The sequence below is a fragment of the Acinetobacter sp. AL9 genome (assembly GCF_041464035.1).
Lineage (GTDB): Bacteria > Pseudomonadota > Gammaproteobacteria > Pseudomonadales > Moraxellaceae > Acinetobacter > Acinetobacter towneri.
In genome coordinates this window covers 1-57,671 of sequence record NZ_JAYFSK010000008.1, presented here as the reverse complement: position 1 = coordinate 57,671, position 57,671 = coordinate 1, and the positions used below count along the sequence as shown (strand labels likewise).

Genomic DNA, 57,671 nt, shown 5'->3' with positions numbered 1-57,671 from the left:
AGCCCATTTGTAAAGATTCGGTATGAATTGGCTCAAATTCTTCGCCAATAATCAATTCTGTAGAGCCACCGCCAATATCAATCACCAAACGACGACCACTATTTGCCATCGTGTGCGATACGCCTAAATAAATTAAACGGGCTTCTTCACGCCCTGCAATAATTTCAATAGGCTTAGGCAAAATTTCTGCGGCTTTTTGAATAAACTCATGTCCATTTTTGGCCTGACGCAATGCGTTGGTTGCCACAATACGCAAACGATTTGACTGCACCGCAGTTAAACGTCCTACAAAACGCGCCAAACATGCCAAACCACGTTGTTGAGCAGCTTCGGTCAAATTCTTATTTTCATCTAAACCTGCGGCCAACTGTACTTTTTCTGACATTGATGCCACTTTTTTTACTTCACCATGATCCACTCGAGCAATCGCCAAGTGGAAACTATTCGACCCCATATCGATGGCTGCGAGTAACTCTTCATCAATTAAAAAATCAGACATTCTTCAAACAAACCTAGACAGAATTGTGCCTAGAGTAATTCACATACACCTAATTTAAAAGCCATTTATCAGCACAATTTGACGACTATTTAAATTTTCCGCATATATGACAATTGTGTTACAGAATTCGCATTTTCGTTTAGCGTTATCGTCACGATCAATTGGACAAATTTGTATTTTGAATGGAAAATCCACAGATTCCCCTACTTTGTTCAAGATGGCTATGTAATACTAACTAAAGCTATCTTAAAAATTATTTGGAGCGTAATCCATGTCTGGCAACATCGTAAACACCACTGATGCAAACTTCGAAGCAGATGTTCTTCAATCGGATACTCCTGTATTGGTTGACTTCTGGGCTGGCTGGTGTGCGCCATGTAAAGCAATTGCACCTGTACTTGAAGTACTTGCAGACGAATACCAAGGCAAAGTTAAAATTGTAAAAGTTGATGTAACCTCTTGCGAACAAACTGCAGTGAACTACAACATCCGTAATATTCCAGCATTATTGATGTTCAAAAATGGTGAAGTGGTTGCACAGCAAGTCGGTGCAGCACCTAAATCTAAATTGACTGCGTTTATTGACGAAAATATCTAAGTCGATTGATCCATCGTCTATTTATAGAGATGATGAAAAAAAATACGCCACGCATTGGCGTATTTTTTTTGCCTACAAATTGACAAGTAGACGTTTCTCTCTTATATTGCATGCTCAGGAAACGCAGGATCTTTCATCCTCTTTCTGAAAAGACACAACACAAAAATGCCGCTCGGCAACAGAAATTGTTTTTCACATTTTTCAATCAAACAATGAATCAGTGCTCTGAATCGTTATTGTGCAAATACAATTGCTTTCATTTTATTGTATGAATGCGGCTAAATGTTGCTCCCTCTCTAACCTGTACCCCAGAATTTTAATTCTATCAGAACCTCTATGAATTTAACCGAACTCAAGAAAAAACCGATTGGCGAACTCATCAAGATTGCCGAGTTTATGGGCCTTGAAGGAATGGCGCGTAACCGCAAGCAAGACATTATTTTTGCCATCTTAAAGCGCCATGCCATGAATGGTGAAGAGATTTTTGGTGATGGCGTTCTAGAAATTCTCTCTGATGGTTTTGGTTTCTTACGCTCAGCTGCAGGTTCATACCTTGCTGGCCCAGATGATATTTATGTCAGCCCTTCGCAAATTCGTCGCTTTAACCTGCGCACGGGTGACACCATTACAGGTACGATTCGTCCACCAAAAGAAGGCGAACGTTATTTTGCTTTGCTCAAAGTCAATCAAATTAACTATGACACCCCTGAAAATTCACGTAATAAAATCTTATTTGAAAACTTAACCCCGCTTTTCCCAACAGAACAGTTGGTGATGGAGTTAGGTAATGGAACAACTGAAGACTTAACTGCACGTGTGGTAGATTTGGTTGCGCCAATTGGTAAAGGTCAGCGTTCAATTATTGTGGCTCCGCCTAAAGCGGGTAAAACCATGTTGCTACAAAACATCGCTCAGTCGATTGTTCGTAACAACCCAGAAGTGTTCTTGATTGTACTTCTCATTGATGAACGCCCTGAAGAAGTGACTGAAATGGAACGCACCGTGCGCGGTGAAGTGATTGCATCAACATTTGATGAGTCACCTGCTCGTCACGTTCAAGTTGCAGAAATGGTCATTGAAAAAGCTAAGCGTTTAGTTGAACATAAAAAAGACGTGGTGATTTTACTGGATTCGATTACCCGTTTGGCACGCGCCTACAACACTGTCGTACCTTCTTCAGGCAAGGTTTTAACAGGTGGTGTTGATGCGCACGCTTTAGAACGTCCAAAACGCTTCTTTGGTGCTGCACGTAATATTGAAGAAGGTGGTTCTCTAACCATTATTTCAACTGCACTGATTGAAACTGGCAGTAAAATGGATGAAGTGATTTACGAAGAGTTTAAAGGTACAGGCAACCAAGAGATTACCTTAGACCGTCGTATTGCAGAAAAACGTGTTTTCCCTGCCATGAACATCAAAAAATCAGGTACACGTCGTGAAGAGCGCTTAATGAGTGAAGATAATTTGCGTAAAGTTTGGATTTTGCGTAAATTGTTACACACTCAAGATGAATTGGCAGCAATGGAATTCTTGCTTGATCGCATGAAAGAAACCAAAACTAATGACGACTTCTTTGATCAAATGAAACGTAAAGCAGCCAATTAAACGGCTATAAATATTAGAACACCTAAAAAAGTCATCTTAAAACGATGGCTTTTTTATTTGGTTGACAAAATTTACATAAAGACACAATTGCACGCGGTATATGTAAACTTATTTTTAAGTAAATGATTATAAAAAAATATTTAGTAAAAACCTTTTAGTTTTTAGCCAGTTACCGTGCAACTCTCCAATCTAAAATGCCAAATTAATTGTTATTTTCTGTTAAAAAAGCACGTATTTTTCGCGTTTTTTTGCCTTTTTTTCAATCAACCTAGTAGCAATTCAAAAAGCGCAGTGATAGCATATTCGCAGACCAGTTAGACTGCGCCTGCGTTGTTAGTGCCTAACAAAATTTAGGAATAATAAAAGCATACAACAGACTAACGTCGGTTTTTTTTAATCTCATATTTTAGAGAGTGATGCCATGTTATTCAAAAAAATCGCTATTGCTGCTGCAGTTGCTACTACTTTAGCTTTCGTTGGTTGTGCTAAAAAAACTGAAGAAGCTGCTGCTGACGCTAACGCTGCTGCATCTGAAGCTGTTGTAGCTGCATCTGAAGCTGAAGCTGCTGCTGACGCTGCTGCTGTAGAAGTTGCTTCTGGCGCTGAAGCTGCTGTAGACGCTGCTACTGATGCTGCTGACACTGCTGCTGCTGCTGCAACTGACGCTGCTGATGCTGCTGTAGACGCTGCTGCTGCTGCTTCTGAAGCTGCTGCTCAATAATCGATACGATTATGCAGTACAAAAAGAGAGCCGATGGCTCTCTTTTTTATTTCTGAATATTTTGTCTAAAATTTATTTTACTCAGCACAATATCTCCAAATCGCTCAATCCATCTTTTTCAAGTAGATGATTCAGCATATAAAAGCATTTAACCAAAACACTTAACCCCATTCGGCATTTATTTCGATATAACCTTTTGGTTTCTCATCTCCACGCTCAATTCTTAGGTAGCGTCTTGTTCAGCTCTACAGTGTTTTCATTCATATCCATAGTTTGATTCAAGTCTCCCAATTGCAAGATCAATCACTATGTCTTGCTAAATCACAGCGTCTTTCTAAAATCTCTTATAAAAAGCATAAAAAAAAGCAGATCAATCGATCTGCTCATTTCCCACACGCTGGCGGAATTTCTGCCCTGCGCGGAATGTGACTACACGGCGGGCTGAAATTGGAATTTCTTCGCCTGTTTTCGGGTTGCGACCAGGTCGTTGACGTTTATCACGTAACTCGAAGTTCCCAAACCCTGAAAGTTTAACTTGCTCGCCAGAGATCAGTGCTTGGCTGATCTCATCAAAAAATAACTCGACCATTTGTTTCGCTTCACGGCGGTTTAAACTCGTGAGCTCACTTAAATGATCAGCCATTTCTGCTTTTGTTAATGCTGTCATGAAGCCCTCAATGTCGCTTGGTAAGTGTTTTCCAACACTTGCAGAATGTTATCCATACCAGATTTAATTTCAGCATCTTCAAGTGTACGTGTTGGATGTTGCCATAACAGAGCAAAAGCCAAAGAACGCTTGCCTTGTTCAACACCTTGTCCAGTATACACATCGAATAACCAAGTTGAGTCTAACAGCGCTCCACCCGTTTTTTCAATAAGTTGCTGAATTTCGCTTACATTTATCTTATCACTAATTAAAAGCGCAATATCACGTCTAACCGATGGAAAACGTGATAATTCTGTAAAATTAGATACATAAGTTTGCAAAACTGCTGTTTGATCGAGTTCTGCTACCCAAGCCGTGCCTAAATCCAGCTCATCTTCTAAAGATGGATGTAAACGACCAAAGTAACCAATAGACTGACCATCTACCAAAATTTCAGCAGATTGTCCAGGATGCAACCAAGTACGCTCTGAACGAACATACTCTACCTGCACACGACCTGCAGCTAAAATTTCTTCAATATCGCCTTTAAAATCGAAGAAATCCATAGGCTGAGCTTTAGCATGCCAAGATTCTGCATGTTTAGCACCCACCGCAATCAATGCCAAAGTTGGAATTTGCTTCAAGTCATGAATGCTTGCTGCATGTTGATAATCAAAACGTAAACCCAACTCAAAGAAACGCACACGGTTTTGTTGACGATTCACGTTGTACTGAACGCATGGAATTAAGCTGGATAACAACGTTGAGCGCATTACTGCCAAATCGCTTGAAATTGGATTCGCCAATGCCAACGGATTCACTGCAGGGTTTAATTGTTTTTCCAATTTTGCATCGGCAAAGCTAAAACTAATTGCTTCTTGATAACCTAAAGTCACTGCGGTTTGACGTAATTGCGCAACTTCAAACTGATCTTGGTATTTTGCTAATTGCACATCAATCACAGGCAAACTGATTTGAATGTTGTCATAACCGTGAATACGAGCAACTTCTTCAATTAAGTCTTGGTAAATTGCCATATCAAAACGATGTGATGGTGGTACAACGCTCCACTGACCTTCAGCTTGAACAGTAACTTCGCAGCCTAAACGAGTTAAAGCATCGGCAATAAATGTAGCATCAACGTGATAACCCAAGAGCTGATCGACTTGCGCTTGATTTAACGCAATTGCTTCACGTGTTGGCAATTGTGCTGCTTGTTCTGCCACTGTAATTGGACCAAATTCGCCGCCAGCAAATTCTGCAATCAGTTGTGATGCACGGTTCATCGCCAATAATGGCAATTCAAAATCGACACCACGTTCATAACGCTGTGAGGCATCGGTATGCAAACCATAACGACGTGCACGACCTGCGATATGCAATGGTGCAAAGAAAGCGGATTCAAGGAAAATTTCTGTGGTTTCATCACTTACCGCAGAAGATAAACCACCCATGATGCCCGCCATCGCCAATACTTTTGCGTCATCGGCAATCACCATCACATCATCTTGCAGCTCAACTTCTTGCTCGTTTAACAGCACCAATTTTTCTGCTGCAGTCGCTTGACGAACTTGAATGCCACCTTGAATTTTAGCACCATCAAAAGCGTGCATTGGCTGACCCAATTCAATCAAGACATAGTTGGTAATATCAACCAAAATACTGTGCTGACGGATACCTGAACGTGCCAACGCGCGCTCCATCCACTCAGGTGTAGCGGCTTTGGTATTTACATTTTTAATCACACGACCTAAATAACGTGGGCAGCCTTCCGTCAAACTTTGTACAGTTTTTTCATCCTGAATAGTTGCCGCTACTGCCTGAATGTCAGGTGTATTCACTGGCAATTGGTTAATCACCCCAATTTCACGGGCAATACCACGAATACTGAAACAATCACCACGGTTTGGAGTAATACTGATATCAATGACATGGTCATCTAGATCAAGATATTCACGTACATTCACACCTACAGGTGTATCTGCAGGCAGTTCCAATAAACCATCAAGTTTATCTTCAAGGTCAATTTCTGATGCGCCGCAGAGCATCCCTTGTGATTCCACACCACGCAGTTTGCCTTTTTTGATTTTAAAGTCGCCTGGCAATACCGCACCAATGGTTGCCACAGGTGCTTTCATACCTACACGCACGTTTGGCGCACCACACACAATCTGCAACGGCTCACCTGAACCAATATTTACCGTAGTCACACGTAAACGATCTGCATCTGGATGCTGTTCAACCGTTAAGACTTCACCCACCACAACGCCTGTAAATGGCTTTGCTGCTGGTGACATATCATCAACTTCTAGACCCAGCATCGTGAGTTGATTCGATAAAGTATCGCTGTCAATGGCTGGGTTAACCCACGTGCGTAGCCAATTTTCGCTAATTTTCATACATTCATTTCCTGAATCTCCCCTAACCCCTCTTTAACAAAGAGGGGAATTCCCACACTTCTATTTATTTCGCGTAAGTCCCCCTTTTACAAAGGGGGATTTAGGGGGATTTTTAAAATTTAAAAATAATCTCTTTTTCCTCTCCTAATTTTAGGAAAGGTTGTTTAAAAAGTTTTAAGCAAACTGGCGCAAGAAACGCACATCATTTTGGTAGAACATACGCAAGTCATTGATGCCATAACGCAACATCGCAAAACGCTCTACCCCTAAACCGAAGGCAAAACCTTTATATTTTTCTGGATCAATGCCTGAAGCGCGTAACACATTTGGATGCACCATACCGCAGCCCAAAACTTCCAACCAGCGACCACGTTCATCCATAATATCCACTTCAGCACTTGGCTCTGTGAATGGGAAATAAGATGGGCGGAAACGTACTTTTAAGTCTTTTTCAAAGAATTCATTTAATAAGTTAATCAACAAACCTTTGAGTTCTGCAAAACTGGTATTTTCTGCGACGTATAAGCCTTCAATTTGATGGAACATTGGTGAGTGTGTTTGGTCTGAGTCGCAGCGATACACACGACCTGGACAAACAATACGAATAGGCGGCTGTTGATTTTCCATGGTGCGAATTTGTACGCCCGACGTGTGGGTACGCAATAAATGATTCACATCAAAATAGAAAGTATCGTGCATGGCACGCGCAGGGTGATGTCCTGGAATATTCAACGCTTCAAAGTTGTGATAGTCATCTTCAACTTCTGGGCCCGTTGCCACGGTAAAACCTGCTTTGGTAAAGAATTGGCAAATACGTTCCTGTACCTGCGTAACTGGGTGAATACTGCCGATGCTTTGACCACGACCTGGCAAAGTAATATCAACGGTTTCATTCGCCAGTTTTTGTGCCAAAGCCGCTTGTTGTAATTCAGTTTGACGCGCAGTTAATGCCGCATTGATTGCTTCACGCACAGCATGAATTTGTGCACCAAATTCTTTACGCTGTTCAGGGTCCATTTTACCCAGTGCTTTGGATTGTTCCGCAAGCTGGCTTTTTTTCCCCGTAAATTGCACTCGCACCTGGTCGAGTGTAGCAAGGTCCTCTGCTGCTGCAATTGCAGCGAGCGCTTCATTGGTCAGGGCTTCCAGTGACATAGTAACTCTCAAAAGCAACAATTTAGAAATAATTTAAAAACCCCGTATTCTAACAGTTTTTAGTCGCTTTGATGAAGCTTCGATGTAATGAAAATTAGATTAGCATCTTGAAATACAAAAAGTATAAGATAAAGCCAATCACCACGAGATCTCAACATTATGGCGCTCGATCAGATTTGGAAACAGCAACTTACCCTTGTGACTTATGGCAATGAATATTTGGCTCAAGATTTAAGTTTTAATCATTGGCTCAAGCATCAAGTGTTTAACCAGCATCAAATTCAGTTTCGTGATTTATTGTCACAACATTTACTGGCACAACACTTTCAAATCTGGTTAGAGCATCTTAAACAACAAGGTGTGCGACGTTTAAGCCTACATCAGGCAAGTATTTTAAATGATGAAAAAAACCCCAATCCAAATGTAGAGTTATTGCCTTTTGCACACTTTATTGTGAGTCACGAGGCACAGCACAAATCTGCTTGGATTTTCGGAAAAGAGCTTGCAGAATGGTATACCGCAGAACAAGATTATATGGCGCCTGTTTCCCAACAGAGCGAGCTACGTCAAGAAGTCATGTGGCGTTATCAATTAAATCACAAACTTGCCAGACAGCTCGATACAGATTTTGCCTCTCCAAACTGGGATGAAATTGATCGCTTTATTCGCTCCGAGTTATTTTTAAATCCTTGTGCTACAGAGTTTGTTGAACCAGAGCAAAGCGCTAAACCTTATTTCGGTGTAGATCTTACTCAAAACGCAACTGAAAGCATGTACCCAACTTTGGCGTTAATCCCCGCAGACTACCCTGCTGCCTATGCACATCAGATGCTGTATCGTTTAGATGCACTGGATCAACACATTCAGAATCAAATCCAGCATCCTTATCATGCCGATGGCACAGAACTTGAACCAAGCGAACAACTCAATTTACGTCATTTTTCTCAGAAACTTGAAGATTTACACGCCAAATTTATCACCAAGGTTGCGAACCATTATCAGACCGCACAGCTCACGCCAGTGCAAACACCTGATCCTTTTGAATCAACGCCTAGCCAAGTACAAAACATCGCTTCACCACAAATACCAACACCTGCAGCTACGCATAAAGTGGGTACATCTGCCGTGATTAAACTGATTTTAATGACTGTGGTTATTTGTGCAGCTGCCTATTATTTTGGTTTATAAGCTTAGGGGCTGTTGACAATTCGTCTATGTTTGCGACAACGCATATTTTTTAGCTGATATAAGGCATGGGACAGGAAATTTAGTCATTCTAAATGACCGGCACATAACGCAATAGCAGCAAAAAATATGCTTGTCCTTCGCTGCGCCTTCCGCTGCAAACAAAGCAGTGCTTGTTTTTGCTCAGGCTGTGGCTAAAAATTTCTCAGATTGAGTTATGAAACTTGGCAGAGACCCTAAATTTCAGGCATAAAAAAAGACCGCAAATGCGGTCTTTCTTTTAAGTCATAAAGACTTATGCAGCTAATGCATCTTTAGCTTTTGTAGCTAAAGCAGCAAATGCAACTGCGTCATGCATAGCGATGTCAGCAAGTACGCGACGGTCGATAATCACTTGTGCTTTTTTCAAGCCAGCGATCATACGGCTGTACGATAAACCATTTTGACGAGCGCCCGCATTGATACGCGCAATCCATAAAGCACGGAATTGACGTTTCTTTTGACGACGGTCACGGTAAGCGTATTGACCTGCTTTGATTACCGCTTGGAACGCTACGCGATATACGCGTGAACGAGCACCATAGTAACCTTTAGCACGAGCAAGAATTTTTTTATGACGGCGATGAGCCTGTACACCACGTTTTACACGAGCCATTTATAATCTCCTTAGATGTATGGGCACATAGCACGAACAGCAGCAACGTCACTCACGTGAACCATTACACAGCCGCGCAATTGACGGATACGTTTAGCAGATTTTTTGGTCAAAATGTGGCGTTTGAACGCTTGTTTACGCTTGAAACCGTTAGCAGTCGCTTTGAAACGTTTAGCTGCACCACGGCGAGTTTTTAACTTAGCCATAACAACCTCTTTAAACACCTGTTCGGCACGTCTGCACCATTGCAAAAACGACCTGCAGGTAAGGGAGCGAGTATTCTAAAGCATCTTTGCTTAAAACAAAAGCATATTGGCTAAATAAAAAATGATCATTACCTCACTCATTTGCCGTAATTCAACTCAGGAAAAAATACTGGAATTGTGAACACCCACTACAATTCAAAATAAAGCTAAAGCTCTGTCAAAAATTGTGCAGATCAACACCCTAAAAACTTGCAATAAGTTGCGGATTACCCTTGCGATTATCCACAATTCCATCAATACTTCGCCTCGTCTTGTGTGAGATAAAAAAGACCGTAATATGATGAAAACATCTTTATATATAACTCTATTGCTTGGACTCAGTGCGACGCATCTTTTTGCAAAACCACCGCAGCAGAAATCGACACCAAAAGCCACACTCGAAGTACAAAAAAGTGCTGCCTTGCCTGCTCATCTCACCACACGCTTAGCATGGCGCAAGTTTCCACAACCCAAATATAAAAATGAAGATTTAAATCAACAAAACCGAGCTGCAATTGTGCGTATTTATGCAGATGAAACCGGCAAAATCAGTCAAGCCACTATTCAAGAAAGTACAGGGCTGAAAAAAATAGATGATGCCTTATTACAAGCGGTTCGCACTGCTGAAATTCAACCGACCTATGTAGAAGATACTGCCGTACCGACCATTGGTTTTCAAAGCTTTAATTTAAGATTTCAGGATAACCAGCACGAAGATTGCCAGTTTGATTTTCAATCTAAACAATGGTTAGCACAGCAACAACAGCAAAAAGTTCAATTTAAGTATCGTAGTCAACCACAATTAAACTTAAGTGCGGAAGATTTAAAAAATCACTCACGTAAGTTAAAGTTTCAATTCAAAGTAAATAAGCATGGCGAAGTGAAACGTGTGAAATTGACACAAGGTTCGGGACAATACGCACTTGATCAACAAATTTTAGCTGCAGTGAAAGCTGCTCAAGTAGATGTACCGCGTCAATTTTGGCTGTATAAAAAGTCAAAATTAAAAGATGAAATTTATTTTGATTTAAACACGTGTGATGCTCAAGAACAGTCATAAGTGTCTATAGATAATAGGGGTTGCTTGCTTAAACCCATGTATAAACAAAATAAATAAACAGATAACGCCCGATTTTGGCTAGACTCACCATCAACACAAAACGGGCAAAATGTTCTTTCATTAAACCTGCAATCAGCGTAATTGGATCACCAATAATCGGCATCCAACTGAGCAGTAAAGACCAAAACCCATATTTGGCGTAGGTGTGCTGTGCTTTTTCTAATTGTGTAGCCGAAACAGGAAACCACTTTTTATCTTTATAATGTTCGATCTTGAGTCCCAAATACCAGTTCACACAAGAACCTAAAATATTGCCTAGACTGGCAATGCTAATCAGCCAAATGGGTGCATAGCTGCCTTCATATAACAGCCCCAACAACACAGCTTCGGACTGTAAAGGCAATAAAGTTGCCGCACCAAATGCAGATAAAAATAAACCAAACAGCGTCCAAAGCATAGACGATTTAAAGCCCTAAAGCCTGCTTGGTTTTACGATATTCCCAGTTCGCCCAAAAAATACTAAGCAAAATAAGTGCCGCACGTGCCCATGTATAACGCTGAGTAACAGGCTCAATCGCAGCACGTAAAACCTGTTGATCTGTGCTATTTAAAGCCGCAATCATATTCTGCACATGAAATGCTTCGATCACAAATAAGATCAAGCAAGACACAATGCCCAAAATAATGCTCCAATACACTTTGGCATTTTGCTCAACAATCTTGGTAAAGTTTAAAAAAAATTCTTGCATAGCTCATCCAATAAAAAAGCCACCTGAAAAAGTGAGGTATCAGGTGGCTGGCATCTTAGCATAAAAGTAGATTTAAACTTGAATCGCGAGTGCTTTCTGCACTGCAGGGCGCGCAGTCAGCCGTGTAATATAGTCTTGTACATACGGATAATCTTCCAGCGAAATATTTTGCCAGTCATGACGTAACGCCCACGGCAAAATAGCCATATCAGCAATTGAATATTCGCCCGCCACGTACTTTTGCCCCATCAACTGCTTATTTAACACGCCATACAAACGCTTGGATTCATTGATATAGCGTTCAATCGCATAAGGAATTTTCTCTGGTGCATAACGGCTAAAATGATGATTCTGTCCTAACATTGGACCAAAACCACCCATTTGCCACATGAGCCACTGCTCTACTTCAACACGCTCCTGTTCATCGGTAGGATAAAACATGCCAGTTTTGCGCCCTAGATATTGCAAAATTGCACCCGACTCAAACACAGAGATTGGCTCACCACGCGGACCGTTCTGATCGACAATTGCAGGAATTTTATTATTGGGCGAAATTTTTAAAAAATCTGGCTGAAATTGATCATCTTCTGAAATATTGATGGGGAAAATTTGATATTCCAAACCCATTTCTTCAAGTGCAATTGTAATTTTATGACCGTTGGGCGTACCCCAATAATATAAATCAATCATTTGTGCCTATGCTCCGTGCACCTTTATTTTGGTGTTTCAACAACATAATAGATCTGACCAAAAACAACAAGTATTGCACCGAAAAATAAATTTTTATTATCTATTCAATTACTTGAAACTAAAAATAAAAAATTTTCGCGCTCTTCCTTGAATTTTTTTCACTCAAACACATATTTATTTTTGCATCAGGATGATATTTCATCTTTTGCCCTGTCGATGATGATCATGACAGATAAATTCTTGTTTTAAGACTTTGCTGACCTCAGGAGGTTCTAATAATGAGTAACATCAATCTTCATCCACTTTTCCGTCGCAGTATTGGTTTTGATCGATTGAATGATTTCATTGATTATGCCATGCAAAGCGATGCACCCAACTATCCGCCCTACAATATTGAAAAACATGGCGAAAACCATTACCGCATTGTAGTGGCAACTGCTGGTTTCGACCAGAACGAGCTGGATATTTCACTTGAAAACCGTTTACTGACCATTTCCGGCAAGCCTGAGGTTGTGCAAACCGAAGGTACTGAATATCTGCATAAAGGTATTGCCCGTCGCTCCTTTAAACTGTCATTGCGTTTAGACGAGCACATTGAAGTACAACAAGCCGATTATGAAAATGGTCTGTTGGTGATTGATCTGCAACGTATCATTCCAGAAGAGAAGTTGCCGCGACAAATCCCGATCGGCAAAAAGTTACTGCTAGAAAATCCGGAAAAGGTGACCGAAAAAACCGTGAATACGGAATAATGTGCTTATTCAAAGAAAGACTCCAACTGGAGTCTTTCTTTTTTTATACATAACAGCATAGTAGATTCAAAACATGCATAATAAAAACATAGATGAAAGCACAACCTTCAACAAAACAGTATCCGGTTGCTATCTTTAAACTTGCAGCCGTATTTTTTGTTCTCTTACCGCTCTTGGTAACTTCAGTTATTTTCTATATCGGGCGGAGCAATAATAGGACTTTTGTAGAAATCTGGACGCTATTCATTGAGCTGGAACTGACCATGCACTTATACAATCTAGGCTGTATAGCCATCGCAGTGGTCTTATGGAATTTACGTTTAATCATTACACCACAGAAAATTTATTATAGTGTTTGGAACATTCCCATTACTTTCGGCATTCAAAAACATGAAATTTATGATTGCCGGATTAATCATCAGTTTGATGCACCACTTACTTGGATGTTAAGGCAAGTAAAAACTTTCGATTCAACGAGTGATCTGGATGCATTTGACAGAAAAATGGGAACCATAGAGTTTATTTTTATTCATCAACAACCCATCAATTGGCTGAGACATAAATTCAGCCTGATATATTTACTCAGTTTTTCCAAACAGCATCGTCATGCCATCGTTCAAATGCTTCAAGACCACTGGAAGTTAAAATTCCATCGAGACTCATAAAACCAGCATCAAAAAGCCCTGCGATTGCAGGGCTTTTTAGACTCAATGAGTGCTTACTTTTTCTTTTTAGGACCAAGCAGCATTCCCATTTGACGACCTTCCATTTTTGGTGCTTGTTCAACTACACCATATTCAACTACGTCAGCTTCAACTTTTTGTAATTGAGCCAAACCTAACTGTTGGTGAGCCATTTCACGACCACGGAAGCGTAAAGTGATTTTTACCTTGTTTCCTTCTTCAAGGAATTTGATAATTGCACGTAATTTTACGTTGTAATCGCCAACATCAGTCGCAGGGCGCAGCTTGATTTCTTTCACCTGTACTTGATGCTGTTTTTTCTTCGCTTCTTTCTGCTTTTGCTTTAGATCAAACAAATGCTTGTTAAAGTCCATGATTTTACATACTGGTGGTTCGGCATTTGCCACAATTTCCACCAAATCAAGGTCGACGCTTTCTGCTGCGCGCAATGCATCAGCCAAGCTTACAATACCTTTTTGCTCACCATTTTCGTCTACAAGACGGACTTCTTTTGCACGAATTTCATCATTCAAAGCAGGACGGTTAGATTTTCCGCCCTGTTGATTACGGTCAGGCTGTTTAATCGCTGTTACTCCACAATATACCGGCCGCGTTCTGCGACGGCTGTTTTCACTAGGTCAATGAAAGCATCAATTGACATAGTACCCAAATTTGTTCCTGAGCGAGTACGGACGTTTACCGTTCCTTCTTCCACTTCACGGTCCCCAAGTACCAATAAGTATGGAATACGCTCTAATGTACGCTCACGAATCTTAAAGCCGATTTTCTCATTTCTCAAGTCAGAAATAGCACGAATACCGTTTTCTTTAAGTTTTGCGACGACCTGTTCACTTGCAGCAGCTTGTGAGTCGGTAATATTCATGACACAAGCTTGCACTGGCGCTAACCATGGTGGCATAAAGCCTGCATAGTGCTCAATAAGTATACCAATAAATCGTTCAAAGCTGCCAAGAATTGCACGGTGCAACATTACAGGCTGATCACGATCATTGTCTTCAGTGACATAAGATGCCTCTAAACGTTCAGGCAAGTTAAAGTCACACTGGATTGTACCACATTGCCACACACGACCTAAGCAGTCTTTCAGTGAGAATTCAATTTTCGGACCGTAGAACGCGCCTTCACCTGGTTGCAACTCCCATTCTAAACCTGCAGCATCCAAAGCATCTGCCAAAGATTTTTCTGCCATATCCCAAAGTGCATCATCTCCCACACGTTTTTCAGGACGTGTAGACAGCTTCATTTGCACCTCTTCAAAACCGAAATCTTTATACACATCTAAAGTCAGTTTGATGAAGTCTGCAACTTCTGGCCCAATTTGTTCTTTGGTACAGAAAATATGCGCATCATCTTGAGTAAAGCCACGTACGCGCATAATGCCGTGCAATGAACCAGATGGCTCGTTACGGTGACATGAACCAAATTCTGCAAGACGAATTGGCAAATCACGATACGACTTAAGCCCTTGGTTAAAGACTTGTACGTGACATGGGCAGTTCATTGGTTTTACTGCATAGTTACGGTTTTCAGAATGGGTGGTGAACATATTGTCTGCGTAGTTGGCAGCATGTCCTGATTTTTCCCATAACGTAAAATCGACCACTTGCGGGGTACGAATTTCTAGGTAACCATTGTCTTGTTGTACTTTGCGCATGTATTGTTCAAGTACTTGGTAAATCGTCCAGCCATTTGGATGCCAGAACACCATGCCTGGCGCTTCTTCCTGCATGTGGAACAAGTCCAAAGCTTTACCAATTTTACGGTGGTCACGTTTTTCTGCTTCTTCAATACGTTTGATATACGCTGCGAGCTGCTTTTTGTCTGCCCAAGCCGTACCATAAATACGTTGTAACTGTTCGTTTTTAGCATCACCGCGCCAGTAAGCGCCAGAAATTTTGGTGAGTTTGAACGACTTTAAGAATTTAGTGTTTGGAACGTGTGGACCACGGCACATATCCAAATAGTCTTGGTGATAGTACAAGCCCATCTGGGTTTCGTTTGGCATGTCTGCAATCAAACGTAATTTATATTCTTCGCCACGTGCTGTGAATTCTGCAATCACTTCATCACGTGGGGTCATTTTTTTTACAACATCATAATCTTGGTCGATGAGCTTTTTCATACGCTCTTCGATTGCGGCCATGTCATCTAATGTAAATGGGCGTGGCATCCAGATGTCGTAGTAGAAACCTTCTTCAATGACAGGACCAATCACCATTTTCGCTTCAGGAAAAAGCTGTTTTACCGCATGCCCCACCAAGTGCGCACATGAGTGACGGATAATTTCTACACCTTCTTCATCTTTAGGCGTAATAATTTGTACGGTTGCATCTTCAGTAATTAAATCGCAAGCATCGACTAAACGATCATTCACACGTCCAGCAACTGTATTTTTGGCAAGACCTGGACCGATGCTTTGAGCAACTTCCATCACAGATACGGCTTGATCAAACTGTTTTTGATCGCCATTTGGCAAAGTGATAATAGGCATAGATAAAAATCCTTAAGGAGTGATGCCCCGTACCATGGAGCATATCACCGCGAGATTATGATTAAGGGAGACCCTCAAAAGATAAAAACGGTGTATAAATAAAAAAGCGCCTTAAATTTTACACGGCTTGCGTACAGGTTTAAACCATTGTGTCCTAAAAAAGCCAAAGAATCGGTATTTCAGCTGTTTTTATTCCCTAAATGTTGCCCAAGGCGTGTATTGTTGATGCAGATAGGCATACACCTCGGCAAAGTGGGGTAACACCGCCTCACTCTACTGCGGGCGTAAAAACACCTAATCCTCTATTTGAATGCGATACTGTTTGGGTACTTGAACCAACTCTTGATTGCTGCTTCGTCCATATAAGGCGTGTGGATGACTATCCTCAAAATAAAATAATCTCCCCATCTAATAGCCACCATAAAACGTTTCGTATTCAGATTTTGGCTTGCATTTTGCAATATTTCCAAACACGCTAGCGATTTCATCACCAGTCGTAGCTACACCCGCGCAGGCAAATGCGCTGTAACATAATCCAAGTTATGCTGAAAACGTGCTATATCCACAATCAGTTGTGGTGTTCCTGTATCCTGATGCTGCAAACTTTGAGTAGTTTCTAAAAATAATCTCTGTGCATGTCACGCTCCCCTATTCCATGCGCTTACTTTGGCGATTGCTTGAGTTGTTTATTGAATATCGCGCTGCACGCAAACTTGGAGTCGTTGAAATCTGAATGAAAATGGATTAACCCATTTTTGCTGTAGATTAAGCTGTTCAAGAAGTTGCATAAAAGTAAGCATCCACTGAATAGACCTTATGAATTCATTCTATAAGCCTTAATTTATTCCCTACTTAAAAAACAAGTAGGGACTTAAATTTATAACTATAAATAACCAAACAAACATAACATCTCGTCTTTGAGCAGGACTAAAATTAGCTAACAACTTGACTTTAGAGAATTACGTGAATTTAGCCATGCATTTTAGCATTGGACGGACTTCGCCCATCACGCTATAAAAGACAAATAAAAGAATAAGTGATTATTTTTAATAGATAACAAACCGCTAATTTTACTTAAACTAATTTTTAAACGTACTTACAAGTGATTCAAAATAAAAACAACAGATTTTCGACTAAAGCATAACTGCATAACGGCCATAAAGTCCCTATCGTTTTAGGCAGGATAAAATAACGACACATATGGAGAAAATAATGGTCAGCGCATACGATGAACTACCGCGTACCCCTGCGAACTTTGTCGCCTTGTCCCCGTTACGTTACTTAGAACGGGCAGCTTATATTTACCCTCACCAAAACGCAATTATTCACGGTTCCCGTCAAATTACCTGGCGCGAAACTTATTTGCGCTGCTGCCAATTTGCGCATCAACTTCAAAATTTAGGCATCAGCAAAAATGATACTGTTTCGGTGCTGCTCCCTAATGTTCCCGCCATGCTAGAAGCACACTTTGCCGTACCAATGGCAGGTGCAGTGCTGAATACCTTAAATACTCGTCTGGATGCTAAAACACTGGCATTTATGCTTAATCACGCAGAATCCAAAGTGCTTTTGGTGGACCCTGAATTTGCGGCTTTGGCACAAGAAGCCTTAGCGATGGTCAATCATGAAATTTACGTGATTGATGTCAACGATGCAGAATATGAGCATGCTGCCAATGCCCTTAGCATCGGACAGATTGAATACGAAACTTGGCTGGCTGCAGGTGACCCAAATTTTGAATGGCATTTGCCACAAGATGAATGGGATGCAATTAGCCTGAACTATACGTCTGGCACGACAGGCAACCCGAAAGGCGTGGTCTATCATCATCGCGGTGCCTACATTAATGCAGCCAGTAATATTATTGCCTGCGGGATGACCCCACGTGCAACCTACTTATGGACACTGCCCCTATTCCACTGTAATGGCTGGTGCTTTGCATGGACGATGGCAGCCAACGGTGGCACCAATATCTGCTTACGTAAAGTCGACCCTGAACTGATTTTTAAATTAATTGCAGAGCACAAAGTCGATTATTTCTGCGGTGCGCCAATTGTCTTGTCGATGCTCATCAACACCCCTGAGGAGAAAAAGACCCAGTTTGATCACCGTGTTGAAGTGATGGTTGCGGGTGCTGCACCGCCAGCAGCAATTATTGAAGGTATGCGCAATATTGGCATTAACGTAACTCACGTTTATGGCTTAACTGAAACCTATGGCCCATCTGCGCTGTGTGCTTCTCAAGCAGGCTGGAGCGACCTATCCATTCAAGAACAAGCACAATTACATTCGCGTCAAGGCGTGCCTTATCCGCTGCAAGATGGCATGAAAGTTTTAGACCCAGAAACCATGCAACCTGTACCAAAAGACGGCAAAACCATGGGCGAAATTATGTTCCGTGGCAATATCGTGATGAAAGGCTACTTGAAAAACTCAAAAGCTACCGCAGAAGCATTTGCAGGCGGTTGGTTTCATACAGGTGATTTAGCCGTCTGCCAACCCGATGGCTACGCCAAAATTACTGACCGTTCTAAAGATGTGATTATTTCAGGGGGTGAAAATATTTCGTCACTCGAAGTGGAGGAGGTGCTGTATCAACATCCTGCAGTTTTGACAGCCGCAGTGGTGGCAAAACCAGATCCACGTTGGCAGGAAGTCCCGTGTGCCTTTATTGAACTGAAAGAAGGCAAGCAGGTCAGCCCTGAAGAAATTATTGCCTATTGCAGTCAACATTTGGCGCGTTTTAAAGTACCAAAGGATGTGGTGATTACTGAAATTCCAAAAACATCGACAGGTAAATTACAAAAATTTGTACTGCGTGAATGGGCCAAAGAGCGTTCAGTCGGTGAGTTTGGCTAAAATTTGAAAATCTCTATATTAAGACCAAATAAAAACGACTCGTCATGAGTCGTTTTTTTGTGCAATCATCAGCTCACGCTATCTATCTTCTTAGATAAGGTACGCTAATCTAGCTTTCTGACAATAAAGCCACTTGCTGCACATAGTTAAACAACTTGAGCTTAGATGCTTCAAGTTCTTCCGCAGACACTTCCTGTTTCATATCACGGTGGATACGCAACACATGCTGACGCAGTGTATGACGTTCAGCCGCTTTATAGGTTTTACTAAAATCATTAATCACAGGGTCGCCGTCTTTAATAATTCGTTCCACCCAACGCTGTAACTGTGCGGTTTTTTTCGCACCTTGTTGCGGTGTCAAATAAGACAAAATTACGCTTTCATCTTCATTACGCAACAATTTACCAATACGCTGACACTGACGACGACGTGCTTCATGTGAAGTAATGCTTTGCAATTCCAGTAAAGCATCAATTAAACGCTCTTCTACTGGAAGTTTCTGAATTTGTTTGGCGCTTAACTGCGCCAATTGTTCGCCCAGTGCAGCCATACGTTGTACGGCTTTTTTCTGTTCGGTTTTACTTGCACGCCCTTCTAAAGATTCAAAGTCATCTTCGGTAAAACGTTGCGGTCGACGTGCCACGATTAATCTGCCTCGTAAAATTTTGCTGCAAACAGTGCTTGAATATCAGATAAAGCTTTTTCTTCATCTGCACCATCAATCACTAAGCGTAAAGTAGTTCCCTTGCCTGCACCTAACATGAGCAAGGACATAATATTTTTGGCATCAACCAATTTGTCGCCTTTACCAATTTGGATTGACGAACGGAATTTGGTGGTCACTTCAATCAGTTTCCCAGATGCCCGTGCATGTAAACCTAGTTTATTAATTACGTCAACAGTTGTGTCAATCATGACCAGTGCTTCATTTCTCGGTGTAAGACTTGAATAGACCATTTTGCCTCAAGTGCTTTTTTTAGTCTATCAACGATATAAACGGAACGGTGTTGCCCACCCGTACAGCCAATTGAAATAGTGATGTAGTGTCGATGTCCTTCGGCAAAGGCTGGCAACCATTTTTCTAAAAACTGATGGATGTCCTGAAACATTTCATGGGTTTGCGGACTTTGTTGCAAAAATTTCTGCACAGGTGCATCTAAGCCTGAATGTTTTCTTAGCTCCAAATCCCAATGTGGATTGGGCAAATGACGCACATCAAACACATAATCGGCATCTAAGGGGATTCCGTGCTTATAGCCAAAGGATTGTAAAATTACAATCAATTTGTCAGTTTGCCCAAGCTTAGACAACAACACATGTTTTAAATCATGCACGCTTTTGTCAGTGGTATCAATATGAACCGTAGAGCGGAACTGAATCGGCATCAACAAGTTTTTTTCTTCTTGAATACATTCATTCAAGCTTTTAAAACGGCTAGAGAGTGGATGCGGACGGCGTGATGCGCTAAAACGGGCAATCAATTCCTGATCTTGCGTGGTCAGATAAATAATATCGACTGAACCATGCTTTTGCAGTTGCTCAAATACCAAATCAAACTCTTGCAAGTCGGCACGGGTACTGCGTACATCTACCCCCAATGCCAACTGTTCCAAGTTATTTTCCTGATCCAGTTTATCCACAATTTCGGGGAGCAATGCCAAAGGTAAATTATCAATACAGTAATAACCTAAATCTTCCAACACTTGTAATGCCGAAGATTTTCCTGAACCCGATTGACCTGTCACGATCAAAATACGTTTCATGGCATGCAACCCTTCTATTGCCAGCTATGCAGAATGTTTGACCTGCAAATTATCAATTAAACGTGTATTGCCCAATTTTGCCGCAACGAATAACACCAGATCTTCACTAAATGCTTCAATTTTCTGCAATTCTATTGTACGCGCTTCTACATAGTCCACAACAAAGCCTGCCGCTGTCAATGTTGCTTTAATATTCGCTAACACTTGTGACAAAGTTTCACCTTGCTGTAATGCTTGTGCAGCAGCCTTTAAACTTTGATAGATTGTCGGTGCAATTTGACGCTGCTCTGCACTCAAATACCCATTACGTGAGCTAAGCGCCAAACCATCTGCCGCACGTACAATTGGCACGCCAATCACTTCTAGCGGAATATTTAAGTCGCGTACAAACTGACGAATGACTGCCAGTTGTTGATAGTCTTTTTCACCAAAGAAAGCATAGTTTGGCTGTACCATATTGAATAACTTGGTCACGACCACCGCAACACCATCAAAGTGTCCAGGACGCTGCAAGCCACATAAGTCTGCCGTAATCTCGCTCACTGAAATATTGGTCAAACGTGGTTTGCTGCCATACATTTGCTCAACTGAAGGCGCAAAAATAATGTCACAACCGACTTCTGCCAACAATTGACTGTCTTGGTCTAAAGTTCGCGGATAACTGTCAAAGTCTTCATTAGGGCCAAATTGAATTGGATTGACAAAAATACTGACCACCACCACATCACATATTTTTTTCGCTTCGCGCACCAAGGTCAAATGCCCTTCGTGCAAATTGCCCATAGTCGGAACAAAACCAATGGTTTTACGCGCAGCGCGTGCAGGCTGTAATGAAGCCGCTAAGCCTTGAATTGTGGTTTCAGTTTTCATATTACAACTCGACTTGGAAAGTTTGTTCACGTGCAGGGAAAGAACCATCTTGAACTGCAGCATGATAGGCTTTAAATGCATCCAAAATGGCAGTTTCACCCGCTTGTTCTTTCATAAAGTTACGTACAAATTTTGCGACACGACCAAAAGTCAGCCCCAGCATGTCTTGCACCACTAGTACCTGACCGTCAGTGTCTGTACCTGCACCAATCCCAATCACTGGAATTTCAGGGAACAAGGCAGAAATTTCTTGACCTAGCTGTGCTGGCACACATTCTAGTAACAGAATCGCCGCGCCTGCTTCTACCACAGCTTTACAGTCAGCAATCAGTTTATCTGCAGCTTCGCGGGTACGTGCCTGTAATTTATAACCGCCAAATACATGCACCGATTGTGGCGTTAAACCTAAATGTACACAGACAGGAATACCATTACGGGTCAGTGTTGCAACGGTTTCGCTGAGCCATGCACCACCTTCCATTTTGACCATTTGTGCACCCGCTTGCATCACCTCTTTCGAGCTTTGCAATGCATCATTTAAGGTGGCATAACTCATAAATGGCAAGTCAGTCAAAATAAAAGCATGTTGATTACCACGACGCACCGCCGCAGTATGATAAGCCATATCCGCCACGCTGACAGGCAAGGTTGAGTCACGCCCCTGAATGGACATCCCCAAAGAATCGCCAATTAAAATCGTATCAATTTCAGCAATTTCCATTGCTTTCGCCATGCTTGCATCATAGCAAGTCAGGCAGGAGAATTTTCGACCTTCCGCTTTAAATTTTCTTAGGTCACTTAAACTAATCATGAAAATATTCCTCTATGGAAAAAGCATCACGCATGCTTAATTTAAAACTTTATAGCCCTGCCCAATTGCTGGCATCTACAACAGTTAAGCTCGGATGTTCAAGCAATGGCGAGTGTTTTAATAATTGTCCCTTAACGCTTAAGTTAGCATCCAAATCTAACAACGGGATGACGACAAAATCACGTTCTAACACCCCCACATGCGGTACAGTCAGACGTTCATTTTGAATGTTGGCATCAGCATAAATCAACAAGTCTAAATCTAGCGTACGCTCACCCCAATGACGTAAACGCACCCGACCCGACTCTTGTTCAAAACGCTGTAATTCATCTAACAATGCCAAGGCTTCAAGTTCGGTATCTAAACGTACCACAGCATTCAAATAATTAGGCTGATCTTGTGGCCCCATTGGTGGGCTTTGATACAGTTTAGAAGTCTGCACTTGCCCCAAAGTTGCCAGTTTTTGCACCGCTTCAGTCAAAATTTGACGCGAATCGCCCAAATTACTGCCTAAACCAATATAGGTGATGTTGCTCATTGTGTTGGCCCAAAAATCACTTGGCTTAAATCACGTTGCACACGTTTACGTTTTAAAATCGGATGATCTGCACCAATACCTGAACCGTTTGCTGTAGCAGTCAATTGCGCCCGATTTTCTTCATACTGTTTGGCTTTACGCGCACGTCGACTACGAGGCTCAGGCTCATTCACCAAGGGTTCAATCTGCATATCGGCAGCATGTGTTGCTGGTGCCACATCAACAGGTTCTTGCGCTGTTTTACGGCGGCTCTTGGCACGTAATCGGTTATATTGGGCAATCGCACGTTCTTTTTCATCGGTGCTCATAAGCTGGTAGGCATCCCACCACTGACCCATTCCTAAAGTCGAGCTATCGCCTGCTTTTTCACGCAGTAATAAAAAGTCAAAACCTGCACGGAAACGCGCATGCCCAGACAATGCTTCAATTTGCTGTGGTTTCGGTTGCAATAAACGGGTTTGCATTTCCCAAACTTCACGAATAAAAGTTTCAGCAAAACGAGGAATAATGGTACGTGTCGCCTGACGTTTCAGTACATCTAAACCTGCTTGGGCTCGCGCTTCGGCTGCCACCACACCTTTAGACAGATAAAAGTCACAACGCTCTAAAAACGGTTGCCACAACAGCACCGCATAGAAAAATGCAGGGTTGATGGTTTTACCAATCGCAATCCGTTGATCGGTATTTTTTGCTGCACGTTCAATAAATGAGTTGATGTCTGGCTTGATGTCGGCAAATAACTGACGCCAAATACCAAACTCAATCAACATCGGCAGGACTTTATTTAAATGTCCCATCGTAAAGAGTTTTTGCGACTCATCATATAAACGGTGTGGCGATACATCACGCAATAACTGCGTCATTTCAGGCGTAAAAATTTTAAGAATTTTTGGATCAATATTGAAATTTAATTTGGCAGCAAAACGCAAAGTACGCAGCATACGCACTGGGTCTTCTTCAAAACGTAAAGTTGGATCGCCCAATAAACGCAAGTTTCTGTGCTTTATATCATCTACGGCATTGCAAAAATCTAACACGATGCCTTTGCGTGGCTGGTAATACAACGCATTGATTGAAAAGTCACGACGGGCAAAATCTTGCTCGATTGTGCCCCAGTTATTATCGCGCAGAATCATCCCCGCCGCAGAAGTCACAGCTTTTTTCGGTGGCGCACGGAAAGTGGCCACTTCAATTAGTTCACGCCCTGCATAGACATGCGCCAGCTCAAAACGTCGTCCAATAATTCGGCAACGTCGTCCGAAAACTTCTTTCACTTGTGAGGGTGTGGCATTGGTTACGGCATCAAAATCCTTCGGATTTAGCCCTAACATTAAGTCACGAACTCCACCACCGACGATATAAGCTTCATAGCCTGCTTTGGTTAAAGCATCTAGAACATCTAAAATGGAAGAAGGTAATTGAGCGGAAGATAAACCACATTTTGACGCGCGCAAAGTTTGCAAAAGACGCTGTCTCCTACGTCTGAACGTAAAACAGATAAGATGTCGCTAATCATATCTCTAACACAATCAAAGGGCAATTTGATTCACATGCTAATTTTGCAATGTGCAGTGCTAAAATTCTGCTTGCAGCTACAATGCCAACTTGTGTTTATTCTTGGCAAATAAGGCAGACCCAATCCCTTTGACTTGCTGAAGTTCTTCAATACTTTGGAATTTTCCATTTTGTTTTCGGTATTCCACAATCGCTTGTGCTTTTTTCATGCCCACCCCAGACAATTGCTGCAATTGTTCTAGTGAAGCGCTATTTAAACGCACTTGATTTGTATGCGCACTTTGCTGAGTAGGACGTGCTAAATAATGTTCTGCGCTTGATGATGTGGTTTGAGCCGCACTTAAACGCTGATCTTGCGCGGCTTGCTGCGCTTTCCATTTTAAATAGTTTTGATCATAGCTGTGCCCACCCACCTGCGCAGGCTTAGATTGCACATTTTGTGCTGTAGTCCATACACTGATACTGCATAACAGCAATGCAAGCCAGTACTGCCATCCGAAAGAAAAAAAGCGAAAAGAAACTTTTAATTGCTGCGATATATTCATGTTGCCGCAAAACCTGTCATTTTAATTGTTGTTTTGCCTGCTCCCAAAGTTGATCCATTTCTTCTAAAGTCATATCTTCTATTGTTTTTTGTTGTAATTCGGCCTGATCTTCAATGTAAGCAAAGCGTGTTCTAAATTTATGAATTGTGCCCAATAATGCCAACTCACTGGACACGCCAAGTTTACGCCCAACATTGATTAAAGAAAACAAACAATCCCCTAACTCATCCTGTATTTCATCGGATTGTTGCTGTTGAATCGCCTGTTGTAATTCTTGCAATTCTTCTTCTAACTTGCCATACGCATCTTGCACGGTATGAAAGTCAAAGCCCAATTGTGCCGCATGCTGCTGAATTTGCTGTGCCTGCACCAAAGCGGGTGCATGTTTCACCTCATCTAAACGTGACTTTGCTTTACCCTGTTTTTCTTGTTGTTTGATGGTTTTCCATAAGGCAGCGACATCTTCTGCGCTAAGCTGCGCAAACTGTTCTGCCTGAAACACATGTGGATGCCGACGAATTAATTTATCGCAAATGGCTTGTACCACATCTTGAAAATCAAATGCACCTTGCTCGCTATACATTTGTGCCTGAAACACCACTTGCAACAACAAATCACCCAGCTCATCACGTACATCATCTACCTTGCCTGAACGCACTGCCGCTTCAACTTCATAAGCTTCTTCAATCGCGTATTTAGTCAAACTTTCTGGGGTTTGTTTTTGATCCCACGGGCATTGTTGACGTAACTGTTGCATGATTGAAAGCAATTGCTGCATGGGTTGTTCCTTATTTCAATTTATTGCACGAATGCACCATTTTTTTGTTATGCTCAGATGGCAAGGACGATATGCACAACAAAAATAACATCAGGGAGCAAGTTCAAATGCACAGTATCTTGATTAGTGGCGCTGCACAAGGCATTGGTGCCGCAATCGCACAATTGTTTTATCAACAAGGTTACCGTGTCGGTATTTATGATATTCATCTCGCACAAGCACAGCAATTAGCAGAACAATTGGGTGAGCGTGCACATGCAGGTTTGCTTGATGTGGCAGACTATGCCAGTTGGCAAGCTGCGTTATCCGATTTTTGCCAATGGGCAGGTGAATTGAATATTTTGGTGAATAATGCAGGAATTCTCTACTCAGGCGCATTTGAAGACACACCCATAGAAGCGCATCATCGGACTATGGCAGTGAATGTGAATGGTGTATTAAACGGTTGTCATGCGGCTTTGCCTTATTTAAAACAAGCAAGTTTTGCACGGGTGATTAACCTGTCTTCGGCATCTGCGATTTATGGACAAGCCGATTTAATTTCTTATTCTGCTTCCAAATTTGCAGTACGTGGCATTACGGAAGGTTTAGATATAGAGTGGCAAAAATACGGCATTCGGGTCTTAGATGTCATGCCGCTATTTGTACAAACTGCAATGGTGAAAGATATGGATGCAGCCACCATTCAAAACATGGGCGTGCATTTATCGACAGAAGATGTCGCCCAGGTGGTGTATCAACAAGCGACGGTTAAAGATTCGATCCTGACCAATACGCATCGTGCGGTCGGTTTAAAAGCCAAAACCCTAATGCAGCTTTCGAGTATTAGCCCACAATGGTTAAATCGTCTGTCAAATAGCTTGTTGGCGAAGCGTCATTAATTCTACATCTATCATATTTAAATTAAGTCGCTCAAAAAAAATCCCGAATTCACATTCGGGATTTTTTATCAAACTCATCAAAGTTTAAGCCTTAACCTCGTTTAAACTTCTTCTCGGCTTTCTTAAACTTCTGCACATAACGACGACGACGTGCGGCTGTGCGTTCATCCACTTGTGACTTACGTCCTTCAAATGGGTTTTCAGAAGTTTTAAATTCAATTTTTACAGGCGTACCTTCTAGCTTATAAACTTTACGGAACACGTTTTCTAAATAACGACGGTAATCTGCAGGTGTTTTATCGACCTTATTACCATGAATCACGATGGTTGGCGGATTCTGTCCACCCATGTGTGCATAACGCATTTTAATGGCGCGACCTTGCACTTTGGGTGGATGGTGTGCATCTGTTGCATCATTCAAGATTTGAGTCAGTTTCGCAGGTGACACTTTTAAGTGTGATGATTCATAAGCACGATGAATAGAAGGATATAAATCGCCCACGCCTGTACCATGCAAGGCAGAAATTAGGTGGATTTTTGCCCATGGAATAAAGTCAAAACGACGCTCAACATCTAACTTACATTGTTTGCGATCATATTCGGACATATTGTCCCATTTGTTAATTGCGATCACCATGGCACGCCCTGCTTCAAGTGCGTAACCAATCAAGTGTAAATCTTGCTCGACAATACCATCACGTGCATCAACCACAATCACCACCACGTGTGCATCTTTCATGGCTTGCAAGGTTTTCACAATCGAGAATTTCTCGATCATTTCATCGACCTTACCTTTACGACGCACACCTGCAGTATCAATCAAGGTGTATTTACGTTCGTTGCGCTCAAACGGAATATAGACTGAGTCACGTGTCGTACCTGGCTGATCGTATGCCACTACACGTTCTTCACCCAATAAACGGTTAACCAGTGTCGATTTACCCACGTTTGGACGTCCAATAATGGCTAAACGCAAACCTGTGTCTTGATCATGTGCATCTGGGTTTTCATCTTCAGGAACATCTGCCAAAACGTCTTCCAGCATTTGCTGAACGCCTCGACCATGGCTGGCAGCCACTTGCAATGGCTCGCCCATACCCAGTTTAAAGAACTCAACCAAAGCGGCTTCGGCATGTACGCCATCTACTTTGTTCGCCACCAAGAATACTTTTTTGCCCAAAGTACGCAATTCACGCGCAATTTGCTCATCCGATGCCAACAAGCCTGCACGTGCATCGACCACAAAAATGATCATATCGGCTTCATGGATGGCTGTTTTAGATTGTTCAGCCATGTAAGAGTCGATGCCACCTTCACTTTCGCCAATACCGCCAGTATCGACCACAATGAAAGATTTATTTTGATAGGTTGCATCACCATATTTGCGGTCACGTGTCAGACCTGCAAAGTCAGCAACAAGTGCATCACGGCTCTTGGTAATCTGGTTAAACAGCGTTGATTTTCCGACGTTCGGACGACCAATGAGCGCAATTACGGGTTTCATAGATTAACCTTTATTCAAGATCAGTCAGTTTCAATGGTCTGTACATCCGAAACTGTGGAAGAAAGAACAGAGTATGGATGTTGGGTTCAGCGTTGCGACCACGCAAACGACAGAGAGAACATCGACCACTCTATTAAATAAAAACACGGGGCATTGATGATTCAATTACCCCGCGTAAAAATACGGACAACTATTTTAGCATAAAAGTCAGAACAAAATTAGCGGTTCTGCCAAACGCTTAATGCGCCCTTTTGCGTTGCGACATAGAGTTGATTGTCAATTACACGCAATGAACGGACTTCGCCATTGGTTTTTGAACGTCCAACCAGTTGCCCTGAGCTTGGATCAATGAGGTGTAAAACACCATCTAAATCACCGACCACTAAATATTGTCCAAACAATACAGGATTAGATAAACGACGGTTGAGCAAACTGTCATTTTCCCAAAGTGCTTGTCCTGATGTGATTTCGTAAGCTGCAATTTTGCCATCTGCAGTGCTGACAAATACACCATTCCCCGCAACTTCTGGGCGTTTGGTACTGCTTGCATCTTCACTCCAAATCACTTGTTGTGAAGCCAAGTCCAATACGGTGACCTGACCTTGGTAGCTTGTGGTCACTAAGAATTGACCTGCAACCACAGGGTCGCCATCAATATCATTTAAGCGTTGAATATCTGAACGGCCTTCACTAATAGCAACACGACGCTGCATACGTGGTACGCCTGTAACAATATCCAGTGCATAGACATAGGCATTTGCAGAAGCAATCAGCACAGTACGTGAATCGAGCGCAACGGGTGCCGCCATGCCACGTAAGCTAAATTGTACGTTTGGTAAATTGTAAGTCCAAACCAATTGACCTGTTTCGGCATTGTGTGCATATACCGTGCCGTCATTACTTACAGTCACCACACGACCTGCCTGAATTAACGATGGTGCAAGAATTGCTCCTGTTAACTTTGCAACCCACTTTTGTTCACCTGTTTGCTGATCTAAAGCAAACAATTGACCTTTGGCATTTCCTGCAACCACAATGCCTTCAGCAGCATTGACACCTGCCGTTAAGCCTTGCTTAGACACTTGTTTTTGCCAAAGACGTTGTTTGCCTTGATAGGCAGCCATCTCACCTTTAGGATCAACAGTATAAATTACACCGTTTTCAGCATCCAATTGCAGGCGCAATGGATCGGCTGCTGTAGTCGATGCAACGCTTTGTGAAAATACAGGAACTAGACTTTGTGCTTGCTCAAGTTTTGGCAGTGGATTTGGCTTAACTTCTGCAACTTTAATTTTATTGGTAGAACACCCCACTAAAGCGAGGGTTAAAACGGTCAGTGCAAACGGTATTTTATACTTTCTATTCATTAGCTCTCATCCACTTGTGTTTCTAATACTGGGCGTTCAATTTCAGGATCATCCACCAAAACACCAACACTTTCGAGTTTTATTTGTAAAATTTGACGTTCTTGTTTACGTTCCACCAAAGTATCCCATGCACTTTGATAAGCTTTTTTGGCATTTTTACGGTCATTTTTCGCGACATAAACATCGCCACGCGCTTCATCTGCAGTGGCTTTAAATGCAGGATCAGTCACCGCGGCCAAACTTTGAATAGCTTCATCGTATTTCTTTTGCGCCAACTGTGCATAAGCCAAACGCAACTTAACCAATTGCACTAAGCCTTGGTCTTTTACTTTAGAGTTTTCAACTTTCTTTAAGGCTTTTTCTGCGGCAGCAAAATCTTGCTGATCGTAAGCGAGTTTAGCCATTAAGAATTGAGTTTGAATAGCTTGCGCAGAATCAGGGGCTTCTTTCACAATTTTATCGGCAGTTGCAGACAATTGACTGAAGGCATCTGGATTGCCTTCTGCTGTACGTGCATCATCCATCAGTTGTTGCACTTTAGCAGTATTCATTTGCTGCTCTGCCAAGGTTTTTTTCTGCCAATATTGCCATCCGAAAAAGGCAATCAACGCAATTAAAATCCCGCTAATCATGGCTGAACCATATTTTTTCGCAAACGATTTTAAACTATCAAGTTGTTCGTCATCACTCAATGCGCTCATTGGATTACCCTTTTCCTTATGTTATTTGGCTTATTGTGAAGAAAATTTTTCAATGATGAAAGGCACAATTTCGGTCACTGCAACAGTCGTTTGCTCAGCAGTTGCCAAGGTTTTCACTGCCAATTGCTGTGCTTCCGTTTCGCGCTCACCAAAAATCAAGGCATAGATTGCACCTGATTGATCGGCTTTTTTCATTTGGCTTTTCATTGAGCCTTGTGAACCAACTTTTAAGCGAATCTGACTGCCCGCTTGTTCCAATTGGTCACGAATTTGCTCAGCTAAAACCAACGCCTTTCCTTGAGTTGTTGGATCTGCCAACAAGAACACTTCACAATCACGTACAGGCGTATTGTCTTCGACTTGTTCAAGCAACAACAATAAACGCTCAATGCCCATGGCAAAGCCCACAGCAGGTACAGACTGATCTGCTTTACCTTTCAACTGCCCAACCAGACCATCATAGCGCCCACCTGCACAAACTGTACCTTGCGAACCTAAATGCGTGGTTGTCCATTCAAAAACAGTTTTGTTGTAATAATCTAAACCGCGTACCAGTTTTTGATTAATCACAAACTCAATGCCTGCATCGGTTAAATATTGCTGTAATTGGGCAAAATGATTCAGCGTATCTTCACCCATAAAATCATGCAATTTTGGAGCATTTTCTAGGATGCTTTGCGTTTTAGCATCTTTCGAGTCCAAAATACGCAGTGGATTAGTACTTAAACGACGCTGTGAGTCTTCATCTAAATCGGCTTTGTGTGCTTCCAAAAACTCAACCAAAGCAGCACGATACGCTGCACGCTCATCCGACTCACCTAAGGTATTCAACTCTAAGCGGACTTTATCGGCAACGCCCATACGTTTCCATAAACGCGCAGTCATTAAAATAAGTTCGGCATCCATATCGGGTGTTGCAACGCCAAAAGTTTCCACACCAAATTGATGGAATTGACGATAACGACCTTTTTGCGGTTTTTCATAACGAAACATTGGGCCGATATACCACACGCGCGGTGTCGCACCACGTAGCAAATTGTGCTCTAACATGGCACGTACACAACCCGCAGTTCCTTCAGGACGCAAAGTCAAAGACTCAGGCGGATTACCCTTGTCTAAGAATGTGTACATTTCTTTTTCAACAATATCGGTCGCATCACCAATTGAACGCTTAAACAAATTGGTTTGCTCAACCATTGGCAAACGAATTTGTTGATAACCATAAGCATCCATTAAAGATGCTAAATGTTGCTCTAGACGTCTCCACGCAGGTGTTTGCGTTGGAAGAATGTCATTAAAACCTTTAATTGCAACAATTGAACTCATGACTTACTCAGAAAAATTTGTACGAATAATCTCTTTAGATTTAGCTTGTTCAAGCTCTGTAACACGCTGACGAACCATGCTTTCGATTTCATCAACGAGTTGATTGGTATCAATTAAATGGCTCTTTTCACCATTACGATAAACCAATGAACGCGGACTTGCGCCCACCACACCAATATCAGCTTCTTTAGCTTCGCCCGGGCCATTCACTTTACAACCAATAACCGACACATCCATTGGAGTACGAATGTCTTCTAAACGCTCCTCCAATGCCTGCATTACAGAAATAACGTTAAATTCCTGACGTGAGCAGCTTGGGCAAGCAATAAAGTTAATCCCGTTAGAACGTAAACCTAAAGATTTTAGAATATCAAAACCGATTTTGACTTCATCTTCAGGTTCTGCCGCAAGCGAAATACGCATGGTATCGCCAATGCCTTCCATGAGCAGACCGCCCAAGGCAATTGCAGATTTTACGGTACCTGTACGGTAAATGCCTGCTTCTGTCACACCCAAATGTAATGGATTATCAATTTGTTGTGATAACAAACGATAAGCATCCATGGTTAAAAACACATTCGATGCTTTGACTGAAACTTTAAATTCCTGAAAATCTAAACGGTCTAAAATATCAATATGACGCATAGCAGATTCCAGCAATGCTGCACCTGTCGGCTCGCCATATTTTTTCTGAATATCTTTTTCCAGCGATCCTGCATTCACACCAATTCGCATAGAAATATCATGATGTTTGGCAGCAGCCACCACTTCACGAATCTTGGCTTCCGAACCAATATTACCTGGGTTAATCCGCAAACAGTCTGCACCCGCATCGGCAACTGCCAATGCAATTTTATAGTCAAAGTGAATGTCTGCCACCAACGGCACAGATACTTGCTTACGAATTTCGCCAAATGCAGCTGCGGCTTCCATGGTTGGTACAGAAACACGCATGATGTCTACGCCCGCATCTACACAACGCTGAATTTGCGCCACAGTTGCAGCAACATCGCAGGTTTCTGTATTGGTCATACTTTGGATGCTGATGGGCGCATCACCACCCACATAGACAGAACCCACACGAATTTTACGGGTCGGACGGCGTTGAATTGGATTTACAATCATGATATCGCTCTACCTTGCTGCATTATCGAGATAAACGGAATTCTGCTTTTCCGTTCACAGTATATGGCGATAATAAAATCGACTCATTGTTCAAACTTAATGACACAGCAGTCGCATCATCTAAGCGAATTTGAAATGGGGCTTCGCCTTGTAAATTTAAAGTAGAGGCTTGACGTCCTGTCGCTAAAACATTGCCAGCAGAGTCAACAATATGCACTGAAGTTGGACGAGCAAATTGCAAATTCAGCTGATCGCCCGAAGCAAGTGCAGGCGTGCTGCCTGTCGCATTGTCAGAAATGATTTGCACATCGGATTGCAGTACTGCAATTTCAGGTTCTGCACCCTCTTGACCAGACGACATCCAGTTTTGAATTAGCGCGACCAATGCCCACAACAACAGCAATACCGCCACAATCACAGCGATACGTGTGAGCCACTTTTTATTGCGATCGCGGTTAGAGCCTGGCAGTTTTCCCATAATTTTGATGGGTGAATTGTTCAAGGCGTGATTTGGCAACAACCCTGTATCGTTGGCATAAATTTCATCAAAACGCTGAATAATGGCTGAAGCATCGACCTGTAAATATTTGGCATAGGTACGATAATAACCTTTAATAAAGGTCGCTTCAGGCAAAGCGGTATATTCGTCTTGCTCTAGCGCCATCAGCGTTTTTAATGGAATTTTCAAATCTTTTGAAACATCATCCAGTTCGCGTTTTTGATTGACGCGAATTTGACGAAGGTACTCACCTGGACGTTGAACATTTCCTAATGCATGGGGTACAGGCGTTGTCCCCTGTGTGGGTTGCGGTGAATTAGGATTTACTTCCATACGGCCTCAGTACTGTACTGTAATTGCAAATAACGTTGGTATTCTTGGCTATTGGGAAATAATGCACGCAGCTGGTTCACTAAAACCTGAGTTCCCAATTGATCGCCATTGGCACGTGCTAAACGAATCCCAATCCATAAGGCACGCGCACCCTGATTTTTTTGCCCCACAGCACGTACAAATTGTTCATACAATTGTCGCGCGGGTGCAAATTGTTGTCTTAAATATAAAATTTCCGACAACTCTAACATTGAAACATAAGAATCGCGATTGGCTTGCAAGGCTTGTTTGAATGACTTTTCGGCATTCTCTATATCGCCTAATTTCAAGTAAATACGACCTACATTTTCCAATGCTCTAAAGCGTTGATCATAACCCAGTGTTGCACCTGCAATACTGAGCTGCTCAATCGCATCATTATAGCGTTCTACTTGATATAAATACGTACCATAGTTGTTACGCGCTTGTGCATTTTTTGGGTCAGCGGCAATGGCACGCTTAAAATACGCATCGGCTTTTTCTAAATTCAGCTTGCTGCCTTCTTGTTGCAGCAACACGCCCATCATCATATTAGCGGTGGAATCACGTGAATCGCTTTCCAAAGCTTGATCAAGTGCGCGTTTGGCTGAATCTAAATCGCCATTTTTTAAGTATTCTGCTGCCAACTGCGTACGTACTTGCACCGCTTTTTCAGGGTCTTTTTGCCCTAAGGTTGGAGCTGTGGTTTGACAAGCTGCAGCAAAAATTGCCGAAATACAAACAGTTGTAATTTGTGCGATTTTAAATACAGGCTTATTCAATGGACATCCCCTTTGCGTCTTCGTTCGATGCAAGTTACTTATCTATAAAAGTCATTATCCTTGCGAGCGTATGATTTCATTTTGCGCTGCAACTTTCTTTTTCCACTGTTCGGCACGGCGGGTGCGGTCTGCCACTTGTCCGACCAATTGCCCACACGCGGCATCAATATCATCACCACGTGTCTGACGAATCGTACACACAAAACCTGCATCAGACAAAGTTTTTTGGAAAGAAATAATTCGATTTCGGCTTGAACGTCCATACGGCGCGTGTGGAAATGGGTTAAATGGAATCAAATTAATCTTGCTTGGCAGGTTCTTGAGTAGCTTAATCATTTGCTGCGCATGTTCAGGATGGTCATTTACACCATCTAACATGACATATTCAATGGTCACGTGTTTACGCGCACTTTCGTTGCCATCTTTGCCAATATAACGCTGACAAGCTGCGATTAATTGTTCCAATGGATATTTTTTATTGATTGGAACAAGTTCATCACGCAGTTCGTTATTGGTGGCGTGCAAAGAAATTGCCAAAGCCACATCAATATCTTGTGCCAATTGGTCAATTTTAGGCACTACGCCCGAGGTCGATAAGGTCACACGGCGCTTAGACATACCATAGGCAAAGTCATCTAGCATAATGCGCATGGCGTTCAAGACGGCATCGTAATTCAACAACGGTTCGCCCATACCCATCATCACCACGTTGGTCACAGAACGCTCACGTTCAATCACAGGCACATCTTCCATATAGGAATAGTTTGCCATCCACAACTGACCAATAATTTCGGCTTGGGTTAGGTCACGCTGAAAACCTTGTTTGCCCGTAGAACAAAATGAACAATCCAGCGCACAACCCACTTGCGATGAAATACACAGGGTTTTACGTGAGCCAGTTTTATCTTCGGCAGGAATCAGAACGGTTTCGACCAATGAGCCTTCACCTTCGCCCACACGGAACACCCACTTACGCGTCCCGTCTTTAGAATAGTTTTTATGCACCACTTCAGGCGCTTTAATTTCACAAATTTTTTCCAATTTTTCACGTAACTTGCCCGAAATATTGGTCATTTCGGCAAAGTCTGTAACAAAAAACTGGTGAATCCATTTCATCACCTGCCCTGCACGGAATTTCTTTTCGCCTAAGTCTTCAAAGAATTTTTCCATTTGTGGACGTGACATGCCAAGGAGATTCACTTTCTCTACAGTATTGGACTGCGCAGGAGCGGATGCAGATGCTTGCTGAACATCTGTCGCAGATGCAGCGAGGACTTCTGTACTCATGTGTGTATACCTAAACCATGTCTAAAGATGAAAGGAGAAGCTCAAGAGGTGAGCAAAGGTTTATTCAGAAAATAAAAATCGGAGAATAAAAAACCAGATAAGCATAATAACACTTATCTGGTTTGAATACTGCGTATTAACGAGTACGTGGGCAAACTTCAGTTTGAGCAAAGAAGTAGTTTACTTCACGCTCTGCAGATGCAACTGAGTCTGAACCGTGAGCAGCGTTTTCGTCGATGCTTACAGCGAAATCTGCACGGATTGTACCAGGTGCAGCTTCTTTAGGGTTTGTTGCACCTAAAATTTCACGGTGAGCAAGAACTGCGTTTTCACCTTCAAGAACTGAAACAACGACTGGACCAGAAGTCATGAACGCAACTAGGTCACCAAAGAAACCACGTTCTTTGTGCTCAGCGTAGAAGCCTTCAGCTTCAGCTTGAGAAAGGTGTTTCATTTTAGTCGCAACGATTTTAAGACCAGCTTTTTCGAAACGAGCAAAGATGTCACCGATGTGGTTTTTAGCAACTGCATCTGGTTTTACGATAGATAAAGTACGTTCAATAGCCATGATTGGCTCCTTAAGTCAATGTTGACGCGAAAATTTTGCCGCATTATACCGAATAATGGGCTATTTTCTGCTTTTGATGTGTAAAAAAATTGCTTTTTTCGATATGAAGCGCATTGTGCAGGACCTTGATCGGCAAATCAATCTTGCTTCACACCGCTAGATTAACGTGCTTCGTCAATCCACGCCATTTGAATGGCTTCTAAGATGCCTTCAGTCGATTTTTCGGGATCATCTTCAAACTCTGGCAAAGCACAGACCCAAGCGTGCAAATCGGTAAAACGAATCCATTGCGGATCGACATCGGGATGCGCCTCATATAACTCAATGGCAATGTCGATGCTGTCCGTCCAACGTAAACCCATGTGTATTCCCTATTCTAGTCAAGACAGCGACTACTTTAACAAATTTCGCATGGGCTGCCTGCCATTACTGCACTGAATTTTCGATTTGGTTTTATCCAGACTTATAAAACAATATTTACATAAGGTGCAGCCAAAATAATCGCACTCGCCACTGAACCGCCAATCATCGCCCCGACCGCCACATCACTCGGATAGTGCAAGCCTAAAATCATACGAGAAATGGCCACCAAAATCGTAAAAGGCAACATCAACATCAACAATACTGGCTGGATATAACCCAAAACCGTTGTGGTCATGACTGCATGCAAAGTGTGACCTGATGGGAAGCTAAAATGATCTAAGGGACGTTCACCCAAACGGATCACTTGGTGTACCTGATACGGACGTGGACGGACGGTTTTTTGTTTTAAATATTTATAAATACCTGTGCCGACAGATCCGCCTAACAACAGATAAGTAATTTGTAAACTATAACCAATGCCCTGCATCATCCATGCACTTGCGAGCATGACATACCAGAACACACCATCGCCCAAACGGCTAATAACTTTAAAAAATTGTGCCACCCGCTGAGAGTGGGAAAAATGGTTAAGATACAAACAGCCTTTTAAGTCGAGATCCAGCATTCTTATTTTTGCATTTTTAAACTTCATCAGTTCTCTCCTCTTTGGCGTATAGCTAAGATGGCATGTGTAGCTCCTTCGCCACCAGATATAACGCCTGCTCAAATTGTTGGACTGGATACTGCCAGCCAATATTTAAAGTCGCTTTGCGGGCGTGTTCGCCCATCTGTCTAAGGGTTGTAAGATCGGGAAGTCGGTGGATATGACCGACCAAATCTTCTGGCTGACCGAGTGAACTCAACCAGCCTGTTTCATTCGGTTTTAGATGTAAACGTGCGCAAGCATAGTCATAAGCAATGACAGGCAAGCCACTGGCCATAGCTTCTAACACGACATTGCCAAAGGTTTCGACCTGACTGGCAAAAGCAAACACATCGGCACTGGCATAGGCTTGTGCAAGTGCTGTGCCACTTAAACTACCTGTAAAAATGATATCTCCCTGAGCGTTCATGGCTTCTAAACGTTCACGGTCTGGCCCATCTCCAACAATCACCAATTTCACAGGCTGTTCGGTATTTTTTGGCATACGCTGATAGGCATTAATAATAAGATTGACTTCTTTTTCAGGTGATAAACGCCCTACATACAACATCACCCGCGTATTTTCACTCGCACCCCAGCTTGCTCGCAGTTGGGTAGAACGAAAATCTGGTGAAAAATATTCAACATCGACACCACGCCCAACCACCACCAAAGGCCCTTGCACACCAAACTGACGCAATGATTTTTCAGTATGGCTACTTGGCACACACGTCAGCGAGGTATTGTTATGAAACCATTTTAGATAGTGCTGAATTGGCTTGAGTAAAAATGCCAAATCGAAAAAACGGCTAAAATCTTGAAATGCGGAGTGAAAACCACTTGATACTGGAATATTTTTTGATTTTGCAATATGTAAACTGGCAAGCCCTAAAGGGCCTTCAGTGACGATATGCACCACATCAGGTTGAAACTCATCTAAAGCCTGCGAAAGTTTAGACCACTGCGGCCAGCCAAATTGTAAATTATGATATTTGGGAATAGCTTGTGCTTTTACTAGACATTCTTGGTACGGTTGAAATTGAGTGCAGGCTTGTTTTTGTTCAGGGCGAATCAATAAAATTTTGTGTCCAAGTTCCTGCAATCCTTTGCAAAGCTGCAAAAGTGAACGTGCTACACCATTAATTTCAGGTGGCCAAGTTTCTGTTACTAGGGCAATTTTTAAACGTGGGCGGACGAGCTCTGAGAGTTCAGAAGTGGGCTGGCTGCTTTTTTGTTTTTGATCTTGTTTGAAATAAAATTTAAACGCATCGCTGTAACGCTCTAACTTACTACTCTGCTTTGCCAATACATTGCTCATCGCCTTATGCTCAATTCTTATTTTATGCTTGCTAGCATAGAGCAGTTGCATTGCAGTAATATGATGCTTTGGTGACACATTTGTCATTTTTTTAACAACTCGATGATCGCCTATACCTAGTTTTGCACACATAGTTTTATGTATAAATTTAATGTAAATCGTTTGCTGTCATTCACCCTAAATAGATAAAAAAAGCAGATATTGGATACCTGCCTGCTGAATATCTTGTTTGCTGAATACCTGATCTGCTGCACATCGAAGCCCTCTAAAAAAGCAAATTAATATACAATTCATCGGTATAGCGTCCTGCTGGCGTTGTCAAACTCGGTTGTTCATCTAAGCGTACCGCGACACTGTATTTATGTCCTGTTGTAGAAGCATGCCCTGCTATAGGCGTGTTCCACAAATTTGTTTTTGCTCCCATAACACTCATACTGGTGCGTAAACGATGTGTGCCATTATTCACAAAGCTGCTGCCATGTTTGTCACGTAAATTGGTAATACCCCCATTTTTAATTGAATTAATGGGTAGAAAATCTAAAGCCTTGTTATTGTTTAAAAATAGGTGGACAACCATTTACTGACATATGAGGTCGTTCATGATTATAAAAGTACTGCCAGTCAGTTGTATAGTCCTGCACCTCGCTCAGATCTAGAAATAAATATTGATTTAGACACTCATAACGTACTGTACGATTAAATCGCTCAACATATGCATTTTGCTGTGGATTGCCTGGTTGAGTAAATACATGCTCAATACCATGCTGATCACACCACTTTTCCATCAGCTCACTTATATACTCTGGGCCATTGTCGGTTCTAATGCGTTTAGGTTTACCTCGCCATTCAATGAGCTGATCAAGTCTTCTCAGCACACGTTCTGCTGGCAACGAAAAGTCAATCAATATATCCAATGACTCGCGATTATAGTCATCAATCACGTTGTGAACTCGATAACTACGTCCATCACTGAGTTGATCATGCATAAAGTCCATTGACCATGATTCATTCTTAGCTGTCGGTACTGCAAGGGGTTCTGGCTGTTCTCGTTTAATCCGCTTATTAGGCTTGATTCTTAAATTAAGCTCAAGCTCCTTATAAATGCGATAGACACGTTTATGGTTCCATTTGTATTTTTTAACATTACGCAAATACAGGAAACAAAGCTTGAAGCCCCATGTTTTATGATCATTGGTTAATTGAATCAACCATTCGGCAATCTGTTGATTCTCTTCATCTAAACGAGCTTTATAGCGATAACACGTTTGACTGACTTTAAAAATTAAGCAGGCCATGCTGATTGAAATCTTAAATTGCTCAGTAGCTTGCTGAGCAAGTGACTTTCGCTGAACAGGCCTTAAAACTTTTTTAAAAGTGCATCTTGCAAGATGTCTGACTTTAGCCGCTCATCAGCATACATGCGTTTTAAACGGGCATTTTCAGCCTCAAGTTCTTTAAGCCGCGTCATCATTGAAAGATCCATGCCGCCATATTTGGACTTCCACTTGTAGAATGTAGCAGAGCTCATACCATGTTCGCGGCACAAGTTCGGTATGGGTGTTCCTGCTTCAGCTTGCTTCAAGATACTCATGATTAAGCTGTCTGAATACTTAGATGTTTTCATAGAAAATCTCCTTAAATCAAGGTTATTCGATTTTCTACTTTCAAACTCAATTATTTTTAGGGGGGATTACCGCTATAAAAAAGCCATGTTTTGGGCGGCTGAATCTATCAAAAAGATCAAATTTGCACACCACCAACTCAACGAAGAAACAGTTGATCATTCATCTATATCTGTAACGTGAGAGATAAACCTCGCAAGATGTTTAGCTAACTCATAACGCAATAGCAGACAAAATAAAACCCCATTCAAACTATTGCCTGAACGGGGTCATCACACCTGAGTCAATCATGTTGACTCAGGTACACACGCGTGACTTATTTAACGTAAGTCAACCAATGTGCATATTTGTCATTCTTGCCTTGAACTGCGTCAAAGAAAGTTTTTTGAATTTCAGTGGTAATTGGGCCACGTGAACCACAGCCAATTACACGGTCATCGTATTCACGAATTGGGGTAACTTCTGCTGCTGTACCTGTAAAGAAGGCTTCATCGGCAATGTAGAATTCATCACGTGTAATACGGCGTTCAACTACCTCATAACCCAAGTCTTTAGCAATGGTGATCACCGTTTGACGCGTAATACCATCTAAAGCACCGCCTGCGATGTCTGGTGTATGTAAAACGCCATCTTTAATTAAGAATACGTTTTCGCCAGAACCTTGGCATACATAACCTTGTGGGTCCATTAACATCGCTTCATCATAGCCTGCTTGCGCTACTTCTTGGTGAGCAAGAATAGACAAGGTGTAGTTACCAGAAGCTTTGGCTTTACACATAGTCACGTTTGGATGATGGTGCGTAAACGATGAAGTTTTAACGCGAATACCTTTAGCCATCGCTTCTTCACCCAAGTATGCACCCCAACCCCAAGCCGCAACTGCAGCATGAATGGTGTTATTGGTTGCAGCAATACCCAGTTTTTCAGAACCAATCCAAATTAATGGACGTAAATAGCACGATGAAAGTTTGTTTTCACGTACCACATCAATTTGCGCCTGTTCTAAAGCTGCTTGATCAAATGGTACTTTCATTTGATAGATTTTTGCAGAGTTTAACAAACGCTTAGTATGGTCCTGAAGACGGAAAATCGCAGTTCCGTTTGGCGTTTCATAAGCGCGGACACCCTCAAACACACCCATACTGTAGTGTAAGGTATGCGTTAAGACGTGAATTTTTGCATCACGCCAGTCAACCAATTGTCCATCTTGCCAAATAAAACCATCACGATCAGCCAAATTCATGGCACACACTCCAAATGTTTATACAATAGTCATTTTAATCCAACGCAGACATAGCAGTCGGATCAATTAATCTTTGCCATAACTTGCAAACGACCTCACGGGTATCGTACCAGTCCGCAGCATTGACTTGCATGGATTGATTTGCAAGGGCTAAGCGGTGGCTTTCGGCTCGTTCACGGAGATAAGCTTGAATCAATGCTGTCGCATCGTCGCTGGATAAGCAACCTGTTCTTGCGGCATCTTCAAGGATTCTTACGTTGTCGGAATAATGGGCGAGATCAGGATTCGACCCACTCCAGGCTAATACCGCATACTGTGCCATAAATTCGATATCAACGATACCACCTGCATCCTGTTTTAAATGAAAAATTCCATCTTTTTTTTGCTCTTTAGATGAACCCAAATGATCTTTCATTTTTTGACGCATTTTCAGCACTTCACTGCGGACATAAGCTTCATCTCGCGGCTGGGTTAAAATCTGACAACGCAACACTTCAAACTTGTCACGTAAACATTGCTCACCCGCAATACTGCGCGCACGCACTAAAGCCTGATGCTCCCACAGCCACGCACTTTTCAGTTGATATTGCTCGAAAGCGCGTAAACTGGTCACCAGTAAACCCGCATCTCCCGAAGGACGTAAACGGGTATCGACATCATAAACGCGACCATCTAAAGTTTGCGTGGTCATTAAAGATACAAATTTACGTGCCACCCGCATAGCAAATTCAAAGCCACTGATCGGTTTAATGCCATCGGTATCGGCTTGTTCATCCATGTTGTGAATAAAAACCACGTCTAAATCTGAGCCGTAACCCAGTTCGATGCCACCCACTTTGCCATAACCAATAATGGCAAAAGCGTTATGCTCCAAACCACAGCGCTGTCCTTCACTGTCTAGCGGATAACCATGTTTTTTGACAATCATCTGATAGGCCAGTTGTAGGGCTGCATTTGCGGTCACTTCGGCAATATCGGTTAACGCATCTGACACTTTCATTAAGTGACTTTCTGCCAGTACATCGCTGGCCGCAACTGTTAATACGTTGGATTTTTTGAATAAACGTAGCACCCGCATGAGGTCTTCAACTTCATCCAGTTCAATGCGCAGCAATTGTTGGCGTAAAGAATCTTCCAAATCGCTGCGTTTTGGCAATTCAAAATCCATAGATAAAAATTCATCCAACAACACAGGATATTGCGTCAATTCTTCACAAATCCACGGGCTGACTGTGGCCATTTTTACCAAGCGTTGCAGTGCCCCCTTGCTTTCAATCAGCATGACCAAATACACGGTACGACGCAGAACAGATTCGACCAGTGGCATTAAACGCATCAATGCCATTTGTGGATTTTCTGACTGCAACACTGCTTCAATCAAGTGTGGCCAAAAGGTTTTTAAACGCTGTAAAGCTTTGGCGGTGAGTTTTTTAATGGCATGTCCATACCAGAACTCATGCACTAAATTTTTCGCTTGATCGTCTAGTACCGCATCGAGCTGTTTTTCTAGCTGACTGTAATTTTCCAGCAAAGAATCGGGTTCATTTTCTTTAATTAAATGCTCAAACTGATAAATGACTTTGACACGCTTTTCATTTAGGGTCTGCATAAAGCTGTCCCAATCGGCAAAGCCCAAAGTATCGCTAATGCGTGCGCGTAACTCAGGTTCAGTCGGTAAAGCTTGGCTTTGCTGATCATTCAAGGCTTGAATGGCATGTTCTACTCGACGCAGGAATAAATAGGCATCTTCCAAATCCAGTACGGCTTGTGGCTCTAGCAATTCAGCTTCGCCCAAATGGCGCAAACTCACCAAACACTGGCGGTCTTGTAATTCTAGTTTTGAACCACCGTAAATCAGCTGAAAAACCTGCACAATAAATTCAACTTCACGAATACCGCCCGCGCCCAATTTAATATTGTCTTCAATATTACGACGCTGCACTTCGCGCTCAATCATGGCTTTCATTTCGCGCATGGCTTCAAAGGCGGTGTAATCGACATATTTGCGGAATACGAAAGGTCGGGTCATTTCCAGCAGTTCATAACCTTCTTGCCCACCTGTGATAATACGTGCCTTAATCCAAGCATAGCGTTCCCATTCGCGTCCATGCTGGCTTAAATATTTTTCCAGTGCGACATGGCTAATCGCCAAAGCAGAACCATCGCCCCACGGGCGTAAACGCATATCGACGCGGAAAACAAAACCATCGGCGGTGATATGATCTAATAGATAGATCAGTTTTTGTCCCCATAAAATGCAGAATTGCTGCACTTCAATACACTTGCGTCCATTGGTTTCGCCTTGTTCATCAAAGGCAAAAATCAGGTCGATGTCGCTGGATAAATTCAGTTCCTGCGCACCATGTTTACCCATGGCGACCACAATCAGGTCTTGGACTTTGCCGTTATATCCCATCGGTTCGCCATGCTTGGCAACCAACGGAATCCGCGCAAAATCTTTGGCAACTTGCACACAAATATCGGCAAAGTCTGAAAGTTCCTGTGTCAACGTCACCACATCGGTGAGTTGGTTGGCATCTTGCCAAATCCAGCGAAACATTAAACGGGCGCGTAAAATCCGCAGAGTTTTCATCCACAAGGTTTCATCTTGAATGTCTTGTAAAGTGGAAATCACCAATTGATGAATATAGTCTGCGCTCAGCGGTTTTAGAAATTGGTCAATTGCATAATCCTGCTGTAACAGGCTTTCGTGATTTGCCAAGACTTGTTCTGCATATTGACTGGCATGTAACGTTTTTTGCAATTGTTCCGCATTCATTTTTAAGACCTAAAACCCAGTTTTATTTTGAAATATTGTCAACTCATCTATTTATAGCAGCAGATGCGCCAAAGAAGAAAATAAAATTACAGCAATCTGCAAAATACCTCTTGCTTAAAATGCAGCGATAAAAAAACCGAAGCCTAAACTTCGGTTTTATCTGCTTGATGCAATGCTTATTCAGCATCTAGCATTAATTCTGCGCTCATACCAACCGTGTTAAAACCTGCATCGACATACAGAATTTCACCAGTAATACCATTCGCCCATGGTGAGCAAAGGAATAATGCCGCATTACCAACATCTTCAATGGTCACGTTGCGTTTTAAAGGTGCAACTTTTTCATTCAGATCTAACATTTTACGGAATGATTTAATGCCCGATGCGGCAAGCGTACGAATCGGACCTGCAGAAATTGCATTCACGCGAATACCGTCAGCACCCAAGCTTGAAGCCAAGTAGCGTACACCTGCTTCTAAAGATGCTTTCGCCATACCCATGACGTTGTAGTTTGGCATCACACGCTCAGAACCTTGATAAGTCAAAGTCAATAAGCAACCTTGGCGTGCTTGTAATAATGGTTTTGCAGCACGTGCCATCGCAATAAAGCTATAAGCACTAATGTCATGCGCAACTTTGAAACCATCACGATCTGTAACATCGGTAAAGTCACCATCTAAAGTATGCGCAGGCGCAAAACCAATCGAGTGAACCAAACCATCCAAACCATCCCAGTGCTTTGCCAAGTCAGCAAAAGCTTGCTCAATTTCTGCATCTACGCCTACATCGCAAGGCAATACAATGCTTGAGCCAAATTGTGCAGCGAAGTCATCAACACGTTTTTTGAGTTTTTCATTCGGATAAGTAAATGCTAATTCTGCACCTTCACGATGCAATGCTTCTGCAATACCAAATGCGATAGATAATTTACTTGCAATACCAGCAATTAAAAAACGCTTACCCGCCAAAAGACCTTGTGCCATGTGAAACTCACCTTGATATATTTCGCAATATCATGCCAATTCTGAACGCATAGTGAAATTGCATAATGCGCCTTTTTTTGCCGTTTATGTAAAAACTCAATGGCGATTCAAGTGAGTGATAGATGACGTCACATGATGATCTGCAAGTGGTGACGTACAATCTTGGTTAAAAACTTGCCCTACCACTTGGCATAATGCTGTTCAAGCAAGCCGTATTCGTTTAACAAAATAATTTCGGTATCGTCTTGTTGAATAGTACCACTAATTTTAGCTTGCCATTGGCTGAACTGACTGCCGACTAGACGCAAATTCAGGTTTTCATAACGGCGCCAACCTGTGCTGACAGTTAAATTCAAACGATGATCCAGTGAGCGAATGCTCCACGAGCCATCATCCTCAGGTTGGAACAACACATCTGTTAAGGGATACAGCACGCCATTAATCCACAAACAGTTTTCGTTGCCAAAACTTTCATTCACACCAGAAGCCAGATTCAAGCCTACACGACGGTCTTCGGTATCCCAAAAGTTGCACGACAACCAAAACCATGCTGTTTCAGGGCGTAAAAAACCGCAGGTATCATCTAAAGAAGCAAAGGTGCGTTCATGGAATTGAATGGTTTGTCCTGTTTTATTAACAAAATAGCCTTCACAGCCGAGTGTGGTCAGTTTTTGGGTGTAAGTCCAACCATTAATACCTGTTGGGCTACACATACTTAGCGGGTCTGTGCCTGCACAAAATATCCGCGCACTGAGTTTAATTTCACCATATTTGGTCACGCGGATATAACGCACACCATTGGCATGTTGAATTTCAATTTGAAATGGCAATTTTTCAAAAAAACTTTGATTAAATAACGGTTGCTCATCTAAAACCGTATTACGCGATAAAAAATTAATCGCATTCCATTCCTGCACTTCGCCCGTCATGTGATTATAAATATAGACAAAACCGTGCCCTGCCCAAGCAATATCGGCAATCGCAAGCCCAATGGTATAGTGTTCGTGCTGAATACTACAAAATTTAAACTTTTTATATTTTAAGCGTTTACGCCAACCCAACAATACTTCACCATACGGTGATTTATATTGATAAGCCTGATAATCAATTTTTTTGGGAAGTTCACTAAAACGTCCATAATGCGGTTGTCCATTCGCCTGAATTAAATCCATTGAAGACATTCCCTATTGTCTAAAAACAATTCATCTTTGGTCGTATTATGCCTACAAATGCATGTACAAAAAACCCGCAGCTTATGATTTTGTTCAAAAAACTATAAAAGCATAGATTGTTTTACTATTTTAAGGCTTGAACGTTCACTAAATATACAAAATATAAATTAATAGATATCTTCCCCTCAATATTCTGAAGGTATTTAAGCATCAGCATTCAAAGTCAGATAGGTATTTTCCCAACGATTGCCTGAAAATGAGCCTTCAACCAATTGCACATAGCGACCATGCACCTGATCTATCGCAATACAATCATCTACCTCTAAGACCCGATCGGTATGTTGTTTTTGCCAATGCTTAGCAAAATAGGCTTTACCACGCTGTTTTGCCACCATTGGATTTTGCGCCACCACCAGTACATAACGATGTAACTCGCCAAACTCACGCGGATCATATCCACCTAAATTAATTAAATACAGTCGGTTTTCTGCCTGATTCGGCTGCGCATCGGTAAATTTTAAATAGTAGGATTTACCTTCAAACTCAACACCATTAATTTGCGCCCATGCGTCAATATGCAAACCTTTCGGTTCTGCAAACCAAGCCTGCTTGAGTTGCGGATAGGTCTGTTCTAAAGAATCGCCTACTGCAAGTACCACATCATGCACTTCGGTATTGGCTCGCGCATGACGTCCGCCTAACATCACGATAAATAAACTGGGCATATCCGACTCCTGCGCAAATATCCTAAGCTTGATGGCTTTTATAGTTGATGATTTTTAAGCATGATTGTTTAAAGTAGCGAGAATTTTTCAATCCTCCAAATAAAAAATCGTGCCGAATTGCTTCAGCACGATTGAATTGAAATGTAGCATACTTTATTTCAAGCAGTTTACGATTTACATATCCACCATTTCCACGCCATCAATGCGGGCAACAGTCATTAAGTCTTTATCGCCACGACCTGAAACAGTCGCAATAATGATTTGGTCTTTATCCATCGTTGGTGCAAGCTTGCTCACATAAGCCATAGCATGCGAGCTTTCTAAAGCAGGAATAATCCCTTCGATACGGGTTAAATCACGGAAACCTTGCAAGGCTTCTTGGTCATTGATTGGCACGTAATCGACACGGTGCATATCTTTCAGGAAGCTGTGCTCTGGTCCTACACCTGGATAATCCAGACCTGCAGAAATAGAGTGGGTTTCAATGATCTGACCTTGTGCATCCGACATTAAATAAGTACGGTTACCGTGTAATACGCCCACGTGTCCTGCATTCAATGGTGCAGAGTGTTTGCCTGTTTCAATGCCTAAACCTGCAGCTTCGACACCGTACATTTTCACTTCGGCATCGTTCAAGAATGGATAGAACAAGCCCATGGCATTAGAACCACCGCCTACACAAGCTACTAATGCATCAGGTAAACGACCTGCCTGCTCTTGAATTTGGCGACGCGCTTCACGACCAATAATCGACTGGAAATCACGTACCAATTGTGGATATGGGTGTGGGCCAGCGACCGTACCAATCACGTAATATGTAGAGTCAACATTGGTGACCCAGTCACGCATGGCTTCGTTCATGGCATCTTTTAAGGTTTTTGAGCCACTTTCTACAGGTACAACAGTTGCACCAAGTAAACGCATACGGTACACGTTCATGGCCTGACGCTTCACGTCTTCTGCACCCATGAACACCACACATTCCAAGCCTAAACGAGCGGCAATGGTCGCGGTTGCTACACCGTGCTGACCTGCACCTGTTTCGGCAATAATGCGTTTTTTACCAGACAGTTTTGCCAACAGTGCCTGACCAATGGTGTTGTTCACTTTATGTGAGCCAGTATGGTTCAAATCTTCACGTTTTAAGTAAATTTGTGCACCACCCAACTCTTTTGACCATCGCTCAGCATAATACAAAGGACTAGGACGACCTACATAGTAGGCGAGATCGCGGTCGAATTCTGCCAAAAACTGCGGATCATCTTTCATGCGGAAATACAATTTCTCTAAATCTTGTAAAGCCGCCATCAGCGTTTCTGACACAAAACGTCCGCCATGGATACCAAAATGCCCTTTTGCATCTGGGAATTGGGTATAGTCAATCACTGAGTTATTGTGATTTGTACTTTGCTGATCCACGTTGGACTCCTTGCATGAAGTTTTCTATGAGTTGTTGGTCTTTAATACCTTTTGCAGACTCAACTCCGCCACTGACATCAACGGCATAGGCTTGAGTCGTCTGAATTGCATCTTCAATATTTTCAGGGTTTAAACCACCCGCCAAAATTAAAGGAATATCGAGTTTGGGGAATTTTGACCAGTCAAAACTGTGTCCTGTTCCACCTTTGAGTTCAGGATGCCACGCGTCTAATAATACTGCGCTTGCACCTGCTTGTTGATAGCTTTTTATCGCATCCAACACATTTAAATCGGGTTTGACCTGAATGGCTTTGTACCATCGACGTCCAACTTGCTGTGCTATTTGCTGACATTGCAAGGGTGTTTCATCGCCATGAAATTGCAAAATATCTAAAGGCACTTGTTTCAATACAGTGGCAATTTCATCTGCCGTTGCATTGACAAATAAACCGACCACTTGCACATAAGCGGGAATGTGTTGCAGCAAGCCTTGTGCTTGTTTAATGCTCACATTGCGCGGACTTGGAGGATAAAACACCAAGCCAATTGCATCTGCACCCGCATGCACAACACTGTTTATATCTTGAATTCGCGTGATTCCGCAAATTTTGGCACGGGTACGCATCGTTTTGGACTCTAATCCTGATTTTCAATCTTCATTTTGCTGATCTTGCTGTGCGTGACTTTTAAATTGTCTGTTCACACTAACAAAATCAGATATTGGGGCGAATCATTGTAATGCAATTTTAAGGGGTTGAGTGAAGTTCAGGCGGATTATTCTGCATTTCCGTTGTTTAAATGGCATACAGACTTTATACTTCGCGCAAATGCAACGAGTCCTAGCTTTGAGCTTTAGGGAAGTTGGTGAAAGTCCAACACTGCCCCCGCAACGGTAACCATGAAACGTATATCAATTTAAATCTTATGATTTACACCACTGTATGAACAATATGGGAAGGTGGATATACAGCGAAGCAATCATAAATTAGAAGATGCTTGGCACATTGAAGTCCGGAGACCTGCTTGTTGTGCCCTTAACTCAATCATTCACGTGGGGTGAATGTACGGAGCAAAGTCATGTCTACTCTTTTTCAGCCTACTGCTTTAGTGGGCGCAATTGCGCTTGCAATGGGTTTTTCAACTTCAGTTTTTGCTGCAGAATCGCAAGATCAGCGTGTGGTGAATGCTGCTTTAGATACGCTTGTAGTCACGGCAACTCGTTCTGAAGAAAAAATTGGTAATGTGCCTGCGCGGATTTCTGTGATTGATCAAAATGCGATAAAAAAGAATCCTGCTCTCAATTTATCTGACTTAATCCAACAAGACCCTTCTGTTTATGTGAAACAAAGCGGGGGGATGGGGCAAATTTCAGAAATTGGACTACGTGGAACTAAAGCCGTACATACCCTAGTATTAAAAGATGGTGCTCGCTTAAATAGCCAAAATGAGCTTGGTCCACTTTATCCTGCATATTTAGATACTTCGGATGTTCAACAAATTGAAATTTTGAAAGGCCCAGCTTCCGTTCAATATGGTAGTGATGCAATTGGTGGTGTAGTTCAACTTATTTCAAAAAAACCTGTGAAGTCTGGTGCAGAATTAACTGGCATCTATGGTGAAAACAATACTTATAAAACCATTCTAAAAGCAGATTTAGTCACAGATCAAGGATTCTACGCTCAAGTAGGTGGACAACGCTTAGAAAGTGATGGAACTCGCATTTTTGAAAGCCAAGATAAAAGCGACAATGCCAGCTACGATCAAAAAGGCTACAATGCTAAAATAGGCTATTTCCAGGAAAATCAGATTGATGCCTCTGCTTCGATTAGTGAAAATAAAGGAACCAGTATTTTCAGTAATGATTACATTACCAACACAGCTCCTCGTAATTTTGTAAATCGTGTCATTAATGCAAAAGTTGATTACAATATTCTGCAAAATTTAATTTTAGGCGCTCATTTTGCAAACGTTCAAGACAAGCAAGATGTTCCATCATATTTCACACAGTACAACACTGAAAACAACCAAAGTGATTTAAACCTAAAATGGAAATTCACACCAAATCAAAACATTTTAGTTGGTGCAACTTATAATGACGCCAACTACAAAACAAGTTCGATCAAAAACCAAGATCAAAGCGTTAATAGCACAGGTTATTATCTACAACACCAATTTAAAAATGAACTGTTTGACACCCAAGTTGGTCTGCGTGTAGAAGACCATGAGCTTTTTGGAAGCCACACAGTAGGTCAAGGTGCTATTCGCTATCATTTCCTGCCTAATGCAAGCGTTTATGCCAATATTGGCAGTGCATTCCGTGCTCCAACCCTGAATGAACTCTATTCTCAATGGGGCGGTAATGAGAATTTAGAACCTGAAGAAAGCATCTCTTATGAACTCGGTTTTGATTATGCTATTACGGATAATCTAGCAACTAGTTTTTCTGTTTATCGCACCAATGTGGATAACTTAATCGTCTATAGCGACAGCATGAATCAAAATGTTGGGGAAGCCAATTTTACAGGCGGTGAGGCAGGTCTTAAATGGAAACAAGACGATTTATTCCTCGCGACAGAATATGCTTATGTTGAAAGTGAAAATAAAGCAACAGGTTTAGAAATTGCCTATCGCCCAAAACAGACGCTTACCTTCACTGCAGGACTAGAAAATGCTGTCTATGGACTTAGTACTTCGGTAATAGCTCGTTCACATGCCAATGCTAGCAATAGCGCAAATAGTGTAAAAGTTCCAGGTTATGCAACCGTCGATTTCAATGCTTATTGGAATATTAACCCAACGGTTAAAATCTTTACTAATATTCAGAACATTGGCGATGTGCAATATCGAGAAGTCTATAAAGCTGCAAGCTCTTGGGACAACTCACCAGAAGATTGGTACATTAATGGCGGTCGTTTTGCCTCTGCTGGAGTCACTTTCCGTTATTAATTCTCAGCTTCAAAAAAATATATAAAACAGCGCAGTTTATGGATAATGTTTTGACCGGCATTATCCTTTTTTTCATTTCTACCTAAGGAAAAGTTATGGGCCACCGTTTAAGCAAAATTTATACCCGCACAGGCGACTCAGGCACAACAGGACTGGGCGATGGCTCACGTGTCGCCAAAGACGACTTACGCATTCATGCACTGGGCGATGTCGATGAACTCAATGCCTGCATAGGCGTATTGCGCTCACAAATTACACATAGCAACATTCAAGACAAAAACACTTGGGACAAATCGCTTAGCCTGATTCAGCACTGGCTATTCGATTTAGGCGGTGAAGTCTGTATCCCCAATTACCATCTCGTACAACCACTTGCGATTGAGTTCCTAGAACAAGACATTGACCGCATGAATGAAAGCCTGCCAATGCTCAAAGAATTTATTCTGCCTGCAGGTACATTGGCATGCAGTTATGCACATCAAGCCCGTGCCGTATGTCGTCGTGCAGAACGCAGTTTAATGACCGTACACAACCGTGATCAAAATATTCAGGCACCGTCTTTGCAATTACTGAACCGACTGTCTGACTGGCTATTTGTCGCATCTCGCAGCTTGCAACGTGCCGAAGGAGGCAGCGAAGTGTTATGGCAAAAGAACATCAACGACAGTATTGGTAACTGACATCACACTCTAGAATCGGAAACTAAAATAAAGCCCTGATTTTGCATCTAAAAAATCACGTCGGATGCTGCTTGAAATTTCACATCATCCGACCAAAATAAGAGATGTCATCTCTTTGTCACGTCGTACTTGCAAAATGAAAGCAAACTTTCAATTCATGGGCACATTATGCGCATAATTGGTCATCGTGGTGCGCGTGGCGAAGCGCCTGAAAACACGCTTGGTGGTTTTGAATACATTCAAAATATTGGCATTCGTGCGGTTGAGTTTGATGTGCGTCAACTCAAAGACAATGCCTTGGTGGTTATGCATGATGATCAATTCATCCGCACCACAGGACAAGACAAAGCGTTGTATGAATGTAGTCTGGAAGATTTAAACCATTATAACCATGCAGTGATGTGGTCGGACTGGAATAAAGTCGAAACCACCCCCCTACTCAATCAAACCATGACCATTATTCAAAATTTTGATCATATTGAAGTTGAAGTCAAAGCGGTCAACTCGCATGCCGATGCCGAAAAAATTACCCAAAGTTTAGAGCAACATTTACAGGGTTTTGAGCACAACGCCATCATCACCAGTTTTGATCCGAAAATCCATTGGGCCTTGCAACAACAAAAATCACGCTTCAAACGTGGTTTATTGGTTGAAGATGATCTGCAATATCAAGCCATTGATCAGGCTTTAGCATTAGGCTGTTGCCAAATTGGTTGGATGAATGAACTCGCAACCAATGCACTCATTCAGGCCACACAACAAGCCCAACTGAATATCAGTGTTTGGACAGTCAACCAAATTGAACGTGCCAAACAGCTTAAAGATTTGGGTGTTCAAGGTTTAATTACCGATTATCCTAAACTGATGATGCAACACTTGTAAGCGGCACAACCTCAAATATTTTGTTAGATAAATAATTGATTTATTGTGCTTGTTTGGCTGCCGAATACCATATCTCCGTAAAATCTCGCAGAAGCCATTATATTCTGTTACCACCCAGTACAATACAACTGTACAATAATGCTGTGATCGTGAATACGCTCATGCTAATATGCGAAAAAATTAATCCCTATAAAACTTAATACTATGATTTGAATCTACAGATCGGTCATAGCTTTATAAAGGATTAAGCGTCCATTTATACCTCCCAAGGTTCTAGGAGTGCTGTTGGAGATGAATGCTCCCTTACCCAAAGCCCCAATCAACTGGATTGCCATCTTTGCACTGGTTTTCTTACCTATTGTTGCAGTGATCGCGATTCCTTGGTATGCCTATCACCATGATTTTAGCCTTGCCGCTTGGATCAGCATGTTTGTATTACTTGGCGTAAGTAGCTTGGGTATTACAGCAGGTTATCACCGCTTATGGGCACACCGTGCTTATGAAGCTACCCTTCCCTTGAAAATCATTTTAATGATTATGGGAACATTTGCCGTTCAGAACAGTATTTTGTTCTGGGGTTCAGGTCACCGTACCCATCACCGCCATGTCGATGATGTCGAAAAAGACCCGTATTCAATTAATAATGGTTTCTGGTTTGCGCACATGGGCTGGATGTTACGCGACTATCCTGCCGCAGAGCCAAACTTTAAAAATGCGCCAGACTTGTTAAATGACAAACTGGTGATGTTCCAACACAAATACTATATTCCGCTCGTAATTGCAGTTCACGTTGGCATTTTGGTGCCAATTGGTTGGGCTGTGGGCGATATGTGGGGCGTGTTGTTATTGGGCGGTTTAATGCGTCTGATTTTAAGCCACCATGTTACCTTCTTTATTAACTCGCTGTGCCACATGTGGGGTTCGCGTCCTTATACTGACGAAAATACCGCGCGTGATAACTTCTGGTTAGCAATTGCCACTTGGGGCGAGGGTTATCATAACTATCACCACATTTTCCAGTATGATTATCGTAATGGCGTAAAATGGTGGCAATATGACCCAACTAAATGGTTAATTTGGACATGCTCGAAGTTAGGCCTAGCGAAAAACTTGCGTCGTATTCCAAGCTTTAATATTAAAAAAGCAGAATTGGCGATGCGTTTTAAATATGCAGAGCAAGACTTGGCGGTCTATGGACACAATGTAAATGATGACATTGGCCAAGTTAAAAGCCGTATTTCGCAAGAATATGATGCCTTTACCCAAACCCTGAACGATTGGGCAAAGTTAAAAGAGCAAGAAATTCAGGCGAAAAAAGCTTCTGTAGCAGAAAAAATTCACCAAATGGATGACAAATTGAAAGTTGAATTCCAGTTGGTTGAACAGCGTCTTTCACACCATCGTGAAACCTTGAACTTGCTGATGCGCAACCTGAAAAAGAATCCTGTATCTGAATAAACCTCTGTTCTGATGCACTGCGAAAGCCCTGACCTGTTCAGGGCTTTATGCATTGTTAGGCTACAGTTTTTAAAGTCTAAGTTTGCTATAGTGAAACTCACTTTGTGCCAAGCGCTTCATCATCATGCAATTTAATCCGCGTTATCCGACCCTGCCCGCCCGTCTTTATCACATGCAGCAGCCTCTCCCCTTAAAAGGCGCAAAAGCAGGACACTTTAATGCAGCATTGGCAAAAGAACTGCAATGGACAGCCGAAGAACAACAGCAATGGGTGGAAATTTGCAGTGGTCAAAAGACGTTTAAAGAATTTCCTGCTTTGGCAATGGTCTATGCAGGACATCAATTTGGTCAGTGGGCAGGTCAATTGGGAGATGGACGCGGTTTACTCATTGCGCAAGTTTTGGACACACAACAACGTACTATTGACCTGCATTTAAAAGGTGCGGGGGCAACGCCATATTCTCGTATGGGCGATGGACGTGCAGTATTACGTTCCGTGATTCGTGAATATTTGGCAGGTCATGCTTTAAATGCGCTGGGTGTGCCATCAAGCAATGCCGTTGGATTTACCTCATCCACTCAAGGTGTACAACGTGAAAAATTAGAACTTGGCGCAATGCTATTACGCACATCAGACTGTCATATTCGCTTGGGACATTTTGAATGGATCAATCATTATCAACCTGAATTACTGCCTGAATTTGTGCAAAAGTGTATTGAATGGCACTACCCAGAATGCTTGGCAACCGAACAGCCGATACTCGCTTTTGCTACGAAAGTCATTCAACGTACCGCTATCATGATTGCAAAGTGGCAACTGGTCGGTTTTGCGCATGGTGTGATGAATACCGATAATTTAAATATCACTGGCTCTACTTTAGATTTTGGCCCTTATGGTTTTATGGAGCGTTTTCGCCCGAACTGGATCAACAACCATTCGGACTACCAAGGGCGCTATACCTACCAACAACAACCGAGTGTGGCACACTGGAATTTGTGGGTTTGGTTGAACAATTTAATTCCGCTTGAACAAAACCCAGATCAGAAAGAACACTGGAAACAAGCACTGGCAGCATGTTTAGAGCATTTTGAACCGACTTTTTTAGAGCATTACAAACTTGGTTTATGTGAAAAAATGGGACTACCAAGTTTCCACAAAGACAGTTTTGACTGCGCTACCAACTTCTTACGCATTTTGCAAAGTGAGCAACTGGATTACACCCAAAGCTTTATCCGCCTACAAAATAAACAATACACAGAAATACTGGATGATTGTTTGGATCGTCGTCAGTGGGAAAGCTTTTTAGCGCAGTATTTACAGATTCGTGAATATCAAGACACCGATGATTTAGATGCTGCAATGCAACAGGTAAACCCTCACTATATTTTGCGCAATCACATGGCACAAAAGGCGATTGAGCAAGCAGAGCGTGATGATTTTTCAGAAGTTGAGCGTTTATTTAACTTACTCAGCCAGCCATATATTCAGCAAACAGCATTGGAAAAACCTGAAGATTTAGCACCTTTACCAAGTGATGTGCCAGAAGTGATGGTGAGTTGTTCATCTTAATACCAACGCACTCGCCAAAGGACGTTTAAAATTCCAGCAAAGTTATACACATTTTCTGTGGAAAAAGCTGTGGTTATCCACAGGATAAACTTTTTAGGAGAAAATAAGTGGCACAAACACAGTCATCACTGCATCAAATTGCAGCAAGTGTTGCAACATAACTGCCTGGGATTAGCCTGAGCGAACCTTTTGGTGATGGCTGTTTGGTGCTTGACATCCTCACCCGAGACTGTAAATAAAACTGTGTAAACGCTTAAACTATCCCTCAACGCTGTTGGGGGCAACACAGGTGTTTACCATGAAAGATGAAGCAATGCTGGCATTGGCAAAAGAATTTGCCAAGAACTTAAAAACAGAAGCTGACCTGAATAATTTCAGTAAAGCTCTAAAGAAACTCACCGTTGAAACTGCACTCAATGCTGAACTGACTGAACATTTAGGCTATGAGAAGAATAGTCCTCGTATAGGCAAAAATACACGTAATGGCTATACAACAAAACGGCTATTTACTGATGATGGTGAATTTGAACTAGACACGCCTAGAGATCGTGATGGCACTTTTGAGCCCCAGCTGATCAAGAAGATGAGAAGCAGCGCTTCGCAAGGCGTATCACACAAATGGATAGCCAAATCCTATCCCTATACGCCAAAGGCATGACGACACGAGATATTGTTGCCACATTCAAGGAAATGTACGATGCGGACGTCTCCCCAACGCTTATTTCCAAAGTGACGGATGCAGTTAAAGAACAAGTAATAGAATGGCAAAATCGACCATTGGATGCCCTTTATCCTATTGTCTATATGGATTGTATCGTCGTGAAAGTGCGTCAAGATAGTACGATTATTAACAAAGCGGTGTATCTAGCATTAGGTGTCAATACAGACGGACAGAAAGACTTATTAGGTATGTGGATGTCAGAAAACGAAGGTTCTAAATTTTGGCTCTCAGTCCTTACAGAACTGAAAAATCGTGGTTTAAAGGATATTCTGATTGCCTGCGTAGATGGACTGAAAGGCTTTCCTGATGCGATCAATACAATTTACCCTGATACGCATATTCAGTTGTGTATCATCCACATGGTACGCAACAACCTTAAATATGTGAGTTGGAAAGACTACAAAGCTGTCACAGCCGATTTAAAAAAGATATATCAAGCTGTTACAGAAGACGCAGCCTTACAGGCTTTAGATGAATTTGGACAAAAATGGGATGAGAAGTATCCTCAAATCAGCAAGTCATGGCTTGCCAACTGGTCGAATCTCAACACGTTCTTCGCTTACTCTATGGATATTCGCAAAGCGATTTACACGACGAATGCGATTGAATCATTGAACAGCGTTATCCGCCATGCAACCAAGAAAAGAAAAATCTTCCCAACTGATGATTCCGTGAAAAAGGTGGTATATTTAGCAATTATGGCAGCAAGCAAAAAATGGACGATGCCTATTCAGAATTGGAAAGCTGCCATGAATCGCTTTAGTATCATGTTTGAAGAGCGTGTAACCAAGTATTTGGTAGTGTTCAAAAAACTGTGTCATTTCCTTAAACTGTTAAAAACAGGAATGATGCATTATGGCAACTACATTTGATTTTGAAACAGCCTTAAAACAACTCCAGTCAGGACAAGCACTGACTGGAGA

The 57,671-nt window shown here is 42.1% G+C and carries 55 protein-coding genes, 1 pseudogene and 1 riboswitch (1 of these 57 running past the window's edge); of the genes and pseudogenes, 15 read left to right on the top strand and 41 right to left on the bottom strand.

Features of this window, described 5'->3' with window-relative positions:
- Positions 1-499, bottom strand: the 5' portion of a protein-coding gene (gene ppx, locus ACEO2X_RS03300; RefSeq protein ID WP_004975167.1) for an exopolyphosphatase. Its footprint begins 1,022 nt before the window's first position; only the first 499 of its 1,521 coding nucleotides appear in the window; the start codon lies at positions 497-499; its stop codon lies off the left edge, out of view.
- Positions 500-770: 271 nt separating this feature from the next.
- Between ppx and trxA the strand changes: the two genes are divergently transcribed.
- The 3 genes from trxA to ACEO2X_RS03285 all read left to right on the top strand — a co-directional run bounded on the left by trxA (position 771) and on the right by ACEO2X_RS03285 (position 3,423).
- Positions 771-1,097, top strand: coding sequence for a thioredoxin (gene trxA / locus ACEO2X_RS03295; protein ID WP_004975164.1), 327 nt, complete (start codon positions 771-773; stop codon positions 1,095-1,097).
- A gap of 336 nt (positions 1,098-1,433) precedes the next feature.
- A complete protein-coding gene (gene rho, locus ACEO2X_RS03290; RefSeq protein WP_004975162.1) occupies positions 1,434-2,702 on the top strand; it encodes a transcription termination factor Rho in 1,269 nt (422 codons plus the stop codon).
- A 421-nt stretch (positions 2,703-3,123) separates the two neighbouring features.
- Entirely contained in the window at positions 3,124-3,423 is a 300-nt protein-coding gene (locus tag ACEO2X_RS03285) for a hypothetical protein (RefSeq protein ID WP_131260745.1), read from the top strand.
- A gap of 370 nt (positions 3,424-3,793) precedes the next feature.
- Here the strand turns inward: ACEO2X_RS03285 and ACEO2X_RS03280 are convergent, their stop codons facing one another.
- From ACEO2X_RS03280 to pheS, 3 genes are all read right to left on the bottom strand, one after another.
- Positions 3,794-4,090: an integration host factor subunit alpha gene (locus ACEO2X_RS03280; RefSeq protein ID WP_004649746.1), complete on the bottom strand. Its 297-nt coding sequence runs from the start codon at positions 4,088-4,090 to the stop codon at positions 3,794-3,796.
- Complete coding sequence (gene pheT / locus ACEO2X_RS03275) at positions 4,087-6,468, bottom strand: phenylalanine--tRNA ligase subunit beta (protein ID WP_371971073.1); 2,382 nt, start codon at positions 6,466-6,468, stop codon at positions 4,087-4,089. Before pheT ends, ACEO2X_RS03280 begins: the two co-directional genes overlap by 4 nt.
- Before the next feature lie 174 nt (positions 6,469-6,642).
- The gene (gene pheS, locus ACEO2X_RS03270) at positions 6,643-7,623 is read right to left on the bottom strand and encodes a phenylalanine--tRNA ligase subunit alpha (protein ID WP_004975156.1); all 981 of its coding nucleotides are present in this window, start codon (positions 7,621-7,623) and stop codon (positions 6,643-6,645) included.
- 159 nt (positions 7,624-7,782) lie between these two features.
- On the opposite strand from pheS, the gene ACEO2X_RS03265 reads away from it, so the two are divergent.
- Positions 7,783-8,811, top strand: coding sequence for a hypothetical protein (locus ACEO2X_RS03265; RefSeq protein ID WP_371971072.1), 1,029 nt, complete (start codon positions 7,783-7,785; stop codon positions 8,809-8,811).
- A gap of 292 nt (positions 8,812-9,103) precedes the next feature.
- Here ACEO2X_RS03265 and rplT read toward each other — a convergent pair whose 3' ends face one another.
- Both rplT and rpmI read right to left on the bottom strand, forming a co-directional pair.
- Complete coding sequence (gene rplT, locus ACEO2X_RS03260; RefSeq protein WP_004975153.1) at positions 9,104-9,463, bottom strand: 50S ribosomal protein L20; 360 nt, start codon at positions 9,461-9,463, stop codon at positions 9,104-9,106.
- Positions 9,464-9,474: 11 nt separating this feature from the next.
- Complete coding sequence (gene rpmI, locus ACEO2X_RS03255; protein WP_004975152.1) at positions 9,475-9,669, bottom strand: 50S ribosomal protein L35; 195 nt, start codon at positions 9,667-9,669, stop codon at positions 9,475-9,477.
- Between the two features lie 337 nt (positions 9,670-10,006).
- Between rpmI and ACEO2X_RS03250 the strand changes: the two genes are divergently transcribed.
- Positions 10,007-10,768: an energy transducer TonB gene (locus ACEO2X_RS03250; protein WP_371971071.1), complete on the top strand. Its 762-nt coding sequence runs from the start codon at positions 10,007-10,009 to the stop codon at positions 10,766-10,768.
- Between the two features lie 28 nt (positions 10,769-10,796).
- Here the strand turns inward: ACEO2X_RS03250 and ACEO2X_RS03245 are convergent, their stop codons facing one another.
- The 3 genes from ACEO2X_RS03245 to ACEO2X_RS03235 all read right to left on the bottom strand — a co-directional run bounded on the left by ACEO2X_RS03245 (position 10,797) and on the right by ACEO2X_RS03235 (position 12,207).
- Positions 10,797-11,225: a YqaA family protein gene (locus ACEO2X_RS03245; protein ID WP_179989945.1), complete on the bottom strand. Its 429-nt coding sequence runs from the start codon at positions 11,223-11,225 to the stop codon at positions 10,797-10,799.
- A gap of 7 nt (positions 11,226-11,232) precedes the next feature.
- Positions 11,233-11,517 carry a hypothetical protein gene (locus ACEO2X_RS03240; RefSeq protein ID WP_136144406.1) on the bottom strand — a complete coding sequence of 95 codons (285 nt, stop codon included), beginning with the start codon at positions 11,515-11,517 and terminating at the stop codon, positions 11,233-11,235.
- 72 nt (positions 11,518-11,589) lie between these two features.
- Positions 11,590-12,207: a glutathione S-transferase N-terminal domain-containing protein gene (locus ACEO2X_RS03235; RefSeq protein ID WP_234114513.1), complete on the bottom strand. Its 618-nt coding sequence runs from the start codon at positions 12,205-12,207 to the stop codon at positions 11,590-11,592.
- Positions 12,208-12,485: 278 nt separating this feature from the next.
- On the opposite strand from ACEO2X_RS03235, the gene ACEO2X_RS03230 reads away from it, so the two are divergent.
- Both ACEO2X_RS03230 and ACEO2X_RS03225 read left to right on the top strand, forming a co-directional pair.
- Entirely contained in the window at positions 12,486-12,959 is a 474-nt protein-coding gene (locus tag ACEO2X_RS03230; protein WP_019836319.1) for an Hsp20 family protein, read from the top strand.
- A 92-nt stretch (positions 12,960-13,051) separates the two neighbouring features.
- Positions 13,052-13,624 carry a hypothetical protein gene (locus tag ACEO2X_RS03225; protein WP_371971070.1) on the top strand — a complete coding sequence of 191 codons (573 nt, stop codon included), beginning with the start codon at positions 13,052-13,054 and terminating at the stop codon, positions 13,622-13,624.
- A gap of 53 nt (positions 13,625-13,677) precedes the next feature.
- Here ACEO2X_RS03225 and infC read toward each other — a convergent pair whose 3' ends face one another.
- Together infC and thrS are read right to left on the bottom strand one after the other, a co-directional pair.
- Positions 13,678-14,226 (bottom strand): translation initiation factor IF-3, encoded by a 549-nt coding sequence (gene infC, locus ACEO2X_RS03220; protein WP_074964463.1) that lies wholly within the window; start codon positions 14,224-14,226, stop codon positions 13,678-13,680.
- A 5-nt stretch (positions 14,227-14,231) separates the two neighbouring features.
- Positions 14,232-16,154: a threonine--tRNA ligase gene (thrS, locus tag ACEO2X_RS03215; protein WP_371971069.1), complete on the bottom strand. Its 1,923-nt coding sequence runs from the start codon at positions 16,152-16,154 to the stop codon at positions 14,232-14,234.
- Between the two features lie 1,212 nt (positions 16,155-17,366).
- On the opposite strand from thrS, the gene ACEO2X_RS03210 reads away from it, so the two are divergent.
- Positions 17,367-19,013, top strand: a complete 1,647-nt coding sequence (locus tag ACEO2X_RS03210) for an acyl-CoA synthetase (RefSeq protein ID WP_371971068.1) — start codon at positions 17,367-17,369, stop codon at positions 19,011-19,013.
- Positions 19,014-19,122: 109 nt separating this feature from the next.
- Here ACEO2X_RS03210 and yjgA read toward each other — a convergent pair whose 3' ends face one another.
- The 9 genes from yjgA to mazG all read right to left on the bottom strand — a co-directional run bounded on the left by yjgA (position 19,123) and on the right by mazG (position 25,833).
- A complete protein-coding gene (gene yjgA, locus ACEO2X_RS03205) occupies positions 19,123-19,656 on the bottom strand; it encodes a ribosome biogenesis factor YjgA (protein ID WP_004975130.1) in 534 nt (177 codons plus the stop codon).
- Between the two features lie 2 nt (positions 19,657-19,658).
- Positions 19,659-19,928 (bottom strand): HPr family phosphocarrier protein, encoded by a 270-nt coding sequence (locus tag ACEO2X_RS03200; protein WP_026438354.1) that lies wholly within the window; start codon positions 19,926-19,928, stop codon positions 19,659-19,661.
- Positions 19,925-20,776, bottom strand: coding sequence for an RNase adapter RapZ (gene rapZ, locus ACEO2X_RS03195; protein WP_104852463.1), 852 nt, complete (start codon positions 20,774-20,776; stop codon positions 19,925-19,927). Before rapZ ends, ACEO2X_RS03200 begins: the two co-directional genes overlap by 4 nt.
- A 24-nt stretch (positions 20,777-20,800) precedes the next feature.
- Entirely contained in the window at positions 20,801-21,646 is an 846-nt protein-coding gene (gene panC, locus ACEO2X_RS03190; protein ID WP_371971067.1) for a pantoate--beta-alanine ligase, read from the bottom strand.
- Position 21,647: 1 nt separating this feature from the next.
- Positions 21,648-22,457, bottom strand: coding sequence for a 3-methyl-2-oxobutanoate hydroxymethyltransferase (gene panB, locus ACEO2X_RS03185; RefSeq protein WP_371971066.1), 810 nt, complete (start codon positions 22,455-22,457; stop codon positions 21,648-21,650).
- A gap of 49 nt (positions 22,458-22,506) precedes the next feature.
- Positions 22,507-22,995: a 2-amino-4-hydroxy-6-hydroxymethyldihydropteridine diphosphokinase gene (gene folK, locus ACEO2X_RS03180; protein WP_004975118.1), complete on the bottom strand. Its 489-nt coding sequence runs from the start codon at positions 22,993-22,995 to the stop codon at positions 22,507-22,509.
- Positions 22,992-24,458 (bottom strand): polynucleotide adenylyltransferase PcnB, encoded by a 1,467-nt coding sequence (pcnB, locus tag ACEO2X_RS03175; protein ID WP_371971065.1) that lies wholly within the window; start codon positions 24,456-24,458, stop codon positions 22,992-22,994. The genes folK and pcnB overlap by 4 nt, the downstream gene beginning before the upstream one ends.
- A 129-nt stretch (positions 24,459-24,587) precedes the next feature.
- Entirely contained in the window at positions 24,588-25,055 is a 468-nt protein-coding gene (locus ACEO2X_RS03170) for a ComEA family DNA-binding protein (protein ID WP_096901517.1), read from the bottom strand.
- 16 nt (positions 25,056-25,071) lie between these two features.
- Positions 25,072-25,833: a nucleoside triphosphate pyrophosphohydrolase gene (gene mazG / locus ACEO2X_RS03165; RefSeq protein ID WP_179988666.1), complete on the bottom strand. Its 762-nt coding sequence runs from the start codon at positions 25,831-25,833 to the stop codon at positions 25,072-25,074.
- Between the two features lie 107 nt (positions 25,834-25,940).
- On the opposite strand from mazG, the gene ACEO2X_RS03160 reads away from it, so the two are divergent.
- Positions 25,941-26,714 carry an SDR family oxidoreductase gene (locus tag ACEO2X_RS03160; protein WP_104853255.1) on the top strand — a complete coding sequence of 258 codons (774 nt, stop codon included), beginning with the start codon at positions 25,941-25,943 and terminating at the stop codon, positions 26,712-26,714.
- Positions 26,715-26,805: 91 nt separating this feature from the next.
- Here the strand turns inward: ACEO2X_RS03160 and der are convergent, their stop codons facing one another.
- The 21 genes from der to ACEO2X_RS03055 all read right to left on the bottom strand — a co-directional run bounded on the left by der (position 26,806) and on the right by ACEO2X_RS03055 (position 49,116).
- A complete protein-coding gene (gene der, locus ACEO2X_RS03155) occupies positions 26,806-28,218 on the bottom strand; it encodes a ribosome biogenesis GTPase Der (RefSeq protein WP_004975107.1) in 1,413 nt (470 codons plus the stop codon).
- Positions 28,219-28,436: 218 nt separating this feature from the next.
- Positions 28,437-29,585, bottom strand: coding sequence for an outer membrane protein assembly factor BamB (gene bamB, locus ACEO2X_RS03150; RefSeq protein ID WP_242769759.1), 1,149 nt, complete (start codon positions 29,583-29,585; stop codon positions 28,437-28,439).
- Positions 29,585-30,286 (bottom strand): YfgM family protein, encoded by a 702-nt coding sequence (locus ACEO2X_RS03145; protein WP_371971064.1) that lies wholly within the window; start codon positions 30,284-30,286, stop codon positions 29,585-29,587. Before ACEO2X_RS03145 ends, bamB begins: the two co-directional genes overlap by 1 nt.
- Positions 30,287-30,316: 30 nt before the next feature.
- Entirely contained in the window at positions 30,317-31,612 is a 1,296-nt protein-coding gene (gene hisS, locus ACEO2X_RS03140) for a histidine--tRNA ligase (protein WP_180112621.1), read from the bottom strand.
- 3 nt (positions 31,613-31,615) lie between these two features.
- Entirely contained in the window at positions 31,616-32,737 is a 1,122-nt protein-coding gene (gene ispG / locus ACEO2X_RS03135) for a flavodoxin-dependent (E)-4-hydroxy-3-methylbut-2-enyl-diphosphate synthase (RefSeq protein WP_004975100.1), read from the bottom strand.
- A 22-nt stretch (positions 32,738-32,759) separates the two neighbouring features.
- Entirely contained in the window at positions 32,760-33,569 is an 810-nt protein-coding gene (locus tag ACEO2X_RS03130; RefSeq protein WP_253104561.1) for a helix-turn-helix domain-containing protein, read from the bottom strand.
- Entirely contained in the window at positions 33,560-34,348 is a 789-nt protein-coding gene (gene pilW, locus ACEO2X_RS03125) for a type IV pilus biogenesis/stability protein PilW (protein ID WP_371971077.1), read from the bottom strand. The genes ACEO2X_RS03130 and pilW overlap by 10 nt, the downstream gene beginning before the upstream one ends.
- Positions 34,349-34,423: 75 nt before the next feature.
- Positions 34,424-35,656 (bottom strand): 23S rRNA (adenine(2503)-C(2))-methyltransferase RlmN, encoded by a 1,233-nt coding sequence (rlmN, locus tag ACEO2X_RS03120; RefSeq protein WP_371971063.1) that lies wholly within the window; start codon positions 35,654-35,656, stop codon positions 34,424-34,426.
- 136 nt (positions 35,657-35,792) lie between these two features.
- Entirely contained in the window at positions 35,793-36,224 is a 432-nt protein-coding gene (gene ndk / locus ACEO2X_RS03115; protein WP_004975092.1) for a nucleoside-diphosphate kinase, read from the bottom strand.
- Between the two features lie 161 nt (positions 36,225-36,385).
- Entirely contained in the window at positions 36,386-36,586 is a 201-nt protein-coding gene (gene iscX / locus ACEO2X_RS03110; protein WP_019836293.1) for a Fe-S cluster assembly protein IscX, read from the bottom strand.
- A 101-nt stretch (positions 36,587-36,687) separates the two neighbouring features.
- Positions 36,688-37,239: a phosphatase PAP2 family protein gene (locus ACEO2X_RS03105; protein WP_371971062.1), complete on the bottom strand. Its 552-nt coding sequence runs from the start codon at positions 37,237-37,239 to the stop codon at positions 36,688-36,690.
- A 25-nt stretch (positions 37,240-37,264) separates the two neighbouring features.
- Positions 37,265-38,548 carry a glycosyltransferase family 4 protein gene (locus ACEO2X_RS03100; protein ID WP_371971061.1) on the bottom strand — a complete coding sequence of 428 codons (1,284 nt, stop codon included), beginning with the start codon at positions 38,546-38,548 and terminating at the stop codon, positions 37,265-37,267.
- Positions 38,549-38,813: 265 nt separating this feature from the next.
- On the bottom strand, positions 38,814-39,125 hold the full coding sequence (locus tag ACEO2X_RS03095) for a hypothetical protein (protein WP_371971060.1): 312 nt from the start codon (positions 39,123-39,125) through the stop codon (positions 38,814-38,816).
- Positions 39,097-40,172, bottom strand: a protein-coding gene (locus ACEO2X_RS03090; protein WP_371971059.1) for an IS3-like element ISAba20 family transposase whose coding sequence is annotated in 2 segments (ribosomal slippage) — positions 39,097-39,920 and positions 39,920-40,172 — 1,077 coding nt in all. Because the reading frame shifts where the segments join, the coding sequence is not laid out codon by codon here. Before ACEO2X_RS03090 ends, ACEO2X_RS03095 begins: the two co-directional genes overlap by 29 nt.
- 314 nt (positions 40,173-40,486) lie before the next feature.
- Complete coding sequence (locus tag ACEO2X_RS03085; RefSeq protein ID WP_004975074.1) at positions 40,487-41,413, bottom strand: branched-chain amino acid transaminase; 927 nt, start codon at positions 41,411-41,413, stop codon at positions 40,487-40,489.
- 34 nt (positions 41,414-41,447) lie between these two features.
- On the bottom strand, positions 41,448-44,192 hold the full coding sequence (gene glnE / locus ACEO2X_RS03080) for a bifunctional [glutamate--ammonia ligase]-adenylyl-L-tyrosine phosphorylase/[glutamate--ammonia-ligase] adenylyltransferase (protein ID WP_004975073.1): 2,745 nt from the start codon (positions 44,190-44,192) through the stop codon (positions 41,448-41,450).
- 176 nt (positions 44,193-44,368) lie between these two features.
- Complete coding sequence (locus tag ACEO2X_RS03075; RefSeq protein ID WP_004975071.1) at positions 44,369-45,175, bottom strand: enoyl-ACP reductase; 807 nt, start codon at positions 45,173-45,175, stop codon at positions 44,369-44,371.
- A gap of 179 nt (positions 45,176-45,354) precedes the next feature.
- Positions 45,355-46,347, bottom strand: a complete 993-nt coding sequence (locus tag ACEO2X_RS03070) for a DUF2804 domain-containing protein (RefSeq protein ID WP_371971058.1) — start codon at positions 46,345-46,347, stop codon at positions 45,355-45,357.
- Between the two features lie 203 nt (positions 46,348-46,550).
- A complete protein-coding gene (locus ACEO2X_RS03065; RefSeq protein ID WP_371971057.1) occupies positions 46,551-47,072 on the bottom strand; it encodes a DUF1543 domain-containing protein in 522 nt (173 codons plus the stop codon).
- Positions 47,073-47,246: 174 nt separating this feature from the next.
- A complete protein-coding gene (trpB, locus tag ACEO2X_RS03060; RefSeq protein WP_004975067.1) occupies positions 47,247-48,491 on the bottom strand; it encodes a tryptophan synthase subunit beta in 1,245 nt (414 codons plus the stop codon).
- Positions 48,463-49,116, bottom strand: a complete 654-nt coding sequence (locus ACEO2X_RS03055) for a phosphoribosylanthranilate isomerase (protein WP_131260767.1) — start codon at positions 49,114-49,116, stop codon at positions 48,463-48,465. Before ACEO2X_RS03055 ends, trpB begins: the two co-directional genes overlap by 29 nt.
- Positions 49,117-49,308: 192 nt before the next feature.
- Positions 49,309-49,533: riboswitch (cobalamin riboswitch) on the top strand.
- A 35-nt stretch (positions 49,534-49,568) separates the two neighbouring features.
- Here ACEO2X_RS03055 and ACEO2X_RS03050 point away from each other — a divergent pair.
- From ACEO2X_RS03050 to ACEO2X_RS03025, 6 genes and pseudogenes are all read left to right on the top strand, one after another.
- Complete coding sequence (locus ACEO2X_RS03050) at positions 49,569-51,437, top strand: TonB-dependent receptor plug domain-containing protein (protein WP_371971056.1); 1,869 nt, start codon at positions 49,569-49,571, stop codon at positions 51,435-51,437.
- A 95-nt stretch (positions 51,438-51,532) separates the two neighbouring features.
- On the top strand, positions 51,533-52,117 hold the full coding sequence (locus tag ACEO2X_RS03045) for a cob(I)yrinic acid a,c-diamide adenosyltransferase (RefSeq protein ID WP_178318738.1): 585 nt from the start codon (positions 51,533-51,535) through the stop codon (positions 52,115-52,117).
- 168 nt (positions 52,118-52,285) lie between these two features.
- Positions 52,286-52,999 carry a glycerophosphodiester phosphodiesterase gene (locus ACEO2X_RS03040; protein WP_371971055.1) on the top strand — a complete coding sequence of 238 codons (714 nt, stop codon included), beginning with the start codon at positions 52,286-52,288 and terminating at the stop codon, positions 52,997-52,999.
- A gap of 291 nt (positions 53,000-53,290) precedes the next feature.
- Complete coding sequence (locus tag ACEO2X_RS03035; RefSeq protein WP_178868038.1) at positions 53,291-54,457, top strand: acyl-CoA desaturase; 1,167 nt, start codon at positions 53,291-53,293, stop codon at positions 54,455-54,457.
- A 124-nt stretch (positions 54,458-54,581) separates the two neighbouring features.
- Positions 54,582-56,027, top strand: coding sequence for a YdiU family protein (locus ACEO2X_RS03030; protein ID WP_371971054.1), 1,446 nt, complete (start codon positions 54,582-54,584; stop codon positions 56,025-56,027).
- Positions 56,028-56,325: 298 nt separating this feature from the next.
- A pseudogene (locus ACEO2X_RS03025) lies at positions 56,326-57,545 on the top strand (IS256 family transposase); the annotation flags it as partial.
- Between the last annotated feature and the right edge of the window lie 126 nt (positions 57,546-57,671).

Coding starts and splice junctions, on each gene's coding strand:
- ACEO2X_RS03225 (WP_371971070.1), top strand. CDS start 13,052: ATGAAAGCACAACCTTCAACAAAACAGTATCCGGTTGCTATCTTTAAA.
- ACEO2X_RS03200 (WP_026438354.1), bottom strand. CDS start 19,928: ATGATTGACACAACTGTTGACGTAATTAATAAACTAGGTTTACATGCA.
- hisS (WP_180112621.1), bottom strand. CDS start 31,612: ATGAGTTCAATTGTTGCAATTAAAGGTTTTAATGACATTCTTCCAACG.
- ACEO2X_RS03050 (WP_371971056.1), top strand. CDS start 49,569: ATGTCTACTCTTTTTCAGCCTACTGCTTTAGTGGGCGCAATTGCGCTT.
- rapZ (WP_104852463.1), bottom strand. CDS start 20,776: ATGAAACGTATTTTGATCGTGACAGGTCAATCGGGTTCAGGAAAATCT.
- ACEO2X_RS03265 (WP_371971072.1), top strand. CDS start 7,783: ATGGCGCTCGATCAGATTTGGAAACAGCAACTTACCCTTGTGACTTAT.
- trxA (WP_004975164.1), top strand. CDS start 771: ATGTCTGGCAACATCGTAAACACCACTGATGCAAACTTCGAAGCAGAT.
- ispG (WP_004975100.1), bottom strand. CDS start 32,737: ATGATTGTAAATCCAATTCAACGCCGTCCGACCCGTAAAATTCGTGTG.
- ACEO2X_RS03245 (WP_179989945.1), bottom strand. CDS start 11,225: ATGCTTTGGACGCTGTTTGGTTTATTTTTATCTGCATTTGGTGCGGCA.
- ACEO2X_RS03035 (WP_178868038.1), top strand. CDS start 53,291: ATGAATGCTCCCTTACCCAAAGCCCCAATCAACTGGATTGCCATCTTT.
- thrS (WP_371971069.1), bottom strand. CDS start 16,154: ATGCCTATTATCACTTTGCCAAATGGCGATCAAAAACAGTTTGATCAA.
- rho (WP_004975162.1), top strand. CDS start 1,434: ATGAATTTAACCGAACTCAAGAAAAAACCGATTGGCGAACTCATCAAG.
- ACEO2X_RS03055 (WP_131260767.1), bottom strand. CDS start 49,116: ATGCGTACCCGTGCCAAAATTTGCGGAATCACGCGAATTCAAGATATA.
- ndk (WP_004975092.1), bottom strand. CDS start 36,224: ATGGCTATTGAACGTACTTTATCTATCGTAAAACCAGATGCAGTTGCT.
- ACEO2X_RS03095 (WP_371971060.1), bottom strand. CDS start 39,125: ATGGTTGTCCACCTATTTTTAAACAATAACAAGGCTTTAGATTTTCTA.
- mazG (WP_179988666.1), bottom strand. CDS start 25,833: ATGCAGCAATTGCTTTCAATCATGCAACAGTTACGTCAACAATGCCCG.
- ACEO2X_RS03105 (WP_371971062.1), bottom strand. CDS start 37,239: ATGAAGTTTAAAAATGCAAAAATAAGAATGCTGGATCTCGACTTAAAA.
- ACEO2X_RS03170 (WP_096901517.1), bottom strand. CDS start 25,055: ATGAATATATCGCAGCAATTAAAAGTTTCTTTTCGCTTTTTTTCTTTC.
- pheT (WP_371971073.1), bottom strand. CDS start 6,468: ATGAAAATTAGCGAAAATTGGCTACGCACGTGGGTTAACCCAGCCATT.
- ACEO2X_RS03210 (WP_371971068.1), top strand. CDS start 17,367: ATGGTCAGCGCATACGATGAACTACCGCGTACCCCTGCGAACTTTGTC.
- ACEO2X_RS03250 (WP_371971071.1), top strand. CDS start 10,007: ATGATGAAAACATCTTTATATATAACTCTATTGCTTGGACTCAGTGCG.
- rpmI (WP_004975152.1), bottom strand. CDS start 9,669: ATGGCTAAGTTAAAAACTCGCCGTGGTGCAGCTAAACGTTTCAAAGCG.
- ACEO2X_RS03160 (WP_104853255.1), top strand. CDS start 25,941: ATGCACAGTATCTTGATTAGTGGCGCTGCACAAGGCATTGGTGCCGCA.
- rplT (WP_004975153.1), bottom strand. CDS start 9,463: ATGGCTCGTGTAAAACGTGGTGTACAGGCTCATCGCCGTCATAAAAAA.
- folK (WP_004975118.1), bottom strand. CDS start 22,995: ATGAGCAACATCACCTATATTGGTTTAGGCAGTAATTTGGGCGATTCG.
- ACEO2X_RS03085 (WP_004975074.1), bottom strand. CDS start 41,413: ATGAATTTGGCTGATCGTGATGGTTTTATTTGGCAAGATGGACAATTG.
- panB (WP_371971066.1), bottom strand. CDS start 22,457: ATGATTAGTTTAAGTGACCTAAGAAAATTTAAAGCGGAAGGTCGAAAA.
- ACEO2X_RS03065 (WP_371971057.1), bottom strand. CDS start 47,072: ATGCCCAGTTTATTTATCGTGATGTTAGGCGGACGTCATGCGCGAGCC.
- ACEO2X_RS03285 (WP_131260745.1), top strand. CDS start 3,124: ATGTTATTCAAAAAAATCGCTATTGCTGCTGCAGTTGCTACTACTTTA.
- ACEO2X_RS03130 (WP_253104561.1), bottom strand. CDS start 33,569: ATGGAAGTAAATCCTAATTCACCGCAACCCACACAGGGGACAACGCCT.
- ACEO2X_RS03030 (WP_371971054.1), top strand. CDS start 54,582: ATGCAATTTAATCCGCGTTATCCGACCCTGCCCGCCCGTCTTTATCAC.
- rlmN (WP_371971063.1), bottom strand. CDS start 35,656: ATGAGTACAGAAGTCCTCGCTGCATCTGCGACAGATGTTCAGCAAGCA.
- ACEO2X_RS03145 (WP_371971064.1), bottom strand. CDS start 30,286: ATGAGCGCATTGAGTGATGACGAACAACTTGATAGTTTAAAATCGTTT.
- panC (WP_371971067.1), bottom strand. CDS start 21,646: ATGAAAACTGAAACCACAATTCAAGGCTTAGCGGCTTCATTACAGCCT.
- glnE (WP_004975073.1), bottom strand. CDS start 44,192: ATGAATGCGGAACAATTGCAAAAAACGTTACATGCCAGTCAATATGCA.
- ACEO2X_RS03045 (WP_178318738.1), top strand. CDS start 51,533: ATGGGCCACCGTTTAAGCAAAATTTATACCCGCACAGGCGACTCAGGC.
- ACEO2X_RS03100 (WP_371971061.1), bottom strand. CDS start 38,548: ATGAGCAATGTATTGGCAAAGCAGAGTAGTAAGTTAGAGCGTTACAGC.
- ACEO2X_RS03235 (WP_234114513.1), bottom strand. CDS start 12,207: ATGATTGATTTATATTATTGGGGTACGCCCAACGGTCATAAAATTACA.
- ACEO2X_RS03280 (WP_004649746.1), bottom strand. CDS start 4,090: ATGACAGCATTAACAAAAGCAGAAATGGCTGATCATTTAAGTGAGCTC.
- ACEO2X_RS03070 (WP_371971058.1), bottom strand. CDS start 46,347: ATGGATTTAATTCAGGCGAATGGACAACCGCATTATGGACGTTTTAGT.
- ACEO2X_RS03230 (WP_019836319.1), top strand. CDS start 12,486: ATGAGTAACATCAATCTTCATCCACTTTTCCGTCGCAGTATTGGTTTT.
- der (WP_004975107.1), bottom strand. CDS start 28,218: ATGAAACCCGTAATTGCGCTCATTGGTCGTCCGAACGTCGGAAAATCA.
- ACEO2X_RS03075 (WP_004975071.1), bottom strand. CDS start 45,175: ATGGCACAAGGTCTTTTGGCGGGTAAGCGTTTTTTAATTGCTGGTATT.
- iscX (WP_019836293.1), bottom strand. CDS start 36,586: ATGGGTTTACGTTGGACGGACAGCATCGACATTGCCATTGAGTTATAT.
- ACEO2X_RS03040 (WP_371971055.1), top strand. CDS start 52,286: ATGCGCATAATTGGTCATCGTGGTGCGCGTGGCGAAGCGCCTGAAAAC.
- ACEO2X_RS03240 (WP_136144406.1), bottom strand. CDS start 11,517: ATGCAAGAATTTTTTTTAAACTTTACCAAGATTGTTGAGCAAAATGCC.
- bamB (WP_242769759.1), bottom strand. CDS start 29,585: ATGAATAGAAAGTATAAAATACCGTTTGCACTGACCGTTTTAACCCTC.
- pheS (WP_004975156.1), bottom strand. CDS start 7,623: ATGTCACTGGAAGCCCTGACCAATGAAGCGCTCGCTGCAATTGCAGCA.